Annotated in this window: 51 protein-coding genes, 1 tRNA gene and 1 riboswitch (1 of these 53 cut by a window edge); of the genes, 33 read left to right on the top strand and 19 right to left on the bottom strand. The window is 65.1% G+C overall.

What is annotated here, in order from left to right; all coding sequences use genetic code 11:
* The 4 genes from F6X61_RS01195 to F6X61_RS01180 form a co-directional block, all read right to left on the bottom strand.
* Positions 1–234, bottom strand: partial view of an META domain-containing protein gene (locus F6X61_RS01195; protein ID WP_153785019.1) — the 5' portion only. The gene continues 171 nt to the left of window position 1, outside the view; 234 of the gene's 405 nt are visible here — the first part of the coding sequence; its start codon is at positions 232–234; the stop codon falls past the left edge of the window.
* Entirely contained in the window at positions 235–669 is a 435-nt protein-coding gene (locus tag F6X61_RS01190; RefSeq protein WP_153785018.1) for a hypothetical protein, read from the bottom strand. It lies immediately after the preceding gene.
* 31 nt (positions 670–700) lie between these two features.
* Positions 701–1,690, bottom strand: a complete 990-nt coding sequence (locus F6X61_RS01185) for a 2-hydroxyacid dehydrogenase (protein ID WP_153785017.1) — start codon at positions 1,688–1,690, stop codon at positions 701–703.
* A 99-nt stretch (positions 1,691–1,789) separates the two neighbouring features.
* Complete coding sequence (locus F6X61_RS01180; protein WP_153785016.1) at positions 1,790–4,546, bottom strand: response regulator; 2,757 nt, start codon at positions 4,544–4,546, stop codon at positions 1,790–1,792.
* Positions 4,547–4,765: 219 nt separating this feature from the next.
* Here F6X61_RS01180 and F6X61_RS01175 point away from each other — a divergent pair, with 219 nt between their 5' ends.
* From F6X61_RS01175 to F6X61_RS01145, 7 genes are all read left to right on the top strand, one after another.
* Positions 4,766–5,482, top strand: coding sequence for a response regulator transcription factor (locus F6X61_RS01175; protein WP_153785015.1), 717 nt, complete (start codon positions 4,766–4,768; stop codon positions 5,480–5,482).
* 2 nt (positions 5,483–5,484) lie between these two features.
* Positions 5,485–6,909 carry a sensor histidine kinase gene (locus tag F6X61_RS01170; protein ID WP_153785014.1) on the top strand — a complete coding sequence of 475 codons (1,425 nt, stop codon included), beginning with the start codon at positions 5,485–5,487 and terminating at the stop codon, positions 6,907–6,909.
* Between the two features lie 94 nt (positions 6,910–7,003).
* On the top strand, positions 7,004–7,903 hold the full coding sequence (cysM, locus tag F6X61_RS01165; protein WP_110993024.1) for a cysteine synthase CysM: 900 nt from the start codon (positions 7,004–7,006) through the stop codon (positions 7,901–7,903).
* A complete protein-coding gene (gene rlmD / locus F6X61_RS01160) occupies positions 7,903–9,261 on the top strand; it encodes a 23S rRNA (uracil(1939)-C(5))-methyltransferase RlmD (protein ID WP_153785013.1) in 1,359 nt (452 codons plus the stop codon). Before cysM ends, rlmD begins: the two co-directional genes overlap by 1 nt.
* A 99-nt stretch (positions 9,262–9,360) precedes the next feature.
* On the top strand, positions 9,361–11,601 hold the full coding sequence (gene relA, locus F6X61_RS01155; protein ID WP_153785012.1) for a GTP diphosphokinase: 2,241 nt from the start codon (positions 9,361–9,363) through the stop codon (positions 11,599–11,601).
* Positions 11,602–11,687: 86 nt separating this feature from the next.
* Positions 11,688–12,521 (top strand): nucleoside triphosphate pyrophosphohydrolase, encoded by an 834-nt coding sequence (gene mazG, locus F6X61_RS01150; protein WP_110993027.1) that lies wholly within the window; start codon positions 11,688–11,690, stop codon positions 12,519–12,521.
* Between the two features lie 28 nt (positions 12,522–12,549).
* Positions 12,550–13,089 (top strand): DUF2058 domain-containing protein, encoded by a 540-nt coding sequence (locus tag F6X61_RS01145; RefSeq protein ID WP_153785011.1) that lies wholly within the window; start codon positions 12,550–12,552, stop codon positions 13,087–13,089.
* 46 nt (positions 13,090–13,135) lie between these two features.
* On the opposite strand, the gene F6X61_RS01140 is transcribed toward F6X61_RS01145, so the two are convergent.
* The 4 genes from F6X61_RS01140 to purM all read right to left on the bottom strand — a co-directional run bounded on the left by F6X61_RS01140 (position 13,136) and on the right by purM (position 16,017).
* Positions 13,136–13,318, bottom strand: coding sequence for a hypothetical protein (locus F6X61_RS01140; protein ID WP_153785010.1), 183 nt, complete (start codon positions 13,316–13,318; stop codon positions 13,136–13,138).
* 268 nt (positions 13,319–13,586) lie between these two features.
* Positions 13,587–14,297: a DUF3108 domain-containing protein gene (locus F6X61_RS01135; protein WP_153785009.1), complete on the bottom strand. Its 711-nt coding sequence runs from the start codon at positions 14,295–14,297 to the stop codon at positions 13,587–13,589.
* An 8-nt stretch (positions 14,298–14,305) separates the two neighbouring features.
* Entirely contained in the window at positions 14,306–14,959 is a 654-nt protein-coding gene (gene purN, locus F6X61_RS01130) for a phosphoribosylglycinamide formyltransferase (protein WP_153785008.1), read from the bottom strand.
* Positions 14,959–16,017: a phosphoribosylformylglycinamidine cyclo-ligase gene (purM, locus tag F6X61_RS01125; protein WP_110993032.1), complete on the bottom strand. Its 1,059-nt coding sequence runs from the start codon at positions 16,015–16,017 to the stop codon at positions 14,959–14,961. The genes purN and purM overlap by 1 nt, the downstream gene beginning before the upstream one ends.
* Positions 16,018–16,358: 341 nt before the next feature.
* Between purM and F6X61_RS01120 the strand changes: the two genes are divergently transcribed.
* The 6 genes from F6X61_RS01120 (at position 16,359) to F6X61_RS01095 (ending at position 23,482) form a co-directional block, all read left to right on the top strand.
* Complete coding sequence (locus F6X61_RS01120) at positions 16,359–17,405, top strand: DUF2066 domain-containing protein (protein ID WP_153785007.1); 1,047 nt, start codon at positions 16,359–16,361, stop codon at positions 17,403–17,405.
* Positions 17,406–17,417: 12 nt separating this feature from the next.
* Positions 17,418–18,491: an AI-2E family transporter gene (locus F6X61_RS01115; protein ID WP_153785006.1), complete on the top strand. Its 1,074-nt coding sequence runs from the start codon at positions 17,418–17,420 to the stop codon at positions 18,489–18,491.
* Positions 18,492–18,692: 201 nt separating this feature from the next.
* Positions 18,693–19,397 carry a DnaA regulatory inactivator Hda gene (gene hda / locus F6X61_RS01110; protein WP_110993035.1) on the top strand — a complete coding sequence of 235 codons (705 nt, stop codon included), beginning with the start codon at positions 18,693–18,695 and terminating at the stop codon, positions 19,395–19,397.
* A gap of 127 nt (positions 19,398–19,524) precedes the next feature.
* Entirely contained in the window at positions 19,525–20,157 is a 633-nt protein-coding gene (locus F6X61_RS01105; RefSeq protein WP_153785005.1) for a C40 family peptidase, read from the top strand.
* A gap of 146 nt (positions 20,158–20,303) precedes the next feature.
* Positions 20,304–20,837, top strand: coding sequence for a C40 family peptidase (locus tag F6X61_RS01100; RefSeq protein WP_153785004.1), 534 nt, complete (start codon positions 20,304–20,306; stop codon positions 20,835–20,837).
* A gap of 95 nt (positions 20,838–20,932) precedes the next feature.
* Positions 20,933–23,482, top strand: a complete 2,550-nt coding sequence (locus F6X61_RS01095; protein WP_153785003.1) for a dermonecrotic toxin domain-containing protein — start codon at positions 20,933–20,935, stop codon at positions 23,480–23,482.
* Between the two features lie 6 nt (positions 23,483–23,488).
* Here the strand turns inward: F6X61_RS01095 and F6X61_RS01090 are convergent, their stop codons facing one another.
* On the bottom strand, positions 23,489–24,067 hold the full coding sequence (locus F6X61_RS01090) for a hypothetical protein (protein ID WP_153785002.1): 579 nt from the start codon (positions 24,065–24,067) through the stop codon (positions 23,489–23,491).
* Between the two features lie 151 nt (positions 24,068–24,218).
* A riboswitch (cobalamin riboswitch) is annotated at positions 24,219–24,440 on the top strand.
* A gap of 109 nt (positions 24,441–24,549) precedes the next feature.
* Between F6X61_RS01090 and cobO the strand changes: the two genes are divergently transcribed.
* The 14 genes from cobO (at position 24,550) to F6X61_RS01025 (ending at position 35,845) form a co-directional block, all read left to right on the top strand.
* The gene (gene cobO / locus F6X61_RS01085; protein ID WP_153785001.1) at positions 24,550–25,161 is read left to right on the top strand and encodes a cob(I)yrinic acid a,c-diamide adenosyltransferase; all 612 of its coding nucleotides are present in this window, start codon (positions 24,550–24,552) and stop codon (positions 25,159–25,161) included.
* The gene (locus F6X61_RS01080) at positions 25,158–26,453 is read left to right on the top strand and encodes a cobyrinate a,c-diamide synthase (protein WP_153785000.1); all 1,296 of its coding nucleotides are present in this window, start codon (positions 25,158–25,160) and stop codon (positions 26,451–26,453) included. The genes cobO and F6X61_RS01080 overlap by 4 nt, the downstream gene beginning before the upstream one ends.
* On the top strand, positions 26,450–27,100 hold the full coding sequence (gene bluB / locus F6X61_RS01075; protein ID WP_153784999.1) for a 5,6-dimethylbenzimidazole synthase: 651 nt from the start codon (positions 26,450–26,452) through the stop codon (positions 27,098–27,100). The genes F6X61_RS01080 and bluB overlap by 4 nt, the downstream gene beginning before the upstream one ends.
* Positions 27,097–28,005 (top strand): adenosylcobinamide-phosphate synthase CbiB, encoded by a 909-nt coding sequence (gene cbiB, locus F6X61_RS01070; RefSeq protein ID WP_153784998.1) that lies wholly within the window; start codon positions 27,097–27,099, stop codon positions 28,003–28,005. The genes bluB and cbiB overlap by 4 nt, the downstream gene beginning before the upstream one ends.
* Positions 27,998–28,993: a threonine-phosphate decarboxylase CobD gene (gene cobD / locus F6X61_RS01065; protein WP_153784997.1), complete on the top strand. Its 996-nt coding sequence runs from the start codon at positions 27,998–28,000 to the stop codon at positions 28,991–28,993. Before cbiB ends, cobD begins: the two co-directional genes overlap by 8 nt.
* Entirely contained in the window at positions 28,990–30,453 is a 1,464-nt protein-coding gene (locus F6X61_RS01060) for a cobyric acid synthase (RefSeq protein ID WP_153784996.1), read from the top strand. The genes cobD and F6X61_RS01060 overlap by 4 nt, the downstream gene beginning before the upstream one ends.
* The gene (gene cobU / locus F6X61_RS01055) at positions 30,446–30,967 is read left to right on the top strand and encodes a bifunctional adenosylcobinamide kinase/adenosylcobinamide-phosphate guanylyltransferase (protein ID WP_153784995.1); all 522 of its coding nucleotides are present in this window, start codon (positions 30,446–30,448) and stop codon (positions 30,965–30,967) included. The genes F6X61_RS01060 and cobU overlap by 8 nt, the downstream gene beginning before the upstream one ends.
* The gene (gene cobT, locus F6X61_RS01050; RefSeq protein ID WP_153784994.1) at positions 30,964–32,019 is read left to right on the top strand and encodes a nicotinate-nucleotide--dimethylbenzimidazole phosphoribosyltransferase; all 1,056 of its coding nucleotides are present in this window, start codon (positions 30,964–30,966) and stop codon (positions 32,017–32,019) included. Before cobU ends, cobT begins: the two co-directional genes overlap by 4 nt.
* Complete coding sequence (gene cobC / locus F6X61_RS01045; RefSeq protein ID WP_153784993.1) at positions 32,016–32,585, top strand: alpha-ribazole phosphatase family protein; 570 nt, start codon at positions 32,016–32,018, stop codon at positions 32,583–32,585. The genes cobT and cobC overlap by 4 nt, the downstream gene beginning before the upstream one ends.
* Before the next feature lies 1 nt (position 32,586).
* Complete coding sequence (locus F6X61_RS01040; protein WP_153784992.1) at positions 32,587–33,324, top strand: adenosylcobinamide-GDP ribazoletransferase; 738 nt, start codon at positions 32,587–32,589, stop codon at positions 33,322–33,324.
* A gap of 135 nt (positions 33,325–33,459) precedes the next feature.
* Positions 33,460–33,864 (top strand): MarR family winged helix-turn-helix transcriptional regulator, encoded by a 405-nt coding sequence (locus F6X61_RS01035; RefSeq protein ID WP_153784991.1) that lies wholly within the window; start codon positions 33,460–33,462, stop codon positions 33,862–33,864.
* Between the two features lie 64 nt (positions 33,865–33,928).
* Positions 33,929–35,131: an MFS transporter gene (locus F6X61_RS01030; RefSeq protein ID WP_110993051.1), complete on the top strand. Its 1,203-nt coding sequence runs from the start codon at positions 33,929–33,931 to the stop codon at positions 35,129–35,131.
* Positions 35,128–35,250, top strand: coding sequence for a hypothetical protein (locus tag F6X61_RS27160; RefSeq protein ID WP_256671258.1), 123 nt, complete (start codon positions 35,128–35,130; stop codon positions 35,248–35,250). Before F6X61_RS01030 ends, F6X61_RS27160 begins: the two co-directional genes overlap by 4 nt.
* A 43-nt stretch (positions 35,251–35,293) precedes the next feature.
* A complete protein-coding gene (locus tag F6X61_RS01025) occupies positions 35,294–35,845 on the top strand; it encodes a glutathione peroxidase (protein ID WP_153784990.1) in 552 nt (183 codons plus the stop codon).
* 7 nt (positions 35,846–35,852) lie between these two features.
* On the opposite strand, the gene F6X61_RS01020 is transcribed toward F6X61_RS01025, so the two are convergent.
* Positions 35,853–36,113, bottom strand: coding sequence for a DUF2798 domain-containing protein (locus tag F6X61_RS01020; RefSeq protein ID WP_153784989.1), 261 nt, complete (start codon positions 36,111–36,113; stop codon positions 35,853–35,855).
* Between the two features lie 115 nt (positions 36,114–36,228).
* Here F6X61_RS01020 and F6X61_RS01015 point away from each other — a divergent pair, with 115 nt between their 5' ends.
* A complete protein-coding gene (locus F6X61_RS01015; protein WP_153784988.1) occupies positions 36,229–37,158 on the top strand; it encodes a LysR family transcriptional regulator in 930 nt (309 codons plus the stop codon).
* A gap of 43 nt (positions 37,159–37,201) precedes the next feature.
* Here the strand turns inward: F6X61_RS01015 and F6X61_RS01010 are convergent, their stop codons facing one another.
* The 3 genes from F6X61_RS01010 to F6X61_RS01000 form a co-directional block, all read right to left on the bottom strand.
* The gene (locus F6X61_RS01010; protein WP_153784987.1) at positions 37,202–38,479 is read right to left on the bottom strand and encodes an OmpP1/FadL family transporter; all 1,278 of its coding nucleotides are present in this window, start codon (positions 38,477–38,479) and stop codon (positions 37,202–37,204) included.
* A 146-nt stretch (positions 38,480–38,625) separates the two neighbouring features.
* The gene (locus F6X61_RS01005) at positions 38,626–39,108 is read right to left on the bottom strand and encodes a hypothetical protein (RefSeq protein ID WP_153784986.1); all 483 of its coding nucleotides are present in this window, start codon (positions 39,106–39,108) and stop codon (positions 38,626–38,628) included.
* 250 nt (positions 39,109–39,358) lie between these two features.
* Positions 39,359–39,583, bottom strand: a complete 225-nt coding sequence (locus F6X61_RS01000) for a hypothetical protein (protein WP_125463009.1) — start codon at positions 39,581–39,583, stop codon at positions 39,359–39,361.
* A 942-nt stretch (positions 39,584–40,525) separates the two neighbouring features.
* On the opposite strand from F6X61_RS01000, the gene F6X61_RS00995 reads away from it, so the two are divergent.
* Positions 40,526–40,939, top strand: a complete 414-nt coding sequence (locus F6X61_RS00995; protein WP_153784985.1) for a tetratricopeptide repeat protein — start codon at positions 40,526–40,528, stop codon at positions 40,937–40,939.
* A gap of 218 nt (positions 40,940–41,157) precedes the next feature.
* The gene (rmuC, locus tag F6X61_RS00990) at positions 41,158–42,516 is read left to right on the top strand and encodes a DNA recombination protein RmuC (protein ID WP_178125732.1); all 1,359 of its coding nucleotides are present in this window, start codon (positions 41,158–41,160) and stop codon (positions 42,514–42,516) included.
* Here the strand turns inward: rmuC and F6X61_RS00985 are convergent.
* Positions 42,488–45,964, bottom strand: coding sequence for a PAS domain-containing hybrid sensor histidine kinase/response regulator (locus F6X61_RS00985; protein WP_153784983.1), 3,477 nt, complete (start codon positions 45,962–45,964; stop codon positions 42,488–42,490). The genes rmuC and F6X61_RS00985 overlap by 29 nt on opposite strands.
* Positions 45,965–46,167: 203 nt before the next feature.
* Positions 46,168–47,358 (bottom strand): MFS transporter, encoded by a 1,191-nt coding sequence (locus tag F6X61_RS00980; protein WP_153784982.1) that lies wholly within the window; start codon positions 47,356–47,358, stop codon positions 46,168–46,170.
* Between the two features lie 159 nt (positions 47,359–47,517).
* On the opposite strand from F6X61_RS00980, the gene F6X61_RS00975 reads away from it, so the two are divergent.
* Positions 47,518–48,657, top strand: a complete 1,140-nt coding sequence (locus tag F6X61_RS00975; RefSeq protein ID WP_110993061.1) for a TDT family transporter — start codon at positions 47,518–47,520, stop codon at positions 48,655–48,657.
* Between the two features lie 80 nt (positions 48,658–48,737).
* On the opposite strand, the gene bglX is transcribed toward F6X61_RS00975, so the two are convergent.
* Positions 48,738–51,053, bottom strand: a complete 2,316-nt coding sequence (bglX, locus tag F6X61_RS00970) for a beta-glucosidase BglX (protein WP_153784981.1) — start codon at positions 51,051–51,053, stop codon at positions 48,738–48,740.
* A 166-nt stretch (positions 51,054–51,219) separates the two neighbouring features.
* On the opposite strand from bglX, the gene F6X61_RS00965 reads away from it, so the two are divergent.
* On the top strand, positions 51,220–53,094 hold the full coding sequence (locus F6X61_RS00965) for an MFS transporter (RefSeq protein WP_153784980.1): 1,875 nt from the start codon (positions 51,220–51,222) through the stop codon (positions 53,092–53,094).
* A gap of 19 nt (positions 53,095–53,113) precedes the next feature.
* On the opposite strand, the gene sugE is transcribed toward F6X61_RS00965, so the two are convergent.
* The 3 genes from sugE to rdgC all read right to left on the bottom strand — a co-directional run bounded on the left by sugE (position 53,114) and on the right by rdgC (position 55,671).
* Positions 53,114–53,431 (bottom strand): quaternary ammonium compound efflux SMR transporter SugE, encoded by a 318-nt coding sequence (sugE, locus tag F6X61_RS00960; protein WP_153784979.1) that lies wholly within the window; start codon positions 53,429–53,431, stop codon positions 53,114–53,116.
* Positions 53,432–53,652: 221 nt separating this feature from the next.
* Positions 53,653–54,618 (bottom strand): bile acid:sodium symporter family protein, encoded by a 966-nt coding sequence (locus F6X61_RS00955; protein ID WP_153784978.1) that lies wholly within the window; start codon positions 54,616–54,618, stop codon positions 53,653–53,655.
* A gap of 132 nt (positions 54,619–54,750) precedes the next feature.
* Positions 54,751–55,671: a recombination-associated protein RdgC gene (rdgC, locus tag F6X61_RS00950; protein ID WP_110993065.1), complete on the bottom strand. Its 921-nt coding sequence runs from the start codon at positions 55,669–55,671 to the stop codon at positions 54,751–54,753.
* Positions 55,672–55,876: 205 nt separating this feature from the next.
* Here rdgC and F6X61_RS00945 point away from each other — a divergent pair.
* Positions 55,877–55,952, top strand: a tRNA-Val gene (locus F6X61_RS00945).
* Positions 55,953–55,954 lie beyond the last annotated feature (2 nt).

Below are 55,954 nucleotides of genomic sequence, written 5' to 3'. Positions count from 1 at the left end.
GAAGCTCAGCTGCTCGCCGTTCAGCGTGTACGGCGCGAACCAGTGGTTGCAGCCGGCATTGCCGTAGGCGCGGCCATCGTTGGCCAGGGTGAGCGTGAGGTGGCTGTAATCCATCAGCGGTCGCTCACCGATCCATTCCAGCACATAGCTCTGCTCCTGCTGCAGGGGCGAAGGCTGCGCTGCACAACCCATCAGGCCGCCGGCAATCAGCGCGGCGCTCAACAGCTGTTTCACTCAAGCGCGCTCCTGACACTGTGGGCACAGGTGCTTGTCGCCCTGGCTGGCCCAGCCCAGCTCCGCCACGCGGGCACTGGCGGCCGGCGCGTGGCCTTTCTTGCCCAGCTTGGCTTCAGTTGCGAACTCGAAATCCAGCACGGCGTCGCAGCTGTCGCACTTGACCTGCCATTGCAGGATCTCCAGCTCGTTGAACACCGGGCCCTTGGCCACGGCGACCCACTGGCCGCTCGGGTTGATCAGGTGGCGCACGGTTTCCACGGTCAGGCGCATGGACAGGGTCTTGCTGCCCTTGAGGCTGACCAGCAGCACGTCGTTTTTCTGGATCGAGCCGCCGTTGCCGGTGACCTGGTAACGGCCCGGCACCAGTGCGCGGCATTCGATCAGGGTGTGTTGCGGGTTGAAAAGGGTGTAGCGGAAATCGTGTTCGACCATGGGTCCTCCAGAATTGCCGCGTATCCTAGCATCAACCTTCGACGATGTTCTGCGGATTGCCTGCCGCCCAGCGGGTGATGTTGTCCAGGGTGGTCGCGGCGATGGCATCCAGCGCTTCGCGGGTCAGGAACGCCTGGTGCGCGGTGACGATCACGTTGGGGAAGGTCAGCAGCCGCGCCAGCACATCGTCCTGCAGCGGCTGGTCGGAGCGGTCCTCGAAGAACAGTTGCGCCTCTTCTTCATACACATCCAGCCCCAGGTAGCCGAGCTGGCCGCTCTTGAGCGCGTCGATCAGCGCCGGGGTGTCGACCAAGGCGCCGCGGCCGGTGTTGATCAGCATGGCGCCGGGTTGCAGCTGGGCCAGGCTGTGGGCGTTGATCAGGTGTCGGGTGTGCTCGGTCAGTGGGCAGTGCAGGCTGATGATGCGGGCTTCGCGCAGCAGCTCGGGCAGCGTCAGGTAGCGTGCCCCCAGGGCCAGCAGTTCGGGGTTGGGGTAGGGGTCGTAGGCCAATAGCTGGCAGCCGAAACCGGCCATGATGCGGGCGAACGCCAGGCCGATCTGCCCGGTGCCGACCACGCCGACGGTCTTGCCGTGCAGGTCGAAGCCGGTCAGGCCATGCAGGGTGAAGTCACCTTCGCGGGTACGGTTGTAGGCGCGGTGCAGGCGCCGGTTGAGAGCCAGGATCAAGGCCACGGCATGCTCGGCAACGGCGTGCGGCGAGTAGGCGGGCACCCGCACCACCGCCAGCCCCAGGCGTTGCGCCGCCGCCAGGTCGACGTGGTTGTAGCCGGCCGAGCGCAGGGCGATCAGGCGCGTGCCGCCAGCCGCCAGGCGCTCCAGCACCGGGGCGTCGAGTTCGTCGTTGATGAACGCGCAGACCACCTCGAAGCCGCAGGCCAGGGCCGCCGTGTCGAGGGTCAGGCGCGCGGGCTGGTAGTGCAGGTCCAGGGCCGTGCCAGCGGCGGCACGGTCGAAGCTTTCCTGATCGTAGTGCTGGCTGCTGAACAACAGGGCGCGCATGCTGGTATTCCTTTTATGGCTACGCTGCCAGTCTAGCCAGGCGGGCAGGGCGTCTATTGATCTGTATCGGCTGTGGCGGCCTCATCGCGGGATGCTCGATCACACACTGCATTGTGCCTGTTCCGCGAGGCGCACAATCGCCCGGTCCAGCTCTTCCAGCGCCTGCTGGGCCTGTGGGTTGTCCTGCTTGAGCAAGGTTTCACTGCGCTGGCAGGCCGCACGCAACTGTGGCACGCCGCAATAGCGCGAGGCACCGTTGAGCCGGTGCACGCGCTCGATCAGGGTGGAGTGGTCGCCTGCTTCGCGGGCTGCAAGGATGGCCTCCCGTTCAGACCCCAGCGAGGCCAGCAGCATGGCCAGCATGTCCGCCGCCAGATCCGGTTTGCCAGCGGCCAGGCGCAGCCCTTCCTCCGGGTCGAGCACCTTCAGTTCGCTGCTGTCGGGCATGCGTTCGGGGCTGCGCTCGGGTTGTGGGGCCCCCAGGCTCAGGCCGGTCCATTTCATTACCACCTGGGCCAGCTGGCGTTCACTGATCGGCTTGGTCAGGTAGTCGTCCATGCCGCTGTGCAGCAAGGCGCGCTTTTCATTGGCCATGGCGTGCGCGGTCAGGGCGACGATCGGCAGCGCCGGACCGCTGTGGCTGCTTTCCCAGCGGCGGATCTGCTCGGTGCAGGCGCGCCCGTCCATGCCTGGCATCTGCACATCCATCAGTACCAGGTCGAAGGGTTCATCCTGCACCGCCTGGGCCGCCGCAAAGCCGCTGTCCACCGCCAGCACTTCGGCACCCATGCCTTCAAGCAGGGTCTGCACCAGCAGTAGGTTGGCCGGGTTGTCGTCGACGCACAACACCTTGGGCATGCGTTCGCCGGTGACATGGCGCTGTTCGCCGAGTGGGCGGCGCGGTTGCACCAGCTCCAGCAGCAGGCGGCGCAACTTGCGTGTGCAGGTCGGTTTGGCCAGCAGTTGGCCATGGGCGTTGGGCAGGTAGGGTTGGTAGAGCGGCTGTTCGGTGGTCGGGCAGAGCACCACGCACTGGCAGCCCTGGCGTTCGAGTTGCTGGTGATAGTGGCCGAGCTGTTCGGGCGAGAGGCTGCCCAGGTTGGTGCCGAGCACGGCGAAATCGAATGGCTGCCCGGCTTGCGCGGCCGCGTGCACGGCCTGCAGCAGTTGGTCGTAGGAGGTGAACAGGCAGACCGACAGCCCACAGTCCTCCAACTGATGTTCCAGGGCCTGGCGCGCCAGGTCATGGCCGTCGACGATGGCCACCCGGCGCCCCAGCAGCGCCTGCAGAGGTTGCTCCTCGATATCGTCGTGGGCCCTGGGCAGGTTGAGGCTGATCCAGAACTGCGAGCCTTCGCCCGGGGTGCTGTCGACGCCGATCTCACCGCCCATCTGCTCGATCAGGCGCTTGGAAATCACCAGCCCCAGGCCGGTGCCGCCGGGCTGGCGCGACAGCGAGTTATCGGCCTGGCTGAAGGCCTGGAACAGCGTGCGTACGTCCTGCGGCGAAAGGCCGATGCCGGTGTCCTGCACGCTGATGCGCAGCTGCACGCTGTCTTCCTGCTCGTCTTCGAGCATGGCGCGTACCACGATCGTGCCTTCGCGGGTGAACTTGATCGCGTTGCTCACCAGGTTGGTCAGGATCTGCTTGAGCCGCAGCGGGTCGCCCACCAGCGACAAGGGCGTGTCGCGGTACACCAGGCTGAGCAGTTCCAGCTGCTTGGCGTGGGCCGCCGGGGCGAGGATGGTCAGGGTGTCCTGGATCAGGTCGCGCAGGTTGAACGGGATGCTGTCGAGCACCAGCTTGCCGGCCTCGATCTTGGAGAAGTCGAGGATCTCGTTGATGATCCCCAGCAGGTTGTCGGCGGACTTTTCGATGGTGCCCAGGTAATCGAGCTGGCGCGGGGTCAGTTCGCTTTTCTGCAACAGATGGGTGAAGCCCAGGATGCCATTGAGCGGGGTGCGGATTTCGTGGCTCATGTTGGCGAGGAACTCGGACTTGATGCGGCTGGCTTCCAGTGCCTCCTTGCGCGCCATGTCCAGTTCGATGTTCTGGATCTCGATGGTTTCCAGGTTCTGGCGTACGTCCTCGGTGGCCTGGTCGATGCTGTGCTGCAGCTCTTCGTGGGCGCTGTGCAGGGTTTCGGCCATGCGGTTGATGCCCGCGGCCAACTCGTCCAGCTCATGGCTGCCCATGGCCGGCAGGCGTGCATCGAGGTGGCCGTCCTTGAGCTGGTTGACCGCATGCTTGATGCGGTTGATCGGGCCGTTGATGGTGCGGCCCATGCGCACTGCAAGCAAGGCGGTCAGGCTCAGGCAGGCGATGATCAGCAGCAGGCTGGTGAACAGGTTGCGGTAGCCGCGCAGCAGGGTGCCGTCGTGGGACAGCTCGATCTCCACCCAGCCAAGCAGCCGTTCGGCCTCGTTGGGTACGGCATCGGTGGCAAGGTCGCGATGATGGCCGAACACCGGCATCAGGTAGCGGGTGGCGTCATTGCCGGTGCGCTGCAACAGCTGTGTGCCGGTGCCGCCGCTGGGGGGCTGGTTGAGCATGCTCGGGCCGGCGTGTGCCAGGCGCGTGCGGTCGGCGGCAAGAAACGCCACGGCGCGCACGTCGGACTGCTCCAGCGCCTGGGCGGCGATGCGCTCCAGCTGCTCCGGGGCCAGGCGGGCCATGGCCGGGGCGGCCAGCGGGGCCAGCTGCTCGGCGATCATCTTGCCGCGTTGCAACAGTTGCGTGCGCAGTTCGTTCTGCTGCAGCCAGGTGAAGTAGCTGCCCAGCACCAGGGCCATCAGGCTGGCTGGCAGCAACGCCAGCAGCAGCACGCGGCTGCGGATTCCCAAACGATCGAGCACACCTGTCTCCTGTCATGTGCCAACGCGCGAGCGCGCTCCAGCGGGAACGTTACTCCGGGCGTGGTGGCAATGCACTCATTTGTATTGGTTTTTGTCTGCCGGGGCTGAGCGCTCTGCGGTTTGCGAACGTCTGCACGGTCCGCGTTGGTCGTGCAGCGGTTGCCTTGGCAAGACGGTATGCTCAATAATCGCGCAACTGAGAATTGATGGCAGTTGCCAATGAATCCCGTAGCTATTCACGAGTCCAGTATCCTGGCCATCGAGGACGACCCTGTCCTGGGTGCCTACCTGCATGAAGAGTTGCAGCGCGGCGGCTTCCAGGTGACCTGGTGCCGCAATGGCCTGGAAGGGCTGGAGGCCGCCGGGCGGCAGGTGTTCGACCTGGTGTTGATGGATATCCTGCTGCCGGGGCTCAACGGCCTGGACGCCCTGGCGCGCCTGCGTCGGCACAGCGCCACGCCGGTCATCCTGATGTCGGCGCTGGGGGCCGAGGCGGACCGCATCAGTGGCTTCGAGCGCGGCGCCGACGACTACCTGCCCAAGCCGTTCAGCTTCGCTGAACTGCGCGTGCGGATCGAGGCGATCCTGCGCCGGGTGGCCTTCGAGCGTCGTGCCAAGGTGCCGCATGAAGCGGGCGCCGGCGAACTGCACTTCGACGAGCCGCTGTGCGATGTCAGCCTCGAGGGTGCCTGGGCGGGCCTGACCCCCAGCGAATTCCGCCTGCTCGACATCCTCCACCGCAGCCAGGACGAAGTGCTGAGCAAGCCCTTCCTTTATCAGCAAGTGCTGCAACGCGGCTACGCCCGCCACGACCGCAGCCTGGACATGCACGTCAGCCAGATCCGCCGCAAGCTCAAGGCCATCGGCTACCACGAGCGGCAGGTGCGTACGGTGTGGGGCAAGGGCTACCTGTTCGGTGCGGGCGAGGCGGACTGAGCGTGCTCGATCGCCATTCGCTGTTCTGGAAGCTGGCCATCCTGCTGGTGGGTTTCTGCCTGTTGATGATCGGCCTGAGCTACACCTGGGGCCGGCACATGGAAACCCAGAACGCCTTCCTCTCCGAACCGGCCCGCCAGGTATTGCGCGGCTATGCCGCTGAAGCCGAACAAGCCTGGGAAGCAGGTGGACAGGAGGGTGTAGATCGCTGGCTGGAGGGTATGCACTCGCGCGAAAAGGGCTGGGTCGGCGTACTCGACGGTGACCTCCAGCCGCTGGGCAGCTTCAGCCTGGGCAGTGCCGAAGTTCAGCACTTGACCCGTTTGCGCGGGGTCGACTGGCCCATGAGCCGACGAACCATCGGCCAGCCCTGGCTGCGCTTGCCGTTCCCCAACAGCCCCGACCAGGGCTCGCTGGTGATCGAGTTGCCCGAGCGCTTCAATCCGGGCCAGTACCGACTGTTCTGGCGGGTGATCACCAACGGTATCATTCCTGGGTTGTTCACCCTGCTGTTGTGCGTCGGCCTGTACCGCATGCTGATCGTGCCGCTCAATCAATTGCGCGAGCAGGCTCGCGCCTGGCGTGCCGACCAGCTCACCACGCGGCTCGACTCGCGCACCATCCAGCGCCGTGACGAACTGGGCGAACTGGCCCGCGCCTTCGACCAGATGGCCGAGCGGCTGCAGGGTACCGTGGTGCTGCAGCAGCAGTTGCTGCGTGACCTCTCCCATGAAATGCGCACCCCGCTGAGCCGTTTGCGCGTGGCCTGCGATGGCGAAACCGACCTTGAGCGCCTGCGCGAACGCGTGCACCGCGAGGTGGACGGCATGCAGCAATTGGTCGAGGACACCCTGCAGCTGGCCTGGCAGGATGCCGAGCGTGCACCGATGAACCTGGAGCCGATCCAGTTGCCGGTGCTGTGGGACATGCTCAGCGAAAATGCCTGCTATGAAAGTGGCTGGGCGCCGCAGCGCCTGGTCTGTAGCGTGCCGCTCGACTGCTGGGTGCAAGGCAACCTGAATCACCTGGCCCAGGCGCTGGAGAACATCCTGCGCAATGCCATTCGTCATTCGCCGATCGACGGCCAAGTGCACTTGAGTGGCAAACGCGAAGGCGGTTACTGGCGCATCGAGCTCGAAGACGAGGGGGGAGGCGTGGCCGAGGAGGACCTGGAGCGGATCTTCGCGCCGTTCTCGCGGCTCGACGGATCGCGGCCGGGGGATGGTGGTTTCGGCTTGGGGCTGAGCATTGCCCGCAGTGCCATCCGGCGCCAGGGCGGCAAAGTTTGGGCGGTGAATGGCGAGCGTGGGCTGCGGGTTTGCATGCGCCTGGCGGCGGGCGAGCGTGATTCATCGCCGGGCAAGTCGCATCGGCGCACCGCCGCTCCCGCGGAGTGCGACGCCGCGCAATCGCCACTCGGCTTATAGCTTGTAGCTATAGCGTCCGACAATTGCGTGATATGGCCGCGCGGGGTTTGCCGGTATGATAGTCGCCCCTGCCGTCCGGATTGCGATAACGCCCATGACCCTGCAGTACCCAACCATCGCCGATTGCGTCGGCAACACGCCTCTGGTTCGCCTGCAGCGCATCGCCGGGGCTACCAGCAACACGCTTTTGCTCAAGCTCGAAGGCAACAACCCGGCAGGTTCGGTCAAGGACCGCCCGGCGTTGTCGATGATCACCCGCGCCGAGCTGCGTAATCAGATCAAGCCCGGCGACACCCTCATCGAAGCGACCTCCGGCAACACCGGGATCGCCCTGGCCATGGCGGCGGCGATCAAGGGTTACAAGATGATCCTGATCATGCCGGACAACTCCACCGCCGAACGCAAGGCCGCCATGACCGCCTATGGCGCCGAGTTGATCCTGGTGACCAAGGAAGAGGGCATGGAAGGCGCGCGCGACCTGGCTGAAAAGCTGCAGGCCGAAGGCCGTGGCCTGGTGCTGGATCAGTTCGCCAACGGCGACAACCCGATTGCCCACTACAACAGCACCGGGCCGGAGATCTGGCAACAGACCCAGGGCACCATTACCCATTTCGTCAGTTCCATGGGCACCACCGGTACCATCATGGGCTGCTCGCAGTACCTGAAGGAACAGAACCCGGCGGTGCAGATCATCGGCCTGCAACCGATGGAAGGTTCGGCCATCCCCGGTATCCGCCGCTGGCCCCAGGAATACCTGCCGAAGATTTTCGACGCCACCCGGGTCGACCGCGTGGTCGACATGTCGCAGCAGGAAGCCGAAGAGACCACCCGCCGCCTTGCCCGCGAAGAGGGCATCTTCTGTGGCGTGTCCTCCGGCGGTGCGGTGGCGGCCATGTTGCGCCTGTCCCGTGAAGTCGAGAACGCGGTGATGGTTGCCATCATCTGCGACCGCGGCGACCGTTACCTTTCCACCGGCCTGTTCGATACCAACTGATGTCCAGAAAGAAAAGCAACAGCGGCCTGCGCTTCCAGCCGGCCGGCGGCGACCGTGGCACCCAGGTGCCCGTGGGCAAGAAGCAGCGCCTGCAGATCGAGCGCCTGGCCGGTGATGGCCGCGGCATCGCCTTCGTCGAGGGACGCACCTGGTTCGTCAGCGGTGCACTGGGCGGCGAAGAAGTCGAAGCGCGGGTGCTCGCGGCCCGGGGCAAGGTGGTCGAGGCGCGCCTCGAGCGCGTGTTCCAGGCCAGCCCCGAGCGTCGCGAAGCGCCGTGCAAACATTACCAGCGCTGCGGCGGCTGCAACCTGCAGCACCTGCCCCATGACGGCCAGCTGGCGCTCAAGCAGCGTACGCTCGCCGAACAGTTGCAGCGGGTCGCCGGCATCCAGCCGGACGAGTGGGCCGCGCCCCTGAGCGGGCCTGAGTTCGGCTATCGACGCCGGGCACGGGTGGCCGTACGCTGGGACGCCAAGGCCCGTCAGCTGGACGTAGGTTTTCGTGCCGAGGCCAGCCAGGACATCGTCGCCATCGACGAGTGCCCGGTACTGGTACAACCCTTGCAGTCGATTTTCCGCCACCTGCCGACCGTGCTGCGCAGCTTGAGCAAGCCGCAGGCACTGGGGCATGTGGAGTTGTTCAGCGGCAATGCCGAGGCGGTACTGGTGCGCCATGTGGCGGCCCTTCCTGCTGAAGACCTGGCGCGCCTCGAGGCATTCTGTCGTGAGGCCGGTGCCCAGTTGTGGCTGCAGGGCGAAGGCGACCCGGCGCCAGTGGATGCCTCGAGCGAGCTGGGTTTTGCCCTGGAGCCTTGGGCCTTGCAACTGGCCTGGCGGCCGGGCGACTTCGTCCAGGTCAATGCCCAGGTCAACACCCTGATGATCCAGCAGGCCCTGGCCTGGCTGGCGCCGCAGGCGGATGAGCGGGTGCTGGACCTGTTCTGTGGCCTGGGCAACTTCGCCTTGCCGTTGGCCCGGCAGGCACGGGAAGTGGTGGCGGTAGAAGGCGTGCAGGCCATGGTCGAGCGCGCCGAGGCCAATGCCCGAAGCAACAATGTGCATAACGCACGATTTTTTCAGGCCGATTTATCGCAGCCTTTGGCGGGCGCCGGATGGGTCGCCGAGGGCTTTTCTGCGGTACTCTTGGATCCACCGCGCGACGGGGCTTACGAGGTGGTGCAAGGCATCGCTCGGCTCGGCGCGAAACGGCTGGTCTACGTATCGTGCAACCCGGCCACGCTGGCGCGAGACGCGCAGGTGCTGGTCGGGCAGGGGTACCGGTTAAAAAGGGCCGGGATTCTCGACATGTTTCCTCAGACGGCGCATGTCGAGGCCATGGCGTTATTCGAAGTGGGCTAGTGAATCTGGTCTTCTTGGTGCGGCCCTCAGGGAAAGAGGGCGGCACAGGTGATAACCAGTGCACCCGCGTGGTGCGCTGTATGGAAAGGTAAAACAAAGATGGTACAGGTGAGAGTGCACCAGCCGGTCAACAATGACGGCAGTATCAATCTCGAAGCATGGCTCGATCATGTGGTGAGCGTCGATTCGCAGCTCGATCGCGCGGCGCTCAAAGAGGCCTGCGAGTTCGCCCAGGAAATCGAGAAGAAGGGCAACCAGGCCAAGCATTCCTGGGCCGATGGCACGTCCAGTTTCCAGGCGGGCCTGGAGATCGCCGAAATCCTCGCCGACCTCAAGCTCGACCAGGATTCGCTGATGGCGGCGGTCATCTACCGCTCGGTGCGCGAAGGCAAGGTGACGGTGGCCGAAGTCGGCCAGCGTTTCGGCCCGGTGGTATCCAAGCTGATCGACGGCGTGCTGCGCATGGCGGCCATCAGTGCCAGCCTCAGCCCGCGCCAATCGCTGGTGCTGGGCTCGCAGGCGCAGGTCGAGAACCTGCGCAAGATGCTGGTGGCCATGGTCGACGATGTGCGGGTGGCGCTGATCAAGCTCGCCGAACGCACCTGCGCCATTCGTGCGGTGAAGTCCGCCGACGATGAAAAGCGCCTGCGCGTGGCCCGCGAGGTGTTCGATATCTACGCCCCCCTGGCCCACCGGCTGGGCATCGGCCATATCAAGTGGGAACTGGAAGACCTTTCGTTCCGCTACCTCGAGCCTGACCAGTACAAGCAGATCGCCAAGCTCCTGCACGAGCGTCGGCTCGACCGCGAGCGATTCATCAGCGACGTGATGAACCAACTGCAGAACGAGCTGCTGGCCACCGGCGTCAACGCCGACATCAGCGGCCGGGCGAAACACATCTATTCGATCTGGCGCAAGATGCAGCGCAAGGGCCTGGAGTTCAGCCAGATCTACGACGTGCGCGCGGTGCGCGTGCTGGTGCCGGAAGTGCGCGACTGCTACACCGCGCTGGGCATTGTGCACACCCTGTGGCGGCACATTCCCAAGGAATTCGACGACTACATCGCCAACCCCAAGGAAAACGGCTACCGCTCGCTACACACCGCAGTGATCGGCCCCGAGGGCAAGGTGCTGGAAGTGCAGATTCGCACCCACGCCATGCACGAAGAGGCCGAGCTTGGGGTATGCGCCCATTGGCGCTACAAGGGCACCGACGTCAAGCCCAGTTCCAACCACTATGAAGAGAAGATTTCCTGGCTGCGCCAGGTGCTCGAATGGCATGAAGAACTGGGCGATATCGGCGGCCTGGCCGAACAGCTGCGGGTCGATATCGAGCCGGACCGGGTCTACGTGTTCACCCCCGACGGCCATGCCATCGACCTGCCCAAGGGTGCCACGCCGCTGGACTTCGCCTACCGCGTGCACACCGAGATCGGCCACAACTGCCGGGGCGCCAAGATCAACGGGCGCATCGTGCCGCTCAACTACAGCCTGCAGACCGGCGAGCAGGTGGAGATCATCACCAGCAAGCACGGCAATCCAAGCCGTGACTGGCTGAACTCCAACCTCGGTTACGTGACCACTTCGCGGGCACGGGCAAAGATCGTCCACTGGTTCAAGCTGCAGGCGCGCGACCAGAACGTCGCGGCCGGCAAGACCCTGATCGAGCGCGAGCTGAGCCGCCTGGGGCTGCCGCAGGTGGACTTCGAGCGCCTCGCCGAGAAGGCCAACGTCAAGACCGCCGAAGACATGTTCGCCGCCCTTGGTGCCGGCGACCTGCGCCTGGCGCACATGGTCAACGCTGCCCAGCAGTTGCTCGAGCCCGAGCGTATCGAGCAGGTCGAGCTGGTGCCGCGCCAAGCCCGGGGCATTCGCGCGGGCAAGCGCAACGACATCCAGATCCAGGGCGTCGGCAACCTGCTCACGCAGATGGCCGGCTGCTGCCAGCCGCTGCCGGGCGACGCCATCGTCGGCTACATCACCCAGGGCCGCGGCGTGAGCATCCACCGCCAGGACTGCGCCTCGGTGCTGCAACTGGCGGGCAAGGAGCCGGAGCGGATGATCCAGGTCAGCTGGGGGCCGATCCCGGTGCAGACCTATCCGGTCGACATCGTCATCCGTGCCTACGACCGCCCGGGGCTGCTGCGCGACGTGTCGCAGGTGCTGCTCAACGAGAAGATCAACGTGCTGGCGGTCAACACCCGCTCGAACAAGGAAGACAACACCGCCTTGATGTCGCTGACCATCGAGATCCCCGGCCTGGATGCCCTCGGGCGCCTGCTCGGCAGGATCTCGCAGTTGCCGAACATCATCGAGACGCGGCGTAACCGTACCCCTTGAGACAGCCATCGCGGGGCAAGCCCGCTCCCACGATTGCGTGGGAGCGGGCTTGCCCCGCGATGAGGCCGGTAAGGACAACACTTGCAATGACCTACACCCTCGACGACCTGCTGCACCTCATGGCCCGCCTGCGCGACCCGCAATATGGCTGCCCGTGGGACCTCAAGCAGGACTACGCCAGCATCGTCCAGCACACCATCGAAGAAGCCTACGAAGTCGCCGACACCATCGAGCGGGGTGACTTCGCCCACCTGCAGGGCGAGCTGGGCGACCTGCTGTTCCAGGTGGTCTATTACAGCCAGCTGGCGCGGGAAGAGGGGCGTTTCGAGTTCGCCGGCGTGGTCGACTCGATCACCCGTAAGCTGGTGCGTCGCCACCCCCATGTGTTCCCCACCGGCGAGCTCTATGCGCCCGTCGATACCCCCTCGTTGAGCGAGGCCCAGGTCAAGTCGCGCTGGGAAGAAATCAAGGCCGAAGAGCGTGCCGAAAACAGCGAGCCCGAGCAATTGTCGCTGCTCGACGATGTGCCGGCCGCGCTGCCGGCACTGTCCCGCGCCGCCAAGCTGCAAAAGCGCGCCGCCACGGTCGGCTTCGACTGGCCCGACGCGTTGCCGGTGCTGGACAAGGTGCGCGAAGAGCTCGACGAAGTGCTGCAGGCGATGGCCGATGGTGACAGTGATGCGTTGGAGGACGAGCTGGGCGACCTGCTGTTCGCCACCGTCAACCTGGCCCGGCATCTCAAGCACGACCCGGAAAACGCCCTGCGCCGCGCCAATCGCAAATTCGAACGGCGCTTCCGTTTTATCGAACAGGCATTGCGCGAGCAGGGCCTGAACATCCAAGATCGTACCCTCGACGAGCTGGACGCCCTGTGGGGCGAGGCCAAGCGTCAGGAAAAGAACCTGCCCAGCTGCGGCTGAGCCGATGCATAAGTGAGTAAAGACACCCATGAGCCTTTCCCTTCGCGACCAGTTGCTCAAAGCCGGCCTGGTCAACCAGAAACAGGTTTCCCAGACCAACAAGGCTGAGAAAAAACAGAAGCGCCTGGAGCACAAAGGCCAGGTCGAGGTGGACGACAGCCAGCAGCGCCTGGCCAAGGAAGCCCTGGCCGAAAAGGCCAGGAAAGACCAGGAGCTGAACCGCCAGGTCCAGGAAAAGGCCGAGCACAAAGCCCGTGCTGCGCAGATCAAGCAGCTGATCGAGGCCACTCGCCTGCCCAAGCTCACCACCGAGGACTATTTCAACTTCGTCGATGACAAGAAGGTCAAGCGCATCGCCGTCAACGCCCTGATGCGCACCAAGCTGAGCAACGGCGCGCTGGCGATCGTCGGCCATGCCGGCGGCTACGAAGTGATCCCGCGTGAAGCGGCAGTGAAGATCCAGGAGCGCGATCCCAACCGCATCCTGCTGCTCAACACCCATGTCGAAGAGGCGGACGAAGACGATCCGTACGCCGCTTACAAGATCCCGGACGATCTGATGTGGTAAGCATGAAAAACCCCGCCTAGGCGGGGTTTTTTGTTTGAAGTGGGCGTTACTGGGTAGTGCGCTGGTTTTCCAGGACTTCCAGTTCGCTGCGGTACTGCTGGGCCAGGTGCTCTTCGTGGAACATGCCGACCAGTTGGCCCTGTTGATACACGTCCCAGATACGCACGCCAGCGGCCAGGCCTTCGTGGGACATTTTCGATTCGTCGCGTTCGGTTACTTGAACTGTCATCGTCAAACTCCACTGCTTGATGGGCTGCGGCACTGTGTCGCAGGCCTTCTTTATAGAATTTGTTAGCAGGCTAAGTAAATTAAACGGCGATGAAACAAGTTTCATCCAATGGCCTCATCGCGGGGCAAGTCGCATCGGCGCACCGCCACTCCCACGCGCCATGTGGTCTCGTGGGAGCGGGCTTGCCCCGCGATGAAGTCACATGAGTCGCCCAGGCAAAAAGAAGCCCCGCACAAGGCGGGGCTCCGGGTATTGCGTGCAATGCAGGTCAGTTACCCTTGACCGCCTTGCCATCGACCGTACCGTCCTGCAGCACGATCACGTACTCCTTGCCGTCGGTCTCGACCTGGCGCAGTTGTACCAGCAGGTAGTCCCAGTTCTTGGCGAACCACAGCTCGGTGATGCGCTTGCTCTGGCTCGGGTCGCGCACGCGCTCGACCTTGATCGCATCGACCTGGCCGGCCTTGGTCGCCACCTTCTCGGTGCCCAGCACGCGGAAGTCGTAGGTGTCGATCTCGTCACCGTCGACCACCTGGTAGGTCATGCTCTTCTTGCCGGCGGCCACGTCATGCTGCAGCGCCAACTGGTAGGACGACTTGTCCAGCACGCCGCGGTTGAGCGGCAGGCTGATCGCGTCGCCACGGTCGCTGCCGGTGACTTTCTTGCCAGTCCAGTCGAAGGTCAGGTCGACCTTCTTCGCCTTGCCCAGGCCACCGCGCTCGAAGTGATACTTCTGCGGCAGCAGGGTGTCGTTGTCGAGCTTGACGGTGCTTTGCTCGGTGAGGCTGGCGATCATCATGGAGGCCTTGAAATTAAGGTCCCAGGTACCGTTGGCGTTCTTGACCAGGCTGCGCTCGGCAGTTCCGCTCATGGGCAGCTGCTTCCAGTCAGCCGTGTAGCTGGCCGCGAAAGGCTTCAGATCAGCTGCCTGGAGGGGCAGGGCGAGCACGGCGAGAGCCAAGAGCAGGGCGCGACGCATAAATTCTCCTAGGATCGAATCAAGTGACCGCTGGCCGCCAGCGGCTGGCCATCCAGTAATGCACCCTGTTCGCCCAGACGCAAGCGTCCTTCGGCGAACCAGCGCACCGCCAGCGGGTAGATCTGGTGTTCCTGCAGGTGCACGCGCTGGGCGAGCGACTGCTCGGTGTCGTCCGTTGCAACCGGAACCACAGCCTGTACGACCAAAGGCCCGCCATCGAGTTCCTCGGTGACGAAGTGCACGCTGCAGCCGTGCTCGGCATCGCCAGCCTCCAGCGCACGCCGGTGGGTGTGCAGGCCTTTATACCTGGGCAACAGTGACGGATGTATGTTGAGCAGGCGGCCCTGGTAGTGACGTACAAAGCCGCCACTGAGAATGCGCATGAAGCCGGCCAGTACCACCAGGTCGGGCTCGAAGCCGTCGATCAGCGCCATCAGCGCCGCATCGAAGGCTTCGCGGCCGTCGAAACCCTGGTGCTCCAGCAGCGCGGTGTCGATACCGGCTGCCTTGGCACGTTCCAGGCCGTAGGCATCGGCGCGGTTGGAAATCACTGCGCGGATGCGTACCGGGCTGTCACTGGCGCTGGTGTTGTCGATCAGCGCTTGCAGGTTGCTGCCGGAGCCCGACAGCAATACCACGACGTTGCAGGTCTTGCTCGGCATCAGTGTGCCTTGAGGTTCTGCAGCTCGACCTGGGCGGCGCCTTCGGCGGCTTCGGCGATGTGGCCGATCACCCAAGGCTGCTCACCGGCGGCGCGCAGTTCGTTCAGGGCGGCTTCGACCTGATCCTGGGCGACACAGATGACCATGCCGACGCCGCAGTTCAGTACGCGGTGCATCTCGTGCTCGTCGACGTTGCCTTTTTCCTGCAGGAAGTCGAACACCGCCGGGCGCTGCCAGCTGGCCACGTCAACCACGGCCTGGGCGTTTTTCGGCAGTACGCGCGGGATGTTGTCCAGCAGGCCGCCACCGGTGATGTGGGCCATGGCCTTGACCGCGCCGGTGTTCTTGATCAGCTGCAGCAGCGGCTTGACGTAGATGCGGGTCGGCGCCATCAGCAGGTCGGTCAGCGGTTTGCCGTCGAGCTGGGTGTTTTCGATGTCGGTGCCGGACACTTCGAGGATCTTGCGGATCAGCGAGTAGCCGTTGGAGTGCGGGCCGGAGGACGGCAGGGCCAGCAGGGCGTCGCCGGTGGCGACTTTCGAGCCGTCGATGATCTCGGCTTTTTCCACCACGCCGACGCAGAAACCGGCCAGGTCGTAGTCTTCGCCTTCGTACATGCCTGGCATTTCGGCGGTTTCACCACCGACCAGCGAGCAGCCGGCCAGTTCGCAACCGGCGCCGATGCCGGTCACCACGGTGGCGGCCACGTCGACGTTGAGCTTGCCAGTGGCGTAGTAGTCGAGGAAGAACAGCGGCTCGGCGCCGCACACCACCAGGTCGTTGACGCACATGGCGACCAGGTCCTGGCCGATGCTGTCGTGCTTGTTCAGGTTCAGGGCCAGGCGCAGCTTGGTGCCGACACCGTCGGTGCCGGAGACCAGCACCGGCTGTTTGTAGCCGGCCGGGATCTCGCAGAGGGCGCCGAAGCCGCCCAGGCCACCCATGACTTCAGGGCGTGCGGTGCGCTTGGCGACGCCCTTGATGCGTTCGACCAGTGCTTCGCCGGCGTCGATGTCTACACCGGCGTCCTTGTAGCTCAGGGAGGGTTGCTTGCTCATTGATCCAGGCCTTTAAGAGGGAGGGATTCTTGGAAAACGACCGGGACGGCCAAGGCCGGCTTCAGAAGCGGCGGCTACCTGTACGTCACTGGTCTGCGAAGGCGCGCGATTTTATCAGGGTTGCCCCGAAGCGGCCATCCTCAGGCCGACGGGCAGGCCGGAAATCTGGGCAAAAAAGCGCTTTCACGGTGCGCGACTGGTTGCCGCGGCGGTGCCTGTATAAGGTATAGGCATCGCGACGGGCACAAAGGGCCGCGGCAGCGGAGCATTTCTCTGCGTTGCGCGGTCACAGCCGGCAGGTCCGGGCTCGTCGCTCGTGGTCATCTGGACAGGAATCCTCAATGCGTCTTTTCAATTACATCGCGGCCGGGTGCCTGGTGCTGGTCGGCGCTGCGGCGCAGGCCGAAACCGTCACCGGGCTGTATCAGGTCCGCGAACCTGTCGAAGGGCAGGGCAGCGATGCCCGCGCCCAGGCTACCAGCAAGGCCCTGGACACCTTGGTGCTGCGCCTGACCGGCGACCCCAAGGCGGCGCAGAGCCCGGCCTTGGCTGCCTTGCGCAAGGATCCCCAGCAAATCATCAACCAGGTCGGCACCGAGGCCGGGCCACCCGAGGCGCTGCTGGTCGAGTTCGACCCCGGCAGCACTGAGCGCGCGCTGCGTCAGGCGGGCTTGGCGCTGTGGGGCAACAATCGGCCGTCGATCCTCGGCTGGTGGCTCTACGACAGTGTCGAGGGCAGCAACCTGGTCGGCGATGGCCAGGCCGCCGCCGAACCGCTGCGCCGTGCCGCCCAGCATCGTGGCTTGCCGCTGCGCCTGCCGCTGGCCGACCTGCAGGAGCAGTTGGTGGCCAACGCCAAGCAGCTCGAGGGCAATGACCCTGCGCCGCTGCGCGAGGCGTCCGAGCGTTACGGCGCCAATGCCTTGCTGGCGGTGCATGCCCATGAGGCCGATGGCAAGTGGCAGGGCAAGTGGCAACTGTGGCTGGGCGACCAGCGCGAGCAGGGTAGCGCCGAGGGTGCCGACCAGGCCGCCCTGGCCGATGCCGTGCTGCTGGCCGTGAGCAACCGCCTGGCGCCGCGCTATGTCACCCGCCCCGGCGCCAGCAGTGACCTGCTGGTGCAGGTGCAGGGCATGAACCTGCAGCGCTATGCCGAATTGAGCCGTGTGCTCGAGCCTTACGGCGCCCGTTTGCAGATGGCCGATGGCGCCACCTTGACCTACGGCGTCACCGGCAACCGCGAGCAGTTGCGGGTACAACTGGGCCTGGCCAAGTTGCAGGAGTTGCCTGCCGAAACCGCGCCGGCACCTGCCGCCCAGGGCGAGCCAGGCACGACACCCCCCACCACTGCAGCCAAGCCGTTCGATGGCTTGCGTTTTCGCTGGTAAGGAAGATTGGACATGATGGATATGCGTCGTTGGATCGGTCTGGGCGCCGCCTTGCTGATCGCCGTGCTGCTGTACCTGCTGCACAACATTCTTTCCCCCTTCCTGGTGGGGATTCTGCTGGCCTACCTGGCCGACCCGCTGGTCGACCGCCTCGAACGGGCCGGGCTGTCGCGGACCTGGGGCGTGGTGGTGGTCTTCAGCCTGTTCACCCTGCTGTTCATGGCCCTGCTGCTGGTGCTGATCCCCATGCTGGCCAAGCAGCTGGTGCGCCTGTACGAGCTGGCGCCGCAGATGCTCGACTGGCTGCAGCATGTGGCCCTGCCTTGGGTGCAGAGCCGCCTGGGCCTGGCCGATGGCTTCTGGAAGTTCGACAAGATCAAGGCCGCCATCGGCGCGCACATGGGCCAGACCACCGACATTGTCGGTGTACTGCTGTCCCAGGCCACCGCGTCGAGCCTGGCCCTGATCGGCTGGCTGGCCAACTTGGTACTGATCCCGGTGGTGGGGTTCTACCTGTTGCGCGACTGGGACCTGATGATGGCCAAGCTGCGCAGCCTGTTGCCACGTCAGCGCGAAGAGCAGGTGGTGGGGTTGGCCGGTGAGTGCCATGAAGTGCTGGGGGCGTTCGTGCGTGGCCAGTTGCTGGTGATGCTCGCCCTGGGCGTCATCTATTCCAGCGGGCTGATGCTGGTGGGCCTGGAGCTGGGCCTGCTGATCGGCATGCTGGCGGGGCTGGCGGCAATCGTCCCGTACATGGGCTTCATCATCGGCATCGGCGCGGCCCTGGTGGCCGGGTTGTTCCAGTTCAGCGGCGATTTGTATCCGATGCTGGGGATTGTCGCGGTGTTCATGGTCGGCCAGGTGCTGGAAGGCATGGTATTGACGCCTTTGCTGGTGGGCGACCGCATCGGTCTGCATCCGGTGGCGGTGATCTTCGCCATCCTCGCCGGTGGTGAGCTGTTCGGCTTCACCGGGGTGCTGCTGGCGCTGCCGGTGGCGGCGGTGATCATGGTGCTGTTGCGGCATGTGCATGACCTGTACAAGGAGTCGAACATGTATGGCGAGGCGATCGACCCGGACCTGTGACCGATCGCGGGGCAAGCCCGCTCCCACGACGCCGACATTGGCGTGGGAGCGGGCTTGCCCCGCGATGTGCTTGAATCCAACGCAACTGCTTGATTTTACTTGTGCTCTTCCCCTGCCGGATTGTGCCGCCCGCGTTGCGGGTATAGACTTTGCACACTCTTCACCAAAGGCCCCCTGTGGTCCCCGCGACCGCCCGCGAGCATGAAACCGATCCAGTTGCCCCTGGGTGTGCGTCTCCGTGATGACGCCACCTTCATCAACTACTATCCGGGCGCCAATGCCGCGGCATTGGGCTACGTCGAGCGGCTATGCGAAGCCGACGCCGGCTGGACCGAGAGCCTCATCTACCTGTGGGGCAAACAGGGCGTTGGCCGTACCCACCTGCTGCAAGCCGCTACCCAGCGTTTCCAGCAGCGGGGCGAACCCGCCGTCTATCTGCCGCTGGCGCAACTGCTGGAGCGCGGCGTCGAGTTGCTTGACCATCTCGAACAATACGAACTGGTGTGCATCGACGACCTGCACGTGATCGCCGGCAAGGCGGATTGGGAAGAGGCCATGTTCCACCTGTTCAACCGCCTGCGCGACAGTGGCCGACGGCTGCTGCTGGCCGCTTCCAGCTCGCCCCGCGAACTGCCGATCAAGCTGGCGGACCTCAAGTCGCGGCTGACCCTGGCACTGATTTTCCAGATGCGCGGCATGTCCGACGAGGACAAGCTGCGCGCCCTGCAACTGCGTGCCTCGCGGCGCGGCCTGCACCTGACCGACGAAGTCGGCCACTTCATCCTCACCCGTGGCACACGCAGCATGAGCGCGCTGTTCGACCTGCTCGAACGCCTCGACCAGGCCTCGTTGCAGGCGCAACGCAAGCTGACCATCCCGTTCCTCAAGGAAACCCTGGGTTGGTGACCCCCTGAAAACACGGGGCTAGAGCGTCAAAACAGAAAAGTCACATGTTTTTCGATAAAATTTGCAAATGGTTCTGATAGAAGGCATAGTTTCCCCCTTCTAAAGGACTACAGACACGGTCGTGCCCATGCTGAAGCGCTTCGCACCCCTCGTGCCACTTGCACTTGCCACCTTTCTGTTTGGTTGCGCCGCTCACGGCCCGGCCACTCAATCCCAGGATCATCGCCTGGCCGCCGAGCAATCGGTAAAGGCCAAGGCTTCCGCTTCTTCCGTATTCACCGAGGAAGAGCTGGCCAGCGAAGATGACCTGAACGCCTTCTCCAGCAACAGCAAGCCCTATCAGCTCCCGGTGCTGGCCGACAGCATCCTCGAGCGTGGCATGGCGCTGATCGGTACCCGTTACCGCTTTGGCGGCACCACCGAACAAGGCTTCGACTGCAGCGGTTTCATTGGTTATCTGTTCCGCGAAGAAGCCGGCATGAACCTGCCGCGCTCGACCCGCGAGATGATCAACGTCGATGCCCCCAAAGTCGCGCGCAACAAGCTCAAGCCAGGCGACCTGCTGTTCTTCAGCACCAATGGTCGCGGCCGCGTCAGCCACGCCGGCATCTACCTGGGCGACAACCAGTTCATCCACTCCAGCAGCCGCCGCAGCGGTGGTGTGCGCATCGACAGCCTTGGCGATCGCTACTGGAGCAAGACCTTCATCGAAGCCAAGCGCGCGCTGGCCATGGCACCGACCACGATCTCGCGCAATTGATTTGATATCAAAATGCTGTACCCTGCCGCGGCGGCGTAGCTGAAAAGCTCGCCGCCGTGCGCATTTACAGAAAGCGTCTAATCTGATTTCTCACCTATTTTCATCTTCGGCCATGGCCGAGGCTTGCCTGACAGGACGTTCGCATCATGGCGATGTTGGCGCGCTTCGCATTTCTCTCCCTGGCGGCATTGCTTGCTGCCTGCTCCAGCCGTGCGCCTGCCCCGGCGCCGGTCAAACAGCCCATGGTCTTCAGCCAGCAACCGGCGGTATCGCCTGCGGCGGAGGACGTGCTGTTCCGTGCGATCGGCCTGGTCGGCACACCCTATCGTTGGGGCGGCAACACCCCTGACTCGGGGTTCGATTGCAGCGGCCTGATCGGCTACGTGTACCGTGATGCTGCGGGCATCAGCCTGCCACGCACCACGCGCGACATGATCGTCATGCGTGCGCCCAGTGTGGACATCAATGCCCTGCAGTCCGGCGATCTTGTGTTCTTTGCCACCAATGGCGGTGCCCAGGTCAGCCATGCCGGTATCTATGTCGGCGAAGGGCGTTTCGTCCATGCGCCGTCTACCGGCGGCACGGTGCGCCTGGACTATCTCTCCAGCAGCTACTGGGCCAAGGCCTATCTGCAGGCCAAGCGGGTGTTGCCACCTGGGCACCTGGCGCAGAATCCCTGATCCCGGCATATCGGCTCGCCGTTTGCTTTATCTACCGCGGATAAATTGAGCCGCTGGTAAAGGATGCGTGCTTCTTCATCGAAAGAGGCACCTCCATGAGCACCATCGAAAACGCGCTGCAGCACAATCTGCATGTGTTGGGCACCGGGCGTGAACTGGCCCGGACGGCCGAAGATTTCCTGCGCGATTATCCAGACCCTTATCAGCTGGCCATCAGCGAGGCGGCCCGCATTCTGCGCGCACGCACGGGCAAGGACTGGGATCCACGAGCGGTCTGGTGGCATCAATTCAGCGGCGCCAGTTCCAGCAGTCGCAGTTTCACCGGTTGGGCGCATAGTGGTCCGCCGGTCAAGTCGATGCGCTTCCCCCAACTGATGGTCGAACGATTCGAGGTGGCGTTCCAGGATGCCTCGGACGAGCTGGACCTGTACGGCGGCTTCTATCGCCAGGGCGGGCATGCTTCCCGCTATGACGAGCATAACCAAGTGCCCTTGCTGGCCCGCGATGTTCAGACGGATTTCTGGGCTTTGGACTTCGCCCAGCTTTTTCGCCAACAGGTGGCCAGTTTCTGGGGCAGGCATCGCGAAAGCTTCCGTGTGTTGGCCAAGGTCAATCTGCTCGCTGAGTGCGCGACAGCAGAAAAGGATGGGCGTTTGAGCGCCGAGGATGCGTCCAGCGTGCGGGGCATGGCGTCGCCGGAACTGGGGGCGCCGGGGCAAGTGCCGACCTTGGCGCAATTGCGCGCTGACGCTCAAACCGTCGACCTGGCTGTCAGCAGTTACCGGCTGGGGGCGCTCCAGCCGGGTCTGCATGCTTTCACTCGGCCGGGTGGCCGGGTTCTGCTGTACCTGCCATGGGCCGACCAGGCGCTGCGTGGCTTTGCGTCCCGGCAGGCCATGGCCGGATGGTTGCGAAGCCAGCTGGGAACGCCTGAAGGCAGGGCGCGCTTCGAGCAGGCCTTGATCTGCGACCCGCACGACAGTGACCTGTCCCTGGCGGTAACCCAGGCGCTGCAGGCATTGGGCGACAGTCAAAGCGATGCCGCCGCACTGGTGCTGCTCGAGCAGGGGCGTATCGAGGTCAGCGATTCGTTCTTCGGCTTCCTCGCCGATCAATCCCATGCCCAGATGCAACGCGTCGCGGCACGCATGGTCGACAACAGCCAACTGCGCAAGGCCATGTGGCGTGGTTACCTCGGCGCTTTCCTCAAGGTATTCGGCGGTTTCGTGCCGCTGGGTTGGCCGATGTCACTGGTGCTGCTTGGCGTCACCCTGTCCAGGGTCGGGCTGGATGTGGATGCGGCGCTTCATGCGCGCAATAGGCTGGAGCGGCGCGCGGCCATGCGGGCGGCGATCCTCGACTCGATCTTCGGGGCGCTGAACATGGTCGATGTGGGGTTCGGCAGTAGCTTGGCCTCGCTCGCCTATCAGGCGCCCTTTCATGAAATTGACGTTTCGTTGGCCGACTGGGAGGTGGCTGAAGCGCCGCAATCGACGCTCGAAGAGCAGGAAGGCAACGAGCTGCTGGAGAACAAGTCGCTGGGCCATGGCCGCTTGCAGGGCATTCGTCTGGGAGGGGATGGCTCGTGCTGGATCGAGTTGGACGGCATGCCCTATCGAGTTCGCTATAGCCCGGAACTGTCCAGCTGGCTGATCGTGGATGCGGACAATCCCTTCGCTTTCGCTCCCTTGCGCCCGGTGCGCTTGGGCCCTGCTGGCGAATGGGAGCTGCTTGCTCCACTCCGGTTGGCCGGTGGCGCCCCGGAAAATGGCCTGGCCAGTGAGTCATCGGCTTTCTGGGATGAATACATGCGCACCGATATAGCACGCAGCAAGGCAATGTCCGAGGCAGCGTTGGCGCGTCAGCGGGCGTTGCTGGAGGACCGTGATTTTTTCGAGCTGGATGAGGGCAGTGACCCACAGCAGGACGAGGAAGGGTTCGACTACGCCGACGACGATGGCGCCCGTATCTATACCTACAAACACGATGGGTTCTACAAGAATCACTTGATCCTGATCTACACGGATGAAGACGGGGCGCAGATCAATCGCTACCTGCGCGAAGGCGTGCGGGAGTTCGACTACGGCGATGAAGTGGAGTACTTGAACAAGCTCGCCGACGAGTTGGAGGGTTTGCCGGAAAGCAACGAAATGCCGTTGTACCGAGGCGGGCATGGATCGCGCAGCACCAGCGGCAGCCACTTTCGCAGCGGGCAGATCAAGGTGGGTGATGTTCTGGTCAACACCGACCTCACGTCCTTCACTGAAAACCCCTACATCGTCCGGCTGTTCGCCGCCGACAACGATCTAAGGGCGAGCAGTGGCCTGGATGGCGTCTTCGACGACAGCTCGGTGGTCTTCGAGCTGCCGGCGGGCAGTTATCAGCACGGTACGCCGGTCAGCGCCTTCTCCACGCATTCCAACGAGGCAGAAACACTGTTCATGCCGGGCTCCTACTTCCGTGTCGACGTCATCAAGGAGATTCGCGGCAGCGATTACCGCTTCGTCAACGTCAAGCTGAGCGAGGTGCCCAAACCTGCGACCGGCCCGGTCTTCGAGTTGCGCACCGGCCTGCCGTTCGACAAGGCCGGCTACACCGTGCGCTTGGGGAGTGCGGAACTGGCAGACCGCTTTTTCCCCGGCTGACGGGCTTCAGGCCTGTTTGAGCAGCAACGCCACGCCGGGGAAGTACTGTCCCAGCTCGTTGTGCAGCTTGCGATAGGCATACGGGAAGTACCAGGCGATCGCGCAGGCGGTGTGCTTCTGCAGGTCGTCGACCAGGTCCTGCAGCTCTTCGGGGCTGGCGTGCTGGCCGGCTTTCCAGGGGGTGACGAACAGCGCGCCGGCCTTGAGCTGGCTGGCATACCCAATGTGCTTGGCCTGGGCGGCGGTTTCCTGCAGCGCCGAGGCCAGGTCGAGGCGGGCGATGCGTGGCCAGCGCTGGCCGGCATGCAGGTGCACAGAGGCTTCGGCGTTGCTGATCGACAGGTCGCAGCGCCCCTCGCGCTCACCCTCGTCACGTTGCTTCTTGCTCTGGTACTGCTGCAGTGCCACCAGCTCGCCTTGCCAGGCCGCTGCCGCGAGCATGCCGACGTTGGCGGCGCTGCCATGCCAGTAGGGCGCGTCAGCGTCACCTTGCAGCTGGTTGAAGCGGTCGATGCAGTCGACCCAGCGCTCCAGCGCCGGGCGCAGGAATTCGAAGTGGGTGTTGTTGATGATCAGGCCTTGCATGCTGGGCGCTCCTTGTCATTGTCATTGAGGTCAGCTAGGTTGATGGCTAAGTGATATCACTGCCATCAGTGTGGCACAAGCCGACGGATCGGCCATTGATCCAGGCCAGATCGGCCCGCGTTCGATTGACGCTCCCGGTGCAACCCTCTAACCTTCGCGGCGTGTTTCAGGTGCCCTGCGAACCGTGGTTTGGCAGGGTGAAACTGGGAAGCCGGTGGGCGCCAGAAGGCGCGATCCCGGCGCTGCCCCCGCAACGGTAAGTGAGTGCAAAACCGCGCAGGGCCACTGGGTGCAAGCACCCGGGAAGGCGCGCAGGCAAGGGCCAGATGCCCGCTCACGAGCCCGGAGACCGGCCTGGAACTGCCAACGGCATCACGGAGGGTGATGCGCAGTGCGATGTGGCCCAGGCCACGGCCCCTGCGTGTTCTCCGTCTGCCCGCCTTTTACCTGTCGCCCGGTTGCGACAGCTGCGGAGAACCCTGATGAGCGAATCCCCCGAACGCGACGAACGCCACCTGGCGCGCATGCAGCGCAAGAAGGCGCTCATCGACGAGCGCATCGCCAACTCCCCCAACGAATGCGGCTTGCTGCTGGTCCTCACCGGCAACGGCAAGGGCAAGAGCAGCTCGGCCTTCGGCATGCTCGCCCGGGCCATGGGGCACGGCATGCAGTGCGGCGTGGTGCAGTTCATCAAGGGCCGCAACAGCACCGGCGAGGAGCTGTTCTTCCGGCGCTTCCCCGAGCAGGTGAGCTACCACGTGATGGGCGAGGGCTTCACCTGGGAAACCCAGGACCGCCAGCGCGACATCGCCGCCGCCGAAGCCGCCTGGGCCGTGTCGCGCCAATTGCTGCAGGACCCATCGATCCAGTTCGTCGTGCTCGATGAGCTGAACATCGCCCTCAAGCATGGCTACCTCGACCTCGACCAGGTGCTCAGCGATATCCAGGCCCGCCCGCCGATGCAGCACGTGATCGTCACTGGCCGTGCGGCCAAGCCCGAGATGGTCGAACTGGCCGATACCGTCACCGAGATGGGCATGCTCAAACATGCGTTCCAGGCTGGTATCCGCGCGCAGAAGGGCGTTGAACTGTGAGTGAAGCACGTCAGTGCCCGGCGGTGCTGATCGCAGCGCCAGCCTCCGGCCAGGGCAAGACCACCGTCACCGCCGCCCTGGCGCGCCTGCACCGCAACCTCGGGCGCAAGGTGCGAGTGTTCAAGTGCGGCCCGGACTTCCTCGACCCGATGATTCTCGAGCGTGCCAGCGGCGCGCCGGTGTACCAGCTGGACCTGTGGATGATCGGTGCCGATGAGAGCCGTCGCCTGCTGTGGGAAGCGGCCGGCGATGCCGACCTGATCCTGATCGAAGGGGTGATGGGGCTGTTCGACGGCACCCCGTCGAGTGCCGACCTTGCGCGCCACTTCGGCGTGCCGGTGCTGGCCGTGATCGACGGCACGGCCATGGCCCAGACCTTCGGCGCCCTGGCCCTGGGCCTGGCGCGCTACCAGCCGGACCTGCCGTTTGCCGGTGTGCTGGCCAACCGCGTAGGCACCTTGCGCCACGCGCAACTGCTCGAAGGCAGCCTGACCGAAGGCCTGCGCTGGTACGGCGGGCTGTCCCGCGAGCGTGGCATCGAGCTGCCCAGCCGCCACCTGGGGCTGGTCCAGGCCAGCGAGCTGAACGACCTGGATGCGCGCCTGGACGCCGCCGCCGAAGCACTCGCCGCCAGTTGCGATGCGGCGTTGCCGCCAGCGGTGAGTTTTGCCGCGCCAGCGCCTGCCGCGCTTTCGACTTCGCTCAAGGGGGTACGCATCGGCGTGGCCCGCGACGAAGCCTTCGCCTTCACCTACGGCGCCAACCTGGAGCTGCTGCGCAACCTTGGCGCGCACCTCGAGTTCTTCTCGCCGCTGCATGACCGCGAATTGCCTGCCGTGGATAGCCTGTACCTGCCCGGCGGCTACCCGGAGCTTCACCACCACGCACTGGCCGCCAACGCGCCGATGCTGGAGGCGATCCGCGCCCACCACGCCCAGGACAAGCCGTTGCTGGCCGAATGCGGCGGCATGCTTTACCTGCTCGATGCCCTGACCGACGTGGCCGGCGAACGCGCCGCGCTGCTCGGCCTGCTGCCGGGCGAGGCGACCATGCAGAAGCGCCTGGCCGCCCTGGCCTTGCAGGCGGTCGAACTGCCCGAAGGCACCCTGCGCGGGCACACCTACCACCACTCGCTGACCAGCACCACGCTGGAACCGATCGCCCGCGGCCTGAGCCCCAACGGCGGCCGTGGCAACGAAGCGGTGTACCGCCAGGGCCGGCTGACCGCCTCCTACGTGCATTTCTACTTCCCCTCCAACCCCGACGCGGCGGCGGCGCTGCTGCGACCATGAGCGAGCACGCCTACAGCGACGCCGAGCGCGCAGCCGTCTACCGGGCCATCGGTGAGCGCCGCGACATGCGCCATTTCGCCGGTGGCGAGGTGGCGCCTGAGCTGCTCGGGCGCCTGCTGGCCGCCGCGCACCAGGCGCCGAGCGTCGGCCTGATGCAGCCGTGGCGTTTCATCCGCATCACCCGAACCGAGCTGCGCACGCGCATCCAGGCGCTGGTGGAGGACGAGCGGGTACGCACCGCCGACGCCTTGAACGAGCGCTCCGATGAATTCATGAAGCTCAAGGTCGAGGGCATCAACGACTGCGCCGAACTGTGGGTGGCGGCGTTGATGGACAACCGCGAGCCGCACATCTTCGGCCGCCGCACCCTGCCGGAAATGGACCTGGCTTCGCTGGCCTGTGCCATCCAGAACCTCTGGCTGGCGGCGCGTGCCGAGGGCCTGGGCATGGGCTGGGTGTCGCTGTTCGAGCCACAGGCCCTGGCCGAGCTGCTGGGCATGCCCGCCGGGGCCAAACCGGTGGCGGTGCTGTGCCTGGGCCCGGTGACCGAGTTCTACCCGGCGCCGATGCTGGTGCTGGAAAACTGGGCCGAACAACGGCCCCTGAGCGAAATGCTGTACGAGAACCATTGGGGAGACCGGCCATGAGCGTGGCCTTGCTGACTGTCGCGGGCGTGGCCCTGGACGCCTTGCTCGGCGAGCCGCAACGCCGGCACCCGTTGGTGGGCTTCGGCAACCTGGCGGCGAACCTGGAGCGGCGCCTGAATGCCGGTGGCCGTGGCTGGCGCAGCCATGGTGTCAGCGCCTGGTTCCTTGCCGTGGTGCCCCTGACCCTGCTGGCGCTGATGCTGTCCTGGCTGCCGTACGTTGGCTGGCTCGTCGATGTGCTGGCGCTGTACTGCGCGCTGGGCTTGCGCAGCCTCGGCGAGCATGTGCTGCCGGTGGCCCAGGCCCTGCGCCAGGGTGACCTGGACGAAGCGCGGCGCCGGGTTGGTTACCTGGTCAGCCGCGAAACCCGCGAGCTGGACGAGCCCGCCGTCGCCCGCGCAGCCACCGAATCCGTGCTGGAGAACGGCAGCGATGCCGTGTTCGCCGCGCTGTTCTGGTTTGCCGTGGCCGGTGCGCCGGGGGTGGTGCTGTATCGCCTGAGCAATACCCTCGATGCCATGTGGGGGTATCGCAACGAACGCTTCGAACGCTTTGGCTGGTGCGCGGCGCGCATCGACGACGTGCTCAACTACATTCCCGCGCGCCTGGTGGCGCTGACCTACGCCGTGCTCGGCAAGACCCGCCTGGCGCTGCGCTGCTGGCGCCAGCAGGGGCCGCTGTGGGACAGCCCCAACGCCGGCCCGGTGATGGCCGCCGGCGCTGGTGCGCTGGGTGTGGAGCTCGGAGGGCCTGCGGTGTACCACGGCGAGCTGCACGAGCGGCCGCGCCTGGGCGAGGGGCCGATGGCCGACGCCGGCGCCATCGAGCGCGGCTGGAGCCTGGTGCAACGCGGGGTGTGGCTATGGTTGCTGGTGATCTGCCTGGGGAGTTACCTGAATGCTTGAGCACGGTGGCCGCCTGCTGCGGGCGGTGGCGCAATACGCAATTGCCCGCGAGCGTTGGCTCGACCTGTCCAGCGGCATCGCGCCCTGGCCCTATGCCGTGCCGTCGATTCCCCAGGAGGCCTGGGCGCGACTGCCGGAAACCGAAGACGGCCTGGAGCAGGCGGCGCGGACCTACTATCACGCCGATCTGTTGCTGGCCGTGGCCGGTTCCCAGGCGGCGATCCAGGCCCTGCCGCAGCTGCGCGCGCCTGGCCGGGTCGGGGTGTTGACACCCTGTTATGCCGAACATCCACACGCCTGGCAGCGTGCCGGGCACAGGCTGGTCGAACTGGCTGACGAGCAGGTCGATGAGGCCATCGACAGCCTCGACGTGCTGGTGCTGGTCAACCCCAACAACCCCACCGGCAGGCTGATCCCCCGTGAGCGTCTGCTGGCCTGGCATGCCCGGCTGGCAGAGCGCGGCGGCTGGCTGGTGGTCGACGAAGCGTTCATCGACAACACTCCGGGGCTCAGCCTGTGCGGCCATGTCGTCGATAGGCCTGGGCTGATCGTGTTGCGCTCGTTCGGCAAGTTCTTCGGCCTGGCGGGGGTGCGGTTGGGCTTCGTGATGGCGCAGCCGGCACTGCTGCAGGCGCTGGCCGAGCTGCTGGGGCCGTGGACGGTGAGCGGCCCGACCCGAGTGCTGGGCAAGGTGTGCCTGGCCGATGAACTGGCCCACCTGATGCAGATCGACCGCTGCGCCAAGGCCCGCGCGCGGCTGGTGGCGCTGCTCGGCGAAGCCGGCCTGGCGCCGACGGGGGGCTGCGACCTGTTCCAGTACGTGGCCACCGAGCGTGCTGCGCAATTACATGAATTCCTCGCCCGGCGCGGCATCCTCGTGCGCCTGTTCGAGCAACCGGCGGCGCTGCGCTTCGGCCTGCCGGCCAATGCGGCGCAGGAGCAGCGCCTGCGCGCGGCGCTACTGGATTATCAAAAGGAATCGGCATGACCACCCTGATGGTGCAAGGCACCACTTCCGATGCCGGCAAAAGCACGCTGGTCACCGCCCTGTGCCGCTGGCTGCTGCGCCAAGGCGTTGCCGTGGTGCCGTTCAAACCGCAGAACATGGCGCTCAATAGCGCAGTGACCGCCGACGGTGGCGAAATCGGCCGCGCCCAGGCGGTGCAGGCCCAAGCCTGCCGGCTGGCGCCGCACACCGACATGAACCCGGTGCTGCTCAAGCCCAACAGCGACACCGGTGCCCAGGTAATCATCCATGGGCGTGCTGTCACCAGCATGAACGCCGTGGCTTACCATGGCTATAAAGCCATTGCCATGCAGGCGGTGCTGGCCTCCCATGAGCGGCTTGAACAGGCCTATCACGTGGTGATGGTCGAAGGCGCAGGCTCGCCTGCCGAGATCAACCTGCGCGCCGGCGACATCGCCAACATGGGCTTTGCCGAAGCGGTCGACTGCCCGGTGATCCTGGTGGCCGATATCAACCGTGGCGGGGTGTTCGCTCACCTGGTGGGCACCCTGGAACTGCTCTCGCCGAGCGAGCAGGCGCGGGTCAAAGGCTTCGTCATCAACCGCTTCCGTGGCGATATCGCCTTGCTGCAACCGGGCCTGGACTGGCTGGAGCAGCGCACCGGCAAGCCGGTGCTTGGCGTGTTGCCCTTCGTCACCGACCTGCACCTGGAGGCCGAGGACGGCATCGACGTGCGCCAGGCGGCCAAGGGCGAACGGCTGCTCAAGGTGATAGTCCCGGTGCTGCCGCGCATCAGCAACCACACCGATTTCGACCCGCTGCGCCTGCACCCGCAGGTCGACCTGCAATTCATCGGCCCGGGCCAGCCGATCCCGCCCGCCGACCTGATCATCCTGCCCGGCTCCAAGAGCGTGCGCGGCGACCTCGCGCAGTTGCGCGCGCGTGGCTGGGACACGGCCATCGCCCGGCACTTGCGCTACGGCGGCAAGCTGATCGGCATTTGCGGAGGTTTGCAGATGCTGGGCCGCGAAGTGCACGACCCGCTCGGGCTGGAAGGCCCGGCCGGCGCCAGTGCCGGGCTTGGCCTGCTGGACTACGAGACGGTGCTTGAGGCCGAGAAGCAACTGCGCAACGTCAGCGGCACACTGGCGTTGGAGCAGTCACCGATAGCGGGCTACGAAATTCATGCCGGTGTCACCCGTGGCCCGGCCCTGGAGTATCCGGCCGTACAGTTGCAAGACGGCCGCAGCGACGGTGCCATCAGCGCCGACGGGCAGATTCTCGCCACCTATCTGCACGGCCTGTTCGAAGGCAGCCAATCGTGCGCGGCACTGCTGCGTTGGGCCGGGCTCGCCGATGTGCAGGCCATCGACTACGAGGCCCTGCGCGAGCGCGATATCGAGCGCCTGGCCGACCTGGTCGAGCAGCACCTGGACACCGCGCACCTGCGCCAGCTGTGTGGAATCACTGCCCATGCGTAACCTGATCCTCGGCGGCGCCCGCTCGGGCAAGAGCCGCCTGGCCGAGCAACTGGCCAGCAGCAGCGGCCTGCCGGTGACCTACATCGCCACCAGCGAGCCGTTGGATGGCGAGATGAACGAACGGGTACGCCTGCACCGCGAACGCCGCCCGGCCGACTGGGGGCTGATCGAAGAGCCCCTGGCCCTGGCCAAGGTGCTGTGTGCCGAAGCCGGAGCAGGGCGTTGCCTGCTGGTGGACTGCCTGACGCTGTGGCTGACCAACCTGCTGATGCTCGACGACGAGCAACGCCTGGTGCAGGAGCGCGATGCGCTGCTGGCGTGCCTTGAGCAGTTGCCGGGCACGATCATCCTGGTCAGCAACGAAACCGGCCTGGGCGTGGTGCCCATGGGCGAACTGACCCGTCGCTATGTCGACCACGCAGGGCTGTTGCACCAGGCCGTGGCCGAGCGCTGCCAGCGCGTGGTACTGACCGTGGCCGGACTCCCTCTCATGCTCAAAGGACCCGCTCTATGACCCAGATGTGGTGGCGTGATGCCTGCCAAACCCTCGACACCGCCGCCATGGACCAGGCCCGCGCCCGTCAGCAGCAACTGACCAAGCCCGCCGGTTCCCTCGGCCAGCTCGAAGGCCTGGCGATCCACCTGGCCGCCTTGCAGGGGCGCGAGCGGCCCAGCGTGGACAAGGTCGCGATCAGCATTTTCGCCGGCGACCACGGTGTGGTGGAGGAGGGCATCTCCGCCTACCCGCAAGCGGTGACCGGGCAGATGCTGCGCAACTTCGTCGGCGGCGGCGCGGCAATCAGCGTGCTGGCCCGCCAGCTGGACGCACGCCTTGAGGTGGTCGACCTCGGCACCATCGATCCATCCCTGGAGCTGCCCGGCGTGCATCACCTGCGCCTGGGCGCGGGCACGGCCAACTTCGCCCGCCAGCCGGCGATGAGCGAGACCCAGCTGGCCGCAGCCCTGCAGGCCGGTCGCGACAGCGCCCTGCGTGCAGTCGAGGACGGCGCCCAGCTGTTCATCGGCGGCGAGATGGGCATTGGCAACACCACGGCGGCCGCGGCCCTGGCCAGCACCTTGCTGAGCTGCCCGGCGCGTGAACTGAGCGGGCCGGGCACTGGCCTGGACAGCGCCGGTGTGCGGCACAAGGCCGAGGTGATCGAGGCGGCGCTGGTGCTGCACGGGTTGCGCGCCGACCAACCGCTGCAGGCCCTGGCCTGTGTCGGTGGTTTCGAGATCGCCGCGCTGGCCGGCGCTTACCTGGCCTGTGCCCAGCACGGCGTGGCGGTGTTGGTCGATGGCTTCATCTGCAGCGTCGCCGCCCTGGTGGCGGTGCGCTTGAACCCGCTGTGCCGCCCTTGGCTGCTGTTCGCCCACCAGGGCGCCGAGCCGGGCCACAAGACACTGCTGGCCGCGTTGCAGGCCGAGCCACTGCTGGCCCTGGGCCTGCGCCTGGGTGAAGGCAGCGGTGCGGCGCTGGCTGTGCCGCTGTTGCGCCTGGCCTGTGCCCTGCACGGGCAAATGGCGACCTTCGCCGAGGCTGCGGTGGCGGATCGCCCGGCATGATCCTCGACCTGCTGCGCCACGGCGAGACCGAACTGGGTGGCGGCCTGCGCGGCAGCCTGGACGATGCACTGACCGCCACCGGCTGGGCGCAGATGCGTCAGGCCGTGGCCCAGGCTGGCCCATGGGACATCGTGGTCAGCTCACCGCTGCAACGCTGCGCGCTGTTCGCCGACGAGCTGGGTGCGCGGCTGGGCTTGCCGGTGCAGCGCGAGGCGGATGTGCGCGAGCTGCACTTTGGCGACTGGGAAGGGCGCAGCGCGGCGCAGATCATGCTGACCGAAGCCGATGCCCTGGGCCTGTTCTGGAACGACCCCTACGCCTTCACGCCGCCGGCCGGCGAGCCGGTGCTGGCGTTTGCCGGGCGGGTTGTGGCAGCGGTCGAGCGCCTGGCCCGCGAGCATGCCGGCAAGCGCGTGCTGCTGGTCACCCACGGCGGGGTGATGCGCCTGTTGCTGGCCAGGGCGCGTGGTTTGCCTCGTGAGCAGCTGCTGCAAGTCGAAGTTGGCCATGGCGCGTTGATGCGCCTTGAGGTCAGCCTTGACGGCCATCTGAGCGAGGTTGGCTGAGATGCTGCCGTTCTGGATTGCCCTGCAGTTTCTCAGCAGCCTGCCGGTAAGCCTGCCAGGTATGCCGACGCCTGCGCAGATGGGCCGTTCGCTGCTGTTCTATCCCGTGGTCGGCTTGCTGTTCGGCCTGCTGCTGTGGCTGGCCAGCCATTTGATGCAGGGTGTGGCTGCGCCCTTGCAGGCGGCGCTGTTGCTGGCATTGTGGGTGCTGCTCAGCGGCGCTCTGCACCTCGACGGCCTGGCCGACAGCGCCGATGCCTGGCTGGGCGGCTTCGGCGATCGCGAGCGCACCCTGCAGATCATGAAGGACCCGCGTAGCGGGCCGATTGCGGTGGTCACCCTGGTGCTGCTGCTGCTGCTCAAATTCTGCGCGCTGTGGGTGCTGGTAGAGCACGGGGCCGGCGGCGTGCTGGTGTTGGCGCCGGTGGTTGGGCGGGCGGCCATGCTCGGGTTGTTCCTGAGTACACCTTATGTGCGGGCAGGCGGGCTGGGGGCGGCGTTGGCCGAGCACTTGCCGCGCCAGACCGCAGGATGGGTGCTGCTGGGGTGTGCGCTGGCAAGCGTAGTGCTTGGCGGCTGGGCGGTGTTCTGGCTGCTTGGGCTGGCGTTGTTGGTGTTTGCCGGGCTGCGCCGGTTGATGTGCAAGCGGCTGGGCGGTACTACCGGAGACACCGCAGGCGCGGTGCTGGAACTGCTGGATTTGACGGTGGTGGTTGGGCTGGCGGTAATGGCCGGCTGATTGGTCGGTTGTCAGCGCAGGCCTCATCGCGGAGCAAGCCCGCTCCCACAATGCGGGAGCGGGCTTGCCCCGCGATGAGGCCATGAGTTTTGAAATTTCTTGCAACATCCATATTGCGGGTATATACACGTATCCATGCTGACCAGTGAATGCATCTGTACCCATCTGCGTCGCGCCGCCCGTGGGGTGAGCCGGCATTACGACGAGGCCCTTGCCGGCTTCGGCATCAATGTCGCCCAGTTTTCCCTGCTGCGCCATGTGCAGCGGCTCGACCGGCCGAGCATCACCAGCCTGGCCGAGGCCATGGGCCTTGAGCGCAGCACCTTGGGCCGCAACCTGCGGGTGCTGGAGGCCGACGGGCTGGTGCGACTGGCCGACGGCGACGACCAACGCAACCGGCTGGTGCTGTTGAGCGAGGCGGGCAAGGCGCGGCTTGAAGCGGCGCACCCGGCCTGGCAGCAGGCCCAACAGCAACTGGTGGAACAACTGGGCGAAGGCCAGCGCGACGAGCTGGTGCGCCTGCTGGAGCGGCTGGCTTGATCCATTACGACCATAAGCGGGTATATACCCGCATAAACCTTGAGATGTGCTGGAGACAACGACAATGACTTCCGTGTGGCGAACCAGCGGTTGGGTGCTTCTGGGGGCGGCGCTGATCCTGGCGCTGTCATTGGGTGTGCGGCATGGCTTCGGCCTGTTCCTGGCACCGATGAGCGCCGATTTCGGCTGGGGCCGCGAGGTGTTCGCCTTCGCCATCGCCCTGCAGAACCTGATCTGGGGCCTGGCCCAGCCGTTCTCCGGCGCGCTGGCCGACCGGCTGGGCGCGGCGAAGGTGGTGATCATCGGCGGCATCCTGTACGCCACGGGGCTGGTGCTGATGGGCATGGCCGACTCGATCTGGTCGCTGTCGCTCAGTGCCGGCCTGTTGATCGGCATCGGGCTGTCAGGCACATCGTTCTCGGTGATTCTCGGCGTGGTCGGCCGTGCCGTGCCGCCGGAAAAGCGCAGCATGGCCATGGGCATCGCCAGCGCGGCGGGTTCGTTCGGGCAGTTCGCCATGCTGCCTGGCACCCTCGGCCTGATCCAGTGGCTGGGCTGGTCGGCGGCGCTGCTGGTGCTGGGCCTGATGGTGGCGCTGATCGTGCCGTTGGTGGGCCTGTTGCGCGACAACCCGATGCCTGCCCATGGCGCCGATCAGAGCCTCGGCCAGGCGTTGCGCGAGGCCTGCTCGCATTCGGGCTTCTGGTTGCTCGCCCTGGGCTTCTTCGTTTGCGGCTTCCAGGTGGTGTTCATTGGTGTGCACCTGCCGGCCTACCTGGTCGACCAGCACCTGCCGGCGATTACCGGTACCACGGTGCTGGCGCTGGTCGGGCTGTTCAACATCGTCGGTACCTACACCGCCGGCTGGCTGGGCGGGCGCATGTCCAAGCCGCGCCTGCTGACCGCGTTGTACTTGCTGCGGGCAGTGGTGATCGTGCTGTTCCTGTGGGCGCCGGTGACCCAGGTCAGCGCCTACCTGTTCGGCATCGCCATGGGCTTGCTGTGGCTGTCGACGGTGCCGTTGACCAATGGCACCGTGGCCACGCTGTTCGGTGTGCGCAACCTGTCCATGCTCGGCGGCATCGTGTTCCTGTTCCATCAGTTGGGGGCGTTCCTGGGTGGCTGGCTGGGCGGTGTGGTGTATGACCAGACCGGCAGCTACGACCTGGTCTGGCAGATCTCGATCCTGCTCAGCCTGCTGGCCGCCGCACTCAACTGGCCGGTGCGCGAGCGCCCGGTAGCCCGCTTGCAGGCGCAGGCGGCATGAACCGCCTGCTGGGGCGCGGCCTGCTGGCGCTTGCCGTCGTGTTGCTGCTGGCGCTGGCCTGGTGGGGCTGGCACCAGGGCGGGCTGGCGTTGCTGCAACTGGGCATGAGCCTGTGTTAGGCGCTACCCTGCAAGAAGCATTTTCCTGCAGGAGCACCCTTTGATGCATGCACGCTGGCTGACCTTACCCCTGCTGGCCCTGGCCGCAGCCACTTCGAGCTGGGCCGCGGATTGCCCGAAGCTGCTGCAGGGCAACCTGCCCGAACTGCGTGGCAAGGAGCAGATCGACCTGTGCCAGCGCTTTGCCGGCAAGCCGCTGGTGGTGATCAATACCGCCAGCTATTGCGGCTTCGCCCCGCAGTTCGAAGGGCTGGAGACGACCTACAAGGCCTACCACGGCCAGGGGCTTGAGATGCTGGGCGTGCCGTCCAACGACTTCAAGCAGGAAGACGCCGACAGCGAGAAGACCGCCAAGGTCTGCTACGCCAACTACGGCGTGACCTTCACCATGACCAAGACCCAGCCGGTACGGGGCAAGGATGCGATCCCGCTGTTCGTCGAGCTGGCGCGCCAGAGCAGCGCGCCGAAGTGGAACTTCTACAAGTACGTGGTGGACCGCAAGGGCAAGGTCATCGGCAATTTCTCCAGCCTGACCAAGCCGGATGATCCGGCGTTTACTGCGGCGATCGAGAAGGCGATTGCTTCGCAGCCGTGAGCTGACCTCAACGAGCGTGCACCGTCAGCGCCACCAGGCGCACGACCAGTGGCCGCACCATCAGCACACAAACAAAGGCCACCGGCATCGCCAGCTGGTAGGCCTTGAGCACCTTGCCCAGGTAATCGTCATCCACTCCGGCGGTGGCTGCGGTGATCACGAAGCACATCAGCATGGCCATGATCCCCGACATGAAAAAAGCAAAGACATAGGGTGTCGCACCTGGGTGCAGCTTGCGTCGGTTGCGCAGGGTAAGAGGCTCGTTCATGGCTATTCCTGTTCCAAAGGTGAGGGCGCAGGTTAGCAATGGCTGCCCTAGCGCCTGTAGACCTTGCCCAGTGTGTTCTTTATAAAGAGATTCTTACGAATCCGAAGGGCACGACATGGACCTGCTCAACGCCATCCGCAGTTTCATCAAGGTGGTCGAGGCCGGCAGCATTGCCGGGGGCGCCCGCGTGCTGGGGCTTAGCCCGGCAGCCGTCAGCCAGAACCTGGCGCGCCTGGAGGCTCACCTGCAGGTCCGCCTGCTGTCGCGTACCACCCGCAGTATGGCGCTTACACCGGCAGGCAGCCTGTACTACGCACGGGTGAGCCATATCGAGCGTGACCTGGCCCTGGCCGAGCAAGCCGTGACCACCCCCGACAGCGAACCCCAGGGCAGGTTGTGCATTGCCTCGAGTTCGGCCTTCGGTCGGCATGTGCTGGCGCCGCTGATCCCGGCGTTCGCCGCGCGCTATCCGCAGCTTTCGATAGAGTTGGTGATGACTGACCGCAAGGTCAATCATGCCCGCGAGGACGTCGACGTCAGCCTGCGCATCACCCCGCAGCTTGAAGATCATCTGCTGGCCCGGCATATCGCGCGCATCCCCTTCATCTGTTGTGCCTCGCCCGGTTACCTGGCCGCCAACGGCTGGCCGGCTACGCCCGAGGCGCTGCGCGAACATCGCTGCCTGGTGTTCCGCTACCCGGTGGACGGGCGCTTCCTGCCTTGGGGGTTCATGCGCGATGGCTTGCGTTTCGAGGCCCAGTTCGGGCCGGTGCTGATCAGCGACGACATCGATGCCCTGACCCAGATGGCACTGAACGATGGCGGTATCACCCGCCTGGCCGAGTTCATCACGCGCCCGCACCTGGATGCCGGGCGGCTGGTGCCCTTGTTCGAGTTCAGCGACGACACCCAGGCCTATGCCCAGACCGAGCCGATGGATGTCTACCTGTGCCTGGCGGACCGCCATGCCATGACCACCAAGGTGCGTGCGTTCATGACGTATCTGCAGGACTGTCTGGGCGACAGCTGGCCCGTGCAGGCATGAAAAAACCGCCACGAGGGCGGTGTTTTCATGCTGCGGCAGTGGCTCAGAAGCGGTAGGTGAGGGAAGCACCGATACCGTGGGCACTGTTCTCGTACTTGGCCTGGTAGCTGCCCTTGGTCGAGCTCGCCAGGTTGACCTTGGTGTCTTCCTCCCACAGGTAGGAGTAAGCCACGTCGATGGTCATGTCGTCGGTCGGGCTGTAGCCGGCGCCCAGGCTGAAGATCTTGCGATCGCCAGTGGGGATGCGCGGCGAACGGTCGTGGTTGTTGGTCGGCGACTGGTCCATGGAGAAGCCAGTGCGCAGGGTCCACTCCTTGTTCACCTTGTAGGCCGCACCGATGGCGCCAGCCCAGGTGTCATGCCAGTTCTGCTCCTCGGTGATGGTGCCCAGCCCGCGCCCGATCGGGTTGGCGGCAACTTGTGCCGGCAGCTCGTTGGTGACGGTGATGTCTTTCAGGCGGCTCCAGCGGGTGAAGGTGGTGCCTGCGTACAGGGTCCACTGGTCATCCAGCTCGTGAGTGATCGAGAAGTCGGCCGACTCCGGCGTCTTGATCTTCAGTTCGGCGTCGAACTTGCTGCCACTGAACGGGCCGAGGAACGCGTTGTTGACCTTGGTATCGCCTTCGAGCTTGTAGTCGACCATCGAGTGGTAGGTCAGGCCGATGCGGGTACGGTCGGTGGCCTGGATCATGATGCCGATGTTGTAGCCGACGGCGGTGTCGTCACCCTTGATCTTCACTTCGCCGTCGTTGCGGCCAGGGGTGAGCGGGTTGACGGTGTTCGAGCCCAGTTCGCCCTTGATGCGGTTGATGGTCGGACCGAAGCCGATCGACACCTTGTCGTTGAAGGCATAGCTGACGGTGGGCTGGAAGGTCACCACTTCGACGTGGCTCTTCTTGCCCCAGTAGCGTGCGGCGTCGCCGCTGCCGTAGTCGGTAACCAGGCCGAACGGTACATACACACCGAAACCGACGCTCCAGTTATCGTCGATCGGCTTGACGTAGTAGCCCATCGGCACGCCGACGACCGGGACCATGTCACCATCGGTTTCCCCCCCGAGGTTGCTGCCACGGCCGGAAATGTCGGATTTTGCAAAGATGGCTGCGCCACCCACGGTAATTTGTTCGCGCTTGAGGCGCGCCATGCCCGCCGGGTTGCCGTACACGGTGCTGGCATCTTCGGCAGAAGAAGAACGACCCGCGAAACCTGTCCCCATGCCGCTGACACTTTGTTCGTTCAGCGCGAAACCGCTGGCGAGCAAGTGGCTGGAAGCGAGGGCAACGGCAATACCGAGGGAGGTTTTGAGCATTGCTTTTTTCATTATTAGAAACTCCTTGGGATCTCCGGGGCGGAAAGCTACCAACAAATCTCGCTCCACGCTATAGGCTGTAACGCAGGAGATAGAGCGGTTTTGTAGGACAATCCGACCAAAATTCCTTTTTTCCGGGGTGTATACGAGAACGACTCTCAGAACGGTTCTGTCGCAACGGGTTCGATGCAGTGCTGCCAGGCCCTGGTGAAGTCGCGCAAGCGGCCCTGGGGGTTGAAGGTCTGGCGCCAGATACGCGCCAGCCCCAGCAGGTCGTCGGCGGCGGGGAGCGGGGTGGCCTGTTCCTCGATGAGCATCCAGGCAATGGCGGTGGCGTAACGCAGGTTGACCGTGAGTTCCAGGTGCGGCCCGCCGAGGAAGGCGTGCTGGCTGGCCAGGCCACGGACCAGGCTGGCCAGTTCCGGGTCGCGGGCGAGGAACTGGTCCCACAGGCAGCGGTGGCGGTGCTCGGCAATGCGGTACAGGCCGTGGCCGCGTCGGTCGTGCAAGGCGGAGCCCAGTGCCGACTGGCTGGCGGCAACGCCCAGTAACAATGCTTCGGCGCTTTCGCAGTGGCGGTTAAGGTAGATCAGCGTTGGCCGGATCACGTATCGAATCAACTCGTTCGCAGCGATGCCCATGGTGCCCTCGAACAGATCAGGACCGACGGGCGCTGGAGCTTGGCAGCTGGTGAGTGGTCAGGCCCGTCGGAAGCGACCACGGCCGCTCGAGTTGAAGTGTAGTGTGATAAGCATGGTGTAAAGGGCTGTTTTTAAATCGATTGCTGCCTGAGGTTGCGGGGCATATACCCGCTGGCAATTAAGCCAAGAACCGTCAGGCAGCTTGCGTGGGCATGGCATGGATTCATGGCATGAATCGCGCGCCATTCATTCATGCAACCAGCGACTGGCGGGTGCGCTCGATCACTGCCTGCAAGGGCTCGGCGCGGGTGTACTGGTCTGGGTACAGGCGCTCGGAGTGGCAAGCGACGCCGTACTCGTCGACCAGAGTGAAGCTGAAGCTACCCTTGCGGGGCGCGACGATCAGGCACTTCAGTGGAGCGAAGGCTTTGGAGAGGGTGCCAGCGGCAACCTGAATTTGATGATGGTTACTCATAATTGTTGGATGTTCCTGCGTAAGACACGGGGTTTGATCCGTGCACAATAGAAACGTTCCAGTGACGTCTTTATTAAGGAGACGCAGAACCTGACTGGAACAGGGCAGCCAGAGTGGCGCAAGCAAAGGTGGGCGCTGGGCTGACTGGTAGGTACGACAAAAGGCAGGCAGCACACCGGGGCCAGGGTTCAAGGCACCGGGGAAGATCCTGATCAATCTGAGACGTGATTCGTGCTTGAGCAGCGTTGGCTGCCAAGTGGATCATCGAATGGGCCGGTCCTGATGGGGCATTGCCTGCTCGTTGTCGAGGGGTATGCGAGGACTGAGTGGCCGGAATTGACTTTCAGCTGGGTACTAACAGGGCGCACCCTACACGAATGTTCGAGGGGTGGCAAGCATCCAGTTGTTTTCAGCGAAGCCGGCCATTATGTCGATTCTTGTCGGTGCTGGGAAGAGGGGAACTGCCCCGTCAAATACCGGGATGGCCTGTTTTCGAGCACGCCCATGCCGTTTGATGGTGCACTTGTACACATTTGAGACAGTGGCTGTTAGCCGCGTGCAACAAGCTGCAAAGGCTTCGCCAATGACTTGACTGCGAGCTTAAGTCAATGAAAAAAAACACTAATTTTTACTGGTGAAAAAATCGACAGTTTGACTGTAAGCCCCGGTTCATAGGGGTTTGCGGGCTTCGCGATGGGGTTGTCCACCGAGTTATCCACAGCTTCTGTGGATTGTCCCGAGCACTTGCTCTAGCACGGGCGTGCCAGCTGTTTCAGCAAGTGTCCGACAATCGGGGTGATGCTGCGGGGGTGGAGATAGGCCTCGCAAAAACGTCAAGAAAAAAACATGAAAAAAAATCGATATTGGCCAAAAGTCTGCCGGGCCGTGGCGAAAAAAAAAGAGTAGAGTGGCGCGCCTCTTGAGTCACCTACGCTGTCGGTCATGAAGTTTCGCGGTAAACACCTCGCCGGTCCGGATGCATCGCTGCCCCCCAAAAAACACTTTTCCCTGAAAGTTGCCTTGTGGCTGCTCGACAGCCCGCGCCTGGGCGACAAACCCAGCGTCAAGCACCTGGCCGGGCGTATGCTCAAACAGCCGGCCCGCCAGGGCGTGGTGGTGGCCCAGAGCCGCCTGGGGCAGATGCTGTGCCGCGACTGTGGCAACGCCCGCGACCGGCGCATCGGCCACGACCTGCTGCGCCAGGCAGCACGTGCCGGTGATCGCCGCGCACAGCTGGAATACGGGCGTGCATGCCAGGCTCAGGAGCCCGAGCAGGCGCGTTACTGGCTGGAGCTGGCGGCGGGGCAGGGCTCTCAGGAGGCGCGAAGGTTGTTGCGCCAGTGGTGCGACAGCTAATCGCGGGGCAAGCCCGCTCCCACGCTGCGATGAGGCCTCGCAGGCAACCTGCCCACGCTGCTGATAAGCTGCGCAGCATTCGCAAATGATCGTTCGGGGTAAGCATGGCAGTGGATCTGGCCAGCATTCTGCTGGGGTTGGTGGCGGGTGCCTTGCCCTGCCTGGGATGGGTCATTCAGGTGCAGCGCCGCCAGGGTGCCCGGGACGCTGAGCGGACCTTGCTCGAAGAGCGCCTGAGCAGTGCTCAGCTGGCCCAGGAAGGCCTGCAGGCTCAGCTCGACGCCGGCCGTGACGAGATCAGCGACCTGAGCGAAGCCAACACCGTCAAGCAGGCCCAGTTGGCCGCCCAGGGGCGCGAACTGGAGCTGTTGCAGATCGACCGCGACAACGCCCGCGACGCCGCCCACGCCTGGAGCCTGGAGCGTGCCAACCGTGAAGCCGAGCTGCGCCGTTTCGAAGCGCAGGCGGCTCGCCTGGAGGCCGAGTTGCGTGAGCAGCAGGAAAGCCACCAGCAGCGCCTGGAAGACCTGCAGCAAGCGCGTGACACCCTGCGCGCCCAGTTCGCCGAAATGGCCACTAAGATCTTCGACGAGCGCGAGCAGCGCTTCGCCCAGACCAGCCAGCAGCAGATGGGCCAGTTGCTCGACCCGCTCAAGGAGCGTATCCAGGCCTTCGAAAAACGCGTCGAGGAAAGCTACCAGCAGGAGGCCCGCGAGCGCTTCTCGCTGGGCAAGGAGCTCGAGCGCCTGCAGCAGCTCAACCTGCGCCTGTCCGACGAAGCCACCAACCTCACCCAGGCGCTCAAGGGCCAGAAAACCCAGGGCAACTGGGGCGAGCTGATCCTCGAGCGGGTGCTGGAGCACGCGGGCCTGGAGAAGGGTCGCGAATACCAGACCCAGGTCAGCCTCAAGAGCTCCGATGGCGAGCGTTTCCAGCCCGACGTGCTGATCATGCTGCCGGGCGACAAGCAGGTGGTGGTCGATGCCAAGGTCAGCCTTACCGCCTACCAGCAGTTCGTCAGCCACAACGACGAAGCCGCGCTCAAGCAGCATGTGCTGTCGCTGCGCAACCACGTCAAAGGCCTGTCGAGCAAGGATTACAACCGCCTCGACGGCTTGCACAGCCTCGATTTCGTGCTGCTGTTCGTGCCGATCGAGGCGGCGTTCTCGGCGGCGCTGCAGGCCGAGCCGAACCTGTTCCAGGAAGCCTTCGACCGGCAGATCGTGATCGTCAGCCCAACCACCCTGCTGGCCACCCTGCGGGTGATCGATAGCCTGTGGAAGCAAGAACGGCAAACCCAGAACGCCCGCGAGATCGCCGAGCGCGCCGGCTGGCTGTACGACAAGTTCGTGCTGTTCATCCAGGACCTGGACGAACTCGGCACCCGCCTGCAACAGGTCGACAAGGCCTACGCCGCCGCGCGCAACAAGCTCTGTGAAGGACGCGGCAACCTGGTCAGCCGCAGCGAGCAGCTCAAGCTGCTCGGCGCCCGGGCCAGCAAGAGCCTGCCGGCCGACTTGATCGAGCGCGCCCTGAGCGACGAAGCCGTTACTGAACCAGGCTCAGATGCCGATTGAGCAGGGCGCGCAGCGCGGCGGGCTTGACCGGTTTTGCCAGGTAGTCCAGGCCGGCGGCGTGGACCATGGCGATGGTCTCGTTGCGCCCGTCGGCACTGATCACCACCCCCGGTACCGGCTCGCCCAGGCGCGCCCGTAGCCAGCCCATCAGCCCGGTGCCGGTCTCGCCATCGTCCAGGTGGTAGTCCACCAGCGCCAGATGCGGGCGCAGCCCCTTGCTCAGCAGCGCCTCGCATTCGGCCTGGTTGCGGGCAGTCCACACCTGGCAGCCCCAGCGGCTGAGCAAGCTGTTCATGCCGATCAGGATGCTGTCTTCGTTGTCCACGCACAGCACCTGCAGCCCGGCCAGGGGTTGGCCTGGCTGCTCCATGGGGGCCGGCGCCGCCGGTGCGGCGCTGCGGGCAACCGGCACGCTGACACGGAACACGCTGCCCTTGCCCGGCCAGGAGCGCACTTCCAGCTGATGGCCAAGTACCCGGCACAAGCCGTCGGCAATCGCCAGGCCCAGGCCCAGGCCTTTTTCGGCGCGGGTCTGGTGGCTGTCCAGACGTTTGAATTCCTGGAAGATCACCGCCAGCTTGTCGTCGGCGATGCCCGGGCCGCGGTCCCACACTTCCAGCCACAGCCGCTCGCCCTGGCGCCGCACGCCCAGCAGTATCGGGCCCTTGCCATAGCGCAGGGCATTGGTGAGGAAGTTCTGCAGTACCCGGCGCAGCAGCTTCATGTCGCTGTCCACCCGCAGGCGGCTGCCGCGCAGGCGGAACGCCAGGCCTTTTTCGGCGGCCAGCAGCTTGAACTCGGCACCGAGGGTGTCGAACAGCTCATTGAGGGCAAAAGCTTTGACGTCGGGGGTGACCTTGCCGTTTTCCAGGCGCGAGATGTCCAGCAGGTCGCTGATCAGCTCTTCGGCCGAGCGCAGCGAGCTGTCCATGTGCTGCACCAGCTGGCGGGCTTCGTCGTTCATGCCCTCGGCTTGCTGCGACAGCGCGGCGGAGAACAGCCGCGCGGCATTCAGCGGCTGCATCAGGTCGTGGCTGACGGCCGCGAGGAAGCGGGTCTTGGACTGGCTGACGGCCTCGGCGTGGCTCTTGGCCTCGGTGAGCGCCTGGTTGAGCTGCGACAGCTCGTGGGTGCGCTCGGCCACCCGCTGCTCCAGACCTTCGTTGGAGTCACGCAGGGCCTGCTCGGCCTCGCGGAACGGGGTGATGTCGGTGAAGCTCATGACGAAGCCGCCGCCGGGCATCGGGTTGCCGATCAGCTCGATCACCCGGCCATTGGGGAATAGCCGCTCGGAAGAGTGCGCGCGGCCCTGACGCATCCAGTGCAGGCGCCGGGCCACATGCACCTGGGCCTCGCCCGGGCCGCACAGGCCGCGCTCGGCGTTGTAGCGGATGATGTCGGCGATCGGCCGGCCGACACTGATCAGCCCGTCTGGGTAGTTGAACAGCTCCAGGTAGCGCCGGTTCCAGGCCACCAGGTGCAGGTTCTGGTCGACCACGCTGATGCCCTGGTTGATGTTTTCGATGGCGCCCTGCAGCAGCGCACGGTTGAACTGCAGCACCTCGCTGGCTTCGTCGGCGATGCGCACCACATCCTCGAGCTGCATCTCGCGGCCTTCGATGGCCGCCTTGACCACTGCGCGGGTCGACGAGCTGCCGAGTACCCCGGCGAGCAGGCGCTCGGTGTGCTCGATCCAGTCGCCGTCGGCATTCTGGTTGGGGTTGAAGCCCTTGCCCTGGCGGTAGGCGAAGCGGATGAAGCTCTGCCGGGCACGCTCCTCGCCGACGAAGCGCGCGGCCAGATTGAGCAGGTCGTCGATCTGTACGGCCAGCAGCGGCTTGCTGCTGGGGCGGGCGCTGGTCTGCTGGCCGATGAAGCGCCCGGCCTGCCAGTGCTCCGAGACGCGCGTGCGCGACAGGATCGAAACCCAGGCGAACAGGGTGAAGTTGCCCGCCAGCGACAGCACCACGCCTTGGGTGAGCGGGGTGATCGGCAGGTCCAGCGGGTTGCCGTGCAGCCAGGCCAGCCCCGGGAACAGCGACAGCGACCAGCCCAGGCTGTGGGCGGCGATCGGCAGTACCAGGGTGTAGAACCACAGGAAGATGCCGGCGGCCAGGCCTGCAAACACGCCGCGGCGGTTGGCCTGTTTCCAGTACAACGCGCCGAGCATGGCCGGGGTGAGCTGGGTCACTGCGGCGAAAGCGATCTGGCCGATGGTCGCCAGGCTGGCGGTGGAGCCGAGCAGGCGATAGCTCACATAGGCCAGCAGCAGGATCACCACGATGGTCACCCGGCGCACCGAGAGCATCCAGTGGCGGAACGCCTCGAACGGCCGCTCGGCGTTGTTGCGGCGCAGCAGCCAGGGCAGCAGCATGTCGTTGGAGACCATGGTCGACAGCGCCACGGCCTCGACGATGACCATGCCGGTGGCCGCCGAAGCGCCGCCGATGAAGGCCAGCAGCGCCAGGCTCGGGTGGGCTTCGGCCAACGGCAGGCTGATCACGAACGAGTCGGAGATCACCGCGCCCGGCAGCAGCATCTGCCCGGCCAGGGCGATGGGCACGACGAACAGCGCGGCCAGGGCCAGGTACAGCGGGAACACCCAGCGTGCCAGGCGCATGTCCTGGGGCTCGATGTTCTCCACCACGGTGACGTGGAACTGCCGGGGCAGGCAGATGATCGCCATCATCGCCACGGCGGTCTGCACCACCATCGACGGCCAGTTGATGGTCTCCTGCCAGTAGCTTTCCAGGTGCACCGACTGGCGCGCCTGGGTGAACAGGTCGTCGAAACCGTCGTACAGGTTGAACACCACGAAGGCGCCTACGGCGAGGAACGCCAGCAGCTTGACCAGCGACTCGAAGGCGATCGCCAGGACCATGCCGCGGTGGTGCTCGGTGACGTCCAGGCTGCGCGTGCCGAACACGATGGCGAACAGCGCCAGCACCAGCGACACCACCAGCGCGGTGTCCTGCACGCGGCTGCCGGTGGCGTCGGCGTTGGCGCCGATCAACAGGTTCACTCCCAGCACGATGCCCTTGAGCTGCAGGGCGATGTAGGGCAGCACCCCGACCAGGCAGATCAGCGCTACCACCACGGCGAGGGTCTGCGACTTGCCGTAGCGGGCGGCGATGAAGTCGGCGATCGAGGTGATGTTCTGCTGCTTGCTGATCAGCACCATCTTCTGCAGCACCCAGGGCGCGAAGATCAGCAGCAGCACCGGGCCCAGGTAGATTGGCAGGAACGCCCACAACTGCTCTGCGGCCTGGCCGACCGCGCCGAAGAAGGTCCAGCTGGTGCAGTACACCGCCAGCGACAGGCTGTACACCCAGGCACGCAGCTTCGGCGGCAACGGGGTGCTGCGGCGGTCGCCGTAGAAGGCGATGGCGAACATGATGGCCATATAGGCCAGGGCGACCACGGCGATCAGCCCGCTGGACAACGACATGCAAACTCCGGAGCAAAAAATGTAACGCGGTCACGATCAATCAGTCTGGCACGCAGGCGCGGGTTCGTCAGCGCCGACGTTGGTCGCAGTGGCAGGACGTCGCAGGTCCGATCGCGGGGCAAGCCCGCTCCCACAGGCTACATGCCAAAACTGGATTCACTACGTGGGAGCGGGCTTGCCCCGCGATGGGCCGGTACTGCCAGCTAAGTATGTTGCGCCCCGCGCGTGCCCAACCAGTAGAAAACCGCCGCCAGCACCACCGAGCCGATCAATAGATAGAACACCGCCGCTGGTGCCATGTACCCCAGGGCCAGGCCCACCAGCATCGGCCCCAGCCCCGCGCCCAGGTTGGAGAGATTCTGTGCGCCGTAGTAGATCCCACGCAGATGTTCCGGCGCGATCAGGTCGATGAACATGAATTCGGCGGGAATCACGATGATTTCGCCCAAGGTGAACACCAGCATGGCCAGGCACCAGGCCGCTGCCGAGCCGGCCAGGGAAAACCCCAGCAGCCCGGCGACGAACATGGCCATGCCGGCCATCAGCCAGGGCATCAGGTGCTGGCGGGCTATGCGCCGGCCGATCAGGTACTGCAGGGCGATCACCGTGAGGGCGTTGGTGGTCACCAGGTAGCTCACCAGCCGCGCCACTTCGGCGGGGTCGTGGATGCTCACCACCAGGTATTGCGACAGGTAGGCGGTGAACTGCCCGAACACCACGGCACTGAGCACGCCGCCCAGGGTGAAGCACACCAAGCGACGGTCGCGCAGCATGCCCAGGGCGACCTGGATGAAGCCTGCCGCCGGCGCGTCCTCGCCCTGGCTCGCCAGGCCGCGTTCGCCCAGGCGGTGATAAGCCAGGCTCAGGCCCAGGCCAATCAGTGCCGACACCAGAAACGGCAGGTGGTCGTCGGCTCCGATCAGCAGCACCCCGAGCATCGGCCCGGCAGCCCAGGCGATGTTGTTGAAGGTGTACTTGATGGCGAACACCTCGCCGCGCTTGTCTTCGGGCAGCAAGGCGCAGAACCCGGCCTTGGCGGCAATGTCGACCACGGTCTGGGCCAGGTTGGCCACCACCAGGAAACAGAAGAACAGCACTGCCGAGGTACTCGCCACCATCCCCGCGATGGCCAGGGCGAACACCAGCGCGCTCGCCACGATCAGCGTGTGGCTGCGCAGGGTGTCGACCAGGTGCCCGCCATACAGGCTCAGCAACGATGCCAGGAACATAGCGCCACCGACCAGCAGCCCCGTCTGGCCGATCGACAGGGCCATGTGCGCGGACAGGTACACCACCAGGTAGGGTAGGGTGATCGCCCGGGCCGTGGTCAGGGTGAAGGTGGTGAGCAGCAGCAGGCGGACGGCGGCAGGGTAGCTTTTAAGGGCGCGTAGCATCGACGGTTCCTTGTCTTTGTCAGCGGCCAAGCATATGCCAGCCGGCATATCCTGGGCTATATCTTTAAAATCGATAACAGATAGAGAAATTACCCGTTATATAGATATTCCTCAAAGGCATAACATGAATCCACCTTACACAAGGCCAGGAGACAGCCCATGCCATGCACCCAGACCCGCGCGCCATCGTGGCGCCCGTTCAGCCAATTGGCCCATCCCCGCGAGGTGATCCGCCAGTTCACCCCCAACTGGTTCGCCGCGACCATGGGTACCGGCGTGCTGGCACTGGCCTTTCACCAGTTGCACATCCCGCTGCTGGACAGCCTGGCCGAAGGGCTGTGGTGGCTGACCATTGGCCTGTTCGTCCTGTTCTGTGTCTTGTATGGCGCCCGCTGGGTGCTGTTCTTCGACGAGGCCCGGCGGATTTTCGCCCACTCCACCGTGTCGATGTTCTTCGGCACCATCCCCATGGGGCTGGCCACCATCCTCAATGGCGCGCTGGTGTTTGGCCTGGCGCGCTGGGGCGAGGCGGTGGTGCCGTGGGTCGAGAGCCTGTGGTGGCTGGATGTGGGCCTGGCGCTGCTGTGCGGAGTGGCCATCCCTTACCTGATGTTCACCCGCCAGGAGCACAGCATCGACCAGATGACTGCAGTCTGGCTGCTGCCGGTGGTGGCCGCGGAAGTCGCCGCCGCCAGCGGCGGGCTGCTGGCGCCGCACCTGGCGGACGCTCACGCACAGTTCCTGGTGGTCATCACCAGCTATGTGATGTGGGCGGTGTCGCTGCCGGTGGCGTTCAGCATCCTCACCATCCTCATGCTGCGCATGGCCTTGCACAAACTGCCGCCGGCCAACATGGCGGCCTCCAGCTGGCTGGCCCTGGGCCCGATCGGCACCGGTGCGCTGGGCATGCTGGTGCTCGGTGGCGACGCGCCGGCGGTGTTCGCCGCCAATGGCCTGGGCAGCCTGGGTGAGGTGGCCCGTGGCCTGGGCCTGGTAGCCGGCATTGTGCTGTGGGGCGCAGGGTTGTGGTGGTTGCTGACGGCGGTGCTGATTACCCTGCGCTACATGCGCCAGGGCATGCCGTTCAACCTGGGCTGGTGGGGCTTCACCTTCCCGCTGGGGGTGTACTGCCTGGCCACTTTGAAACTGGCGGCCTGGCTGCAGCTCGGCTTCTTCAGCGTGTTCGGTCAGGTGCTGGTGGTGGCGCTGGCCATGCTCTGGGCCCTGGTGGCCAGCCGCACCTTGCGCGGGGCCTGGCGTGGCGAGCTGTTCGTGTCGCCGTGCATTGCCCAGCGTTGATCATTCGCCGGCAAGCCGGCTCCCACAGGTGCGGCGCTGATCTTGAGGTTGGCGCTGCCAGAAAAATCCAAAGTCGATAATCAGGGCATGAGCTCGAAGCGAGCGGTGTCGAGCCGCTCGCTGTCCAGCCCGACCATCACATCGAACATGCCGGGCTCGGCGCCCCAGCGCAGTTCCTGGTTGTAGAACGCGAGCATGGACTCGTCGACCGAGAAGGCGATCGAGCGCCGTTCGCCAGGCACGAGCAGGACTTTGCGGAAGGCCTTGAGTTCTTTGGTTGGCCGGCTTACCGAAGCGCTGATGTCGCGTAGGTACAGTTGCACCACCGTCTCACCACTGCGGTTTCCGTCATTGCGGATCTGCACCTCTACTTGCAGGGTCTGCCCCCGTTTCAGCTGCTGGGTTGAAAGGCGCGGCTGCGAAAGGCTGAAATGCGTGTAGCTCAATCCGAAGCCGAACGGGTAGAGCGGGGTGTCGTCGATATCGAAATAGCGCGAGCGGTACGGCTCGCTACGTCCGGGATCGTATGGGCGGTTGGTGTTGAGGCGACTGTAGTACAGCGGAATCTGCCCCACGCTACGCGGGAAGGTGACCGGCAGCTTGCCCGATGGGTTGTAGTCGCCGAACAGCACGTCGGCGATGGCGTTTCCCCCTTCAGTCCCGCTGAACCAGGTTTCCAGCACGGCGTCCGCCAGCCGACTTTCTGCTTCGATGGTCAGCGGGCGGCCGTTCATGAGCACCAGCACCAGGGGTTTGCCGGTATCTTTCAAGGCTCTTAGCAACGCACGCTGCTGGCTTGGCAGGTCGAGGTCGGTCTTGCTGGCGCCTTCATGGGACATGCCACGGGCCTCACCCAATGCCACGATGACCACGTCAGCCTGTCGAGCCACGGCCAGCGCCTCGGCAAGGAGGGTCGATGGCGGGCGCGGGTCGAAGTCGACCGTGTTGTCCATCAACAGGCTGAACACCTGGCGATCGTCGCTGATGTTGGCACCCCGGGCGTACAACACCCTGGCGTTGTCGCCCACCGCGTTCTTCAGGCCCTGGTACAGGCTGATTGCCTGGCTGGGCTGGCCGCTGGCGGACCAGCTGCCAAGCATGTCGATACGGTTGTCGGCCAGCGGGCCGATTACCGCGAAGGTGCCGCGCCTGGCCAAGGGCAGGCGCTGATCGTGATTCTTCAGCAACACCAGCGAACGCCTGGCGACTTCCCTGGCCTCCTGGCGATGCAGACGTTGCTCGGCGTTCGGATCGACCGGGTCATGCCGGGCCTCGCCCAGCCGGCGGTAGGGATCGTTGAACAGGCCCAGGTCATATTTGGTGGCCAGAACCTGGCGCACGGCGTCGTCCAGCACGTGCATCGGGATAGCACCCTGTTCCACCAGGCTGGCCAGTTGTTCACCGAAGAAACGGTCATGCATGCTGACCTGGGTGCCCGCCAGCAAAGCGGCACTGGCCGCCTGGGCCGGATCCGCCGAGTAGCCATGAGTGACCAGATCCTGTACAGCCGCGTAATCGCTGATGACCAGCCCGCGATAGCGCCACTGCCTGCGCAGCACATCCTGCAGTAACCAGCGATTGGCGGAGGCGGGCACGCCGTTGAGCGTGGTGTAGGCCGTCATCACCGCACCCGCGCCTGCATCGAGCGCGGCACGGTAAGGGGGCAGGTAATACTGCAATAGCTTGTGCGGGCTCATGTCCGTGCTGTTGTAGTCGCGCCCACCTTCGACGGCACCGTAGGCGGCGAAGTGCTTGACGCAGGCCATCAGGCTGTCGGGGGCTCCCAGCACCGGCCCTTGGAAGGCCCGGGTAGCGGCCGCGCCGGCCTGGGCTGCGAGGTAGGGGTCTTCGCCGAAACCTTCGGCGATGCGTCCCCAGCGTGGATCCCGGCTGACGTCGACCATGGGGGCGAAGGTCATGTCCAGGCCGTCGGCACTGGCTTCCTTGGCCGCGATACGCGCGCTGGTGGCGATGGCCTGCATGTCCCAGCTCGAGGCCAGGCCCAGGCCGATGGGGAACAGGGTGCGATGGCCGTGGATCACATCGCCGGCAAAGAACAAAGGAATCTGCAGGCGACTGTCCCTGGCCTCGTTCTGCAGGGCTCGCAAGGTTGCACGATCAACCTCGGGGGCGGGTAGGATCGATCCGACATCGCCTTTACGCACGGTATCCAGCAGGTCCTGAATCGGTTGCGATGCCAGAGTGCCGCGGGCATCCAGCATGCGCAACTGGCCGATCTTTTCACTCAGTTGCATCTGGCGCAGCAGTGAATCCACGAAACGCTCTTTTTCACTGCCCAGCAACGTGCCTGAGAAATGTGCCGCCCCTGCAACCAGCAGTGTGACCAGCAGCGAGGCCAGAAACACTACGAAACGCAGGGGATGACGGCGAATCATTCCCATCGTCCAGCATCCATGTCAGGGTCTTGCGTCAAGCCTGCCTCTGGTGGCTGCCACGGGCTACTGGCAGAACTGTCAGTTGACAGTGATGTGGCTCTGGACCCGTTTGATGCATTCTAATCAGGCAAAGGCCACTCACGGCCCAACTCAGGACCCAAGGACGATGAGTCATCCCTCGCAATTCACCTTGCTCGGCAAACGGCGCTTTCTGCCGTTCTTCATCACCCAGTCGTTGGGTGCCTTCAACGACAACCTGTTCAAGCAGTCGCTGATCCTGGCGATCCTCTACAAGTTGAGCCTGGAGGGCGACCGCTCGATCTGGGTCAACCTCTGCGCCTTGCTGTTCATACTGCCGTTCTTCCTGTTCTCGGCGCTGGCCGGGCAGTTCGGCGAGAAGTTCGCCAAGGACCGGCTGATCCGCGCGATCAAGCTCGCCGAGATCGTGATCATGGCCATTGGCGCCATCGGTTTTCTCACCAGCCACCTGGAGCTCATGCTGCTGACCCTGTTCGCCATGGGCACCCACTCGGCGCTGTTCGGCCCGGTGAAGTATTCGATCCTGCCCCAGGCCCTGCGTGAAGAAGAACTGGTGGGCGGCAACGGCCTGGTGGAGATGGGCACCTTCCTGGCGATCCTCGCCGGCACCATCGGCGCCGGGGTGATGATGTCGTCATCCAGCTACGCCACGGTGGTGGCCGGCGGGGTGGTCGGCACTGCGCTGATCGGCTACCTGGCCAGCCGCTGGATCCCGCGGGCGGCGGCGGCCGCGCCGGAAATGAAGCTCGACTGGAATATCTTCAAGCAGTCCTGGGCCACCCTGCGCCTGGGCCTGGGGCAGACCCCGGCGGTGTCGCGCTCGATCGTGGGTAATTCGTGGTTCTGGTTCGTCGGCGCCATCTACCTCACGCAGATCCCGGCCTACGCCAAGGACTGGCTGCACGGCGACGAGACCGTGGTGACCCTGGTGCTGACCCTGTTCTCGGTGGGCATCGCGGTGGGCTCGCTGCTGTGCGAGCGCTTGAGTGGGCGCAAGGTGGAGATCGGCCTGGTGCCATTCGGCTCGTTCGGCCTGACCTTGTTCGGCCTGCTCTGGTGGTGGCATTCGGGCGATGTGCCGGCAGGCACGGCGCCGCACAGCTGGCTGGACCTGCTGGGCATGGGCCAGGCCTGGTGGATCATGGCCTCGATCGTCGGCCTGGGCATCTTCGGCGGCTTCTATATCGTGCCGCTGTACGCGTTGATCCAGGCCCGTACCGCCGAAGGCGAGCGGGCCCGGGTGATCGCCGCCAACAACATCCTCAATGCGCTGTTCATGGTGGTGTCGGCGATCGTCACCATCGTCCTGTTGAGCTTGGCCAAGCTGAGCATCCCGCAGCTGTTCCTGGTGGTGTCGCTGCTCAACATCGCGGTCAACGCCTACATCTTCCGCATCGTGCCGGAATTCACCATGCGCTTCCTGATCTGGCTGCTCAGCCACTCGATGTACCGGGTGCAGCACCGTGAGCTTGAGCGTATTCCCGATGAAGGCGCGGCATTGCTGGTGTGCAACCACGTGTCGTTCGTCGATGCGCTGCTGATCGGCGGCGCCATTCGCCGGCCGATCCGCTTCGTCATGTACTACAAGATCTACAACCTGCCGGTGCTCAACTTCATCTTCCGCACCGCCGGCACCATCCCCATTGCCGGGCGTGGCGAGGACGAGGCGATCTATGAGCGTGCCTTCGCCCGCATCAAGCAGTACCTGGCCGAGGGGGAGCTGGTGTGCATCTTCCCCGAGGGCAAGCTCAGTGCCGACGGCGAGATCGATGTGTTCAAGGGTGGGGTCAGCCGGATCCTTTCGGAAACGCCGGTGCCGGTGATTCCGCTGGCATTGCAGGGGCTGTGGGGTAGTTTCTTCAGTCGCGATCCGAACAAGGGCTTCTTCAAGCGCTTGTGGTCACGAGTGACTATCGTGGCCGGCGCCGCCATCCCGGTGGAAGCGGCGCAGCCCGAAGCGCTGCGCGAGCAGGTAAGCCTGCTGCGCGGCGATGTGCGTTAGGAAGGGATAAGGCGCAAGGTCAGCTGGCGCTGACCTTCAGGCCGACCAGGCCGGTGACGATCAGGGCGACACTGGCCAGGCGGATCAGCGCCATGGATTCACCGAACAGGATGATCCCGGCAATCACGGTGCCCACGGCGCCAACGCCGGTCCAGATGGCATAGGCGGTACCCAGCGGCAGCTCTTTCATGGCCAGGCCCAGCAAGCCAAGGCTGATGACCATGGCGCCGACGGTCAGCACGGTGGGCAGGGGGCGGGTAAAGCCGTCGGTGTACTTGAGGCCGACAGCCCAGCCGACCTCGAACAGGCCGGCGAAGAACAGGATGATCCAGGACATGGTGTGTCTCCATCTATTAATGATGGGGCCGTCCCCGATACGATCACGCGTAGCGTCGTGAGGTCGTCCTCACAGTGCGCAATATAGTGCCCATTTGCCGAGGCCGAGGCAAGCCTCAGGGATCGGTGGTTGCCTCATCGCCGGCAAGCCCGCTCCCACAAGGGATCACGCAATACCCTGTGGGAGCCGGCTTGCCGGCGATGAGGCCGGAGCAGGCAACATCAATTGCTGGCAGAGGCGGTGTTCTCAACCCCGGGCGAAGGCTCCTCCATCCGCCTGAACCAGGTCGACAGCAACGCCCCGGAGATGTTGTGCCACACGCTGAACAGCGCGCTCGGCACCGCCGCCAAGGGCGAAAAATGCGCTGCCGCCAGCGCCGCGCCCAGCCCCGAGTTCTGCATGCCCACCTCCAGCGCCAGCGACTTGCGCTGGGCCAGCGGCAGCTTGCACAGCTTGCCGGTGAGGTAACCGAGCAAAAAACCGAAGCTGTTGTGCAGGATCACCACCGCCATGATCAGCAGGCCGGATTCGGCAATCTTCGCCTGGCTGGCCGCCACCACCGCGCAGACGATCATCACGATGCTCACCACCGACACCAGCGGCAGCACCTGCACCGCCGCGTGCACGCGCGCGCCGAGCAGGCGCTGGGCCAACACGCCGAGCACGATCGGCAGCATCACCAGCTGCAGGATCGACCAGAACATGTCCATGAACGAAACCGGCAGCCAGGCCGAAGCCAGGAACCAGATCAAGGCCGGGGTGAGCAGCGGTGCGAGCAGGGTGGTCACCGCCGCGATCGCCACTGCCAGTGCCAGGTCGCCCTTCGACAGCCACACCATCACGTTGGACGCCGTGCCGCTCGGGCAGCAGCCGACCAGGATCACGCCTACGGCGATCTCCGGTGGCAGGTGAAACAGCTGGCACAGCAGCCAAGCCACGCCGGGCATGATCACAAAGTGCGCCACCACCCCCAGCGCTACCCGCCAGGGCTGGCGGGCGAGGGCGGCGAAGTCGTCGAGCTTGAGGGTCAGGCCCATGCCGAACATCACCAGGCCCAGTAGCGGCACGATGGCTACTTTCAGGGCGATGAACCACTGCGGCATGAGAAAGGCCAGGCAAGCGAACACCAGCACCCACAGGGCGAAGGTGTTGCCGACGAAGCGGCTGAGGGCGGCGAGGGCGCGCATGGCGGGGGGAAACCTCCGGTTTCAGCTTCAAGCTCCAAGCTTCAAGCTATAAGAAGAAGCGGTGCCCGAGCAGGCACCGCAGTTGCTGTGGCTTTTTCTTGTGGCTTGCAGCTAGAAGCTTGCAGCTGTTCTTCAAACTCCCTGCGGAATCTCCTCGCCACCCAGCGCCTCGAACAGCGCCGGCAGGAATTCGTTGAAGGTCATCATCATCAGCAGGAAGCTGGCATCGAACTGTTGCTGGGCTTCGTCACCGCCGTCCTGCTCGGCCTGCTCCTGCAGCAGCTCCTCGAACTTCAGGCGCTTGATCACGGTCTTGTCGTCGAGCACGAACGACAGCTTGTCTTGCCAGGCCAGGGCCAGTTGCGTGACCACCTTGCCGGTGCTCAGGTGCAGCTGGATTTCCTCGCCGGTCAGGTCCTGGCGTTTGCAACGCACGATGCCGCCGTCTTCGGCCTGGTCGCGCAGTTCGCATTCGTCGAGCACATAGAAGTCCGCGGCCGGCGCCTGGGCCTTGACCCAGTCGGTCATGGTCGCGACCGGGGCGATCTTGACGCTCACCGGGCGCACCGGCAGCGAGCCCATCACTTCACGCAGGGTCGACAGCAGGTCTTCGGCACGCTTGGCGCTGGCCGAGTTGACCAGGATCAGGCCCTGGCGCGGGGCGATGGCGGCGAAGATCATCGAGCGGCGGATAAAGGCGCGCGGCAGGAAGGCCTGGATGATCTCGTCCTTGATCTGGTCGCGTTCCTTCTTGTAGACCTTGCGCATCTGCTCGGTCTCGATCTCTTCGACTTTCTCCTTCACCGCATCGTTGACCACGCTGCTGGGCAGGATGCGTTCTTCTTTACGCGCGGCGATCAGCATGAACTCACCGCTGACGTGCACCAGTGGCGCGTCCTCGCCCTTGCCGAACGGGGCGACGAAACCATAAGTGGTCAGTTCCTGGCTGGCGCAGGGGCGGGCCGGCTTGCTGGCCAGGGCAGCTTCCAGTGCTTCAGGCTCGAACGGGACATCCTGGGTCAGGCGGTAGGTCAGCAGGTTCTTGAACCACATGAGGGGCAATCTCTCCTTAATACATAAGGCGGGCATTATTCTCCGAGCGGTGGGTTCAGGCCAACCCTGTCAGAGGGCCAGCACCACCCTATAAAGGAAGAAAACAGCGGCTGCGCTAGGTCCTTGAAAATTATTCAAAAAAATTTAAAAAAGTGCTTGCCAGGGTACAGGCTCCTCCGTAGAATGCGCACCACACCGAGACGAAGGGTGATTAGCTCAGCCGGGAGAGCATCTGCCTTACAAGCAGAGGGTCGGCGGTTCGATCCCGTCATCACCCACCACT

Origin of the sequence: Pseudomonas sp. EMN2, assembly GCF_009650555.1 — a bacterium.
GTDB lineage: Bacteria > Pseudomonadota > Gammaproteobacteria > Pseudomonadales > Pseudomonadaceae > Aquipseudomonas > Aquipseudomonas sichuanensis.
Note: the sequence above shows the minus strand (reverse complement) of the source record. Positions and strands in the feature narration are given on the sequence as shown.

Coding starts and splice junctions, on each gene's coding strand:
- cobC (WP_153784993.1), top strand. CDS start 32,016: ATGATCCTCGACCTGCTGCGCCACGGCGAGACCGAACTGGGTGGCGGC.
- bluB (WP_153784999.1), top strand. CDS start 26,450: ATGAGCGAGCACGCCTACAGCGACGCCGAGCGCGCAGCCGTCTACCGG.
- F6X61_RS01090 (WP_153785002.1), bottom strand. CDS start 24,067: ATGCAAGGCCTGATCATCAACAACACCCACTTCGAATTCCTGCGCCCG.
- sugE (WP_153784979.1), bottom strand. CDS start 53,431: ATGTCCTGGATCATCCTGTTCTTCGCCGGCCTGTTCGAGGTCGGCTGG.
- F6X61_RS00965 (WP_153784980.1), top strand. CDS start 51,220: ATGAGTCATCCCTCGCAATTCACCTTGCTCGGCAAACGGCGCTTTCTG.
- F6X61_RS01175 (WP_153785015.1), top strand. CDS start 4,766: ATGAATCCCGTAGCTATTCACGAGTCCAGTATCCTGGCCATCGAGGAC.
- F6X61_RS01115 (WP_153785006.1), top strand. CDS start 17,418: ATGATGGATATGCGTCGTTGGATCGGTCTGGGCGCCGCCTTGCTGATC.
- rlmD (WP_153785013.1), top strand. CDS start 7,903: ATGTCCAGAAAGAAAAGCAACAGCGGCCTGCGCTTCCAGCCGGCCGGC.
- F6X61_RS01145 (WP_153785011.1), top strand. CDS start 12,550: ATGAGCCTTTCCCTTCGCGACCAGTTGCTCAAAGCCGGCCTGGTCAAC.
- F6X61_RS01060 (WP_153784996.1), top strand. CDS start 28,990: ATGACCACCCTGATGGTGCAAGGCACCACTTCCGATGCCGGCAAAAGC.
- purM (WP_110993032.1), bottom strand. CDS start 16,017: ATGAGCAAGCAACCCTCCCTGAGCTACAAGGACGCCGGTGTAGACATC.
- cobU (WP_153784995.1), top strand. CDS start 30,446: ATGCGTAACCTGATCCTCGGCGGCGCCCGCTCGGGCAAGAGCCGCCTG.
- F6X61_RS01035 (WP_153784991.1), top strand. CDS start 33,460: ATGCTGACCAGTGAATGCATCTGTACCCATCTGCGTCGCGCCGCCCGT.
- F6X61_RS01105 (WP_153785005.1), top strand. CDS start 19,525: ATGCTGAAGCGCTTCGCACCCCTCGTGCCACTTGCACTTGCCACCTTT.
- F6X61_RS01140 (WP_153785010.1), bottom strand. CDS start 13,318: ATGACAGTTCAAGTAACCGAACGCGACGAATCGAAAATGTCCCACGAA.
- purN (WP_153785008.1), bottom strand. CDS start 14,959: ATGCCGAGCAAGACCTGCAACGTCGTGGTATTGCTGTCGGGCTCCGGC.
- F6X61_RS01095 (WP_153785003.1), top strand. CDS start 20,933: ATGAGCACCATCGAAAACGCGCTGCAGCACAATCTGCATGTGTTGGGC.
- F6X61_RS27160 (WP_256671258.1), top strand. CDS start 35,128: ATGAACCGCCTGCTGGGGCGCGGCCTGCTGGCGCTTGCCGTCGTGTTG.
- F6X61_RS01025 (WP_153784990.1), top strand. CDS start 35,294: ATGCATGCACGCTGGCTGACCTTACCCCTGCTGGCCCTGGCCGCAGCC.
- F6X61_RS00975 (WP_110993061.1), top strand. CDS start 47,518: ATGCCATGCACCCAGACCCGCGCGCCATCGTGGCGCCCGTTCAGCCAA.
- hda (WP_110993035.1), top strand. CDS start 18,693: ATGAAACCGATCCAGTTGCCCCTGGGTGTGCGTCTCCGTGATGACGCC.
- cysM (WP_110993024.1), top strand. CDS start 7,004: ATGACCCTGCAGTACCCAACCATCGCCGATTGCGTCGGCAACACGCCT.
- F6X61_RS01100 (WP_153785004.1), top strand. CDS start 20,304: ATGGCGATGTTGGCGCGCTTCGCATTTCTCTCCCTGGCGGCATTGCTT.
- F6X61_RS01040 (WP_153784992.1), top strand. CDS start 32,587: ATGCTGCCGTTCTGGATTGCCCTGCAGTTTCTCAGCAGCCTGCCGGTA.
- F6X61_RS00955 (WP_153784978.1), bottom strand. CDS start 54,618: ATGCGCGCCCTCGCCGCCCTCAGCCGCTTCGTCGGCAACACCTTCGCC.
- F6X61_RS01010 (WP_153784987.1), bottom strand. CDS start 38,479: ATGAAAAAAGCAATGCTCAAAACCTCCCTCGGTATTGCCGTTGCCCTC.
- relA (WP_153785012.1), top strand. CDS start 9,361: ATGGTACAGGTGAGAGTGCACCAGCCGGTCAACAATGACGGCAGTATC.
- F6X61_RS01120 (WP_153785007.1), top strand. CDS start 16,359: ATGCGTCTTTTCAATTACATCGCGGCCGGGTGCCTGGTGCTGGTCGGC.
- mazG (WP_110993027.1), top strand. CDS start 11,688: ATGACCTACACCCTCGACGACCTGCTGCACCTCATGGCCCGCCTGCGC.
- F6X61_RS01135 (WP_153785009.1), bottom strand. CDS start 14,297: ATGCGTCGCGCCCTGCTCTTGGCTCTCGCCGTGCTCGCCCTGCCCCTC.
- F6X61_RS01190 (WP_153785018.1), bottom strand. CDS start 669: ATGGTCGAACACGATTTCCGCTACACCCTTTTCAACCCGCAACACACC.
- cbiB (WP_153784998.1), top strand. CDS start 27,097: ATGAGCGTGGCCTTGCTGACTGTCGCGGGCGTGGCCCTGGACGCCTTG.
- F6X61_RS01000 (WP_125463009.1), bottom strand. CDS start 39,583: ATGAGTAACCATCATCAAATTCAGGTTGCCGCTGGCACCCTCTCCAAA.
- F6X61_RS01185 (WP_153785017.1), bottom strand. CDS start 1,690: ATGCGCGCCCTGTTGTTCAGCAGCCAGCACTACGATCAGGAAAGCTTC.
- F6X61_RS01005 (WP_153784986.1), bottom strand. CDS start 39,108: ATGGGCATCGCTGCGAACGAGTTGATTCGATACGTGATCCGGCCAACG.
- cobO (WP_153785001.1), top strand. CDS start 24,550: ATGAGCGAATCCCCCGAACGCGACGAACGCCACCTGGCGCGCATGCAG.
- cobT (WP_153784994.1), top strand. CDS start 30,964: ATGACCCAGATGTGGTGGCGTGATGCCTGCCAAACCCTCGACACCGCC.
- F6X61_RS00985 (WP_153784983.1), bottom strand. CDS start 45,964: ATGTCGTTGTCCAGCGGGCTGATCGCCGTGGTCGCCCTGGCCTATATG.
- F6X61_RS01030 (WP_110993051.1), top strand. CDS start 33,929: ATGACTTCCGTGTGGCGAACCAGCGGTTGGGTGCTTCTGGGGGCGGCG.
- F6X61_RS01015 (WP_153784988.1), top strand. CDS start 36,229: ATGGACCTGCTCAACGCCATCCGCAGTTTCATCAAGGTGGTCGAGGCC.
- F6X61_RS00980 (WP_153784982.1), bottom strand. CDS start 47,358: ATGCTACGCGCCCTTAAAAGCTACCCTGCCGCCGTCCGCCTGCTGCTG.
- rdgC (WP_110993065.1), bottom strand. CDS start 55,671: ATGTGGTTCAAGAACCTGCTGACCTACCGCCTGACCCAGGATGTCCCG.
- F6X61_RS01020 (WP_153784989.1), bottom strand. CDS start 36,113: ATGAACGAGCCTCTTACCCTGCGCAACCGACGCAAGCTGCACCCAGGT.
- F6X61_RS00995 (WP_153784985.1), top strand. CDS start 40,526: ATGAAGTTTCGCGGTAAACACCTCGCCGGTCCGGATGCATCGCTGCCC.
- cobD (WP_153784997.1), top strand. CDS start 27,998: ATGCTTGAGCACGGTGGCCGCCTGCTGCGGGCGGTGGCGCAATACGCA.
- bglX (WP_153784981.1), bottom strand. CDS start 51,053: ATGATTCGCCGTCATCCCCTGCGTTTCGTAGTGTTTCTGGCCTCGCTG.